This is a genomic window from Dactylosporangium sp. NPDC000521, from assembly GCF_042898305.1.
GTDB lineage: Bacteria > Actinomycetota > Actinomycetes > Mycobacteriales > Micromonosporaceae > Dactylosporangium.
The window spans coordinates 560658-616794 of sequence record NZ_JBIAYW010000004.1; the positions used below are offsets into that span (position 1 = coordinate 560658).

General features: G+C 71.6%; 53 protein-coding genes and 1 pseudogene (2 of these 54 only partly in view). 17 read left to right on the top strand and 37 right to left on the bottom strand.

Annotation, left to right across the window (positions count from 1 at the left end):
• The 8 genes from ACFY3L_RS16820 to ACFY3L_RS16855 form a co-directional block, all read right to left on the bottom strand.
• Positions 1-43: the 5' portion of an aspartate/glutamate racemase family protein gene (locus ACFY3L_RS16820; protein WP_389323921.1), read on the bottom strand. Its footprint begins 638 nt before the window's first position; the window shows 43 of its 681 coding nt (coding positions 1-43); it begins with the start codon at positions 41-43; its stop codon lies beyond the left edge, outside the window.
• Positions 43-1605, bottom strand: a complete 1563-nt coding sequence (locus tag ACFY3L_RS16825; RefSeq protein WP_389323924.1) for a class I adenylate-forming enzyme family protein — start codon at positions 1603-1605, stop codon at positions 43-45. The genes ACFY3L_RS16820 and ACFY3L_RS16825 overlap by 1 nt, the downstream gene beginning before the upstream one ends.
• A 67-nt stretch (positions 1606-1672) precedes the next feature.
• On the bottom strand, positions 1673-3079 hold the full coding sequence (locus ACFY3L_RS16830) for an amidohydrolase family protein (RefSeq protein WP_389323927.1): 1407 nt from the start codon (positions 3077-3079) through the stop codon (positions 1673-1675).
• A 102-nt stretch (positions 3080-3181) separates the two neighbouring features.
• Positions 3182-3553 carry a VOC family protein gene (locus ACFY3L_RS16835; RefSeq protein ID WP_389323930.1) on the bottom strand — a complete coding sequence of 124 codons (372 nt, stop codon included), beginning with the start codon at positions 3551-3553 and terminating at the stop codon, positions 3182-3184.
• A 37-nt stretch (positions 3554-3590) separates the two neighbouring features.
• Positions 3591-4499 carry an NAD(P)-dependent oxidoreductase gene (locus tag ACFY3L_RS16840; RefSeq protein WP_389323933.1) on the bottom strand — a complete coding sequence of 303 codons (909 nt, stop codon included), beginning with the start codon at positions 4497-4499 and terminating at the stop codon, positions 3591-3593.
• The gene (locus ACFY3L_RS16845) at positions 4499-5302 is read right to left on the bottom strand and encodes an alpha/beta fold hydrolase (protein ID WP_389323936.1); all 804 of its coding nucleotides are present in this window, start codon (positions 5300-5302) and stop codon (positions 4499-4501) included. The genes ACFY3L_RS16840 and ACFY3L_RS16845 overlap by 1 nt, the downstream gene beginning before the upstream one ends.
• Entirely contained in the window at positions 5299-5859 is a 561-nt protein-coding gene (locus tag ACFY3L_RS16850) for a carboxymuconolactone decarboxylase family protein (protein WP_389323939.1), read from the bottom strand. The genes ACFY3L_RS16845 and ACFY3L_RS16850 overlap by 4 nt, the downstream gene beginning before the upstream one ends.
• On the bottom strand, positions 5852-6952 hold the full coding sequence (locus tag ACFY3L_RS16855) for an LLM class flavin-dependent oxidoreductase (RefSeq protein ID WP_389323942.1): 1101 nt from the start codon (positions 6950-6952) through the stop codon (positions 5852-5854). The genes ACFY3L_RS16850 and ACFY3L_RS16855 overlap by 8 nt, the downstream gene beginning before the upstream one ends.
• A gap of 117 nt (positions 6953-7069) precedes the next feature.
• Between ACFY3L_RS16855 and ACFY3L_RS16860 the strand changes: the two genes are divergently transcribed.
• Positions 7070-8206 (top strand): flavin reductase, encoded by a 1137-nt coding sequence (locus tag ACFY3L_RS16860; RefSeq protein ID WP_389323945.1) that lies wholly within the window; start codon positions 7070-7072, stop codon positions 8204-8206.
• On the opposite strand, the gene ACFY3L_RS16865 is transcribed toward ACFY3L_RS16860, so the two are convergent.
• The 12 genes from ACFY3L_RS16865 to ACFY3L_RS16920 form a co-directional block, all read right to left on the bottom strand.
• Positions 8181-9452: a PucR family transcriptional regulator gene (locus ACFY3L_RS16865; protein ID WP_389323948.1), complete on the bottom strand. Its 1272-nt coding sequence runs from the start codon at positions 9450-9452 to the stop codon at positions 8181-8183. The genes ACFY3L_RS16860 and ACFY3L_RS16865 overlap by 26 nt on opposite strands.
• A complete protein-coding gene (locus tag ACFY3L_RS16870; RefSeq protein WP_389323951.1) occupies positions 9449-11200 on the bottom strand; it encodes a CocE/NonD family hydrolase in 1752 nt (583 codons plus the stop codon). The genes ACFY3L_RS16865 and ACFY3L_RS16870 overlap by 4 nt, the downstream gene beginning before the upstream one ends.
• Positions 11201-11213: 13 nt before the next feature.
• Complete coding sequence (locus ACFY3L_RS16875) at positions 11214-12581, bottom strand: Rid family hydrolase (protein WP_389323954.1); 1368 nt, start codon at positions 12579-12581, stop codon at positions 11214-11216.
• A 38-nt stretch (positions 12582-12619) separates the two neighbouring features.
• Complete coding sequence (locus ACFY3L_RS16880; RefSeq protein ID WP_389323957.1) at positions 12620-13408, bottom strand: SDR family NAD(P)-dependent oxidoreductase; 789 nt, start codon at positions 13406-13408, stop codon at positions 12620-12622.
• Between the two features lies 1 nt (position 13409).
• Positions 13410-13661 (bottom strand): hypothetical protein, encoded by a 252-nt coding sequence (locus tag ACFY3L_RS16885; protein ID WP_389323960.1) that lies wholly within the window; start codon positions 13659-13661, stop codon positions 13410-13412.
• A 105-nt stretch (positions 13662-13766) separates the two neighbouring features.
• Positions 13767-14831, bottom strand: a complete 1065-nt coding sequence (locus tag ACFY3L_RS16890; protein WP_389323962.1) for a class I SAM-dependent methyltransferase — start codon at positions 14829-14831, stop codon at positions 13767-13769.
• Positions 14832-15061: 230 nt separating this feature from the next.
• On the bottom strand, positions 15062-16420 hold the full coding sequence (locus ACFY3L_RS16895) for an FAD-binding protein (RefSeq protein ID WP_389323965.1): 1359 nt from the start codon (positions 16418-16420) through the stop codon (positions 15062-15064).
• Between the two features lie 65 nt (positions 16421-16485).
• Complete coding sequence (locus ACFY3L_RS16900) at positions 16486-17538, bottom strand: hypothetical protein (protein ID WP_389323967.1); 1053 nt, start codon at positions 17536-17538, stop codon at positions 16486-16488.
• 94 nt (positions 17539-17632) lie between these two features.
• Positions 17633-18520 (bottom strand): HpcH/HpaI aldolase/citrate lyase family protein, encoded by an 888-nt coding sequence (locus ACFY3L_RS16905; protein WP_389323970.1) that lies wholly within the window; start codon positions 18518-18520, stop codon positions 17633-17635.
• 74 nt (positions 18521-18594) lie between these two features.
• Positions 18595-20061, bottom strand: a complete 1467-nt coding sequence (locus ACFY3L_RS16910; protein WP_389323973.1) for a dihydroorotase family protein — start codon at positions 20059-20061, stop codon at positions 18595-18597.
• Positions 20058-21518 carry an MmgE/PrpD family protein gene (locus ACFY3L_RS16915; protein ID WP_389323976.1) on the bottom strand — a complete coding sequence of 487 codons (1461 nt, stop codon included), beginning with the start codon at positions 21516-21518 and terminating at the stop codon, positions 20058-20060. The genes ACFY3L_RS16910 and ACFY3L_RS16915 overlap by 4 nt, the downstream gene beginning before the upstream one ends.
• Positions 21511-22338: a cyclase family protein gene (locus tag ACFY3L_RS16920; protein ID WP_389323979.1), complete on the bottom strand. Its 828-nt coding sequence runs from the start codon at positions 22336-22338 to the stop codon at positions 21511-21513. Before ACFY3L_RS16920 ends, ACFY3L_RS16915 begins: the two co-directional genes overlap by 8 nt.
• 335 nt (positions 22339-22673) lie before the next feature.
• Here ACFY3L_RS16920 and ACFY3L_RS16925 point away from each other — a divergent pair, with 335 nt between their 5' ends.
• Complete coding sequence (locus ACFY3L_RS16925; RefSeq protein ID WP_389324585.1) at positions 22674-23867, top strand: CaiB/BaiF CoA transferase family protein; 1194 nt, start codon at positions 22674-22676, stop codon at positions 23865-23867.
• Between the two features lie 624 nt (positions 23868-24491).
• Here the strand turns inward: ACFY3L_RS16925 and ACFY3L_RS16930 are convergent.
• Positions 24492-25919 (bottom strand): hypothetical protein, encoded by a 1428-nt coding sequence (locus ACFY3L_RS16930; protein ID WP_389323982.1) that lies wholly within the window; start codon positions 25917-25919, stop codon positions 24492-24494.
• A gap of 115 nt (positions 25920-26034) precedes the next feature.
• Here ACFY3L_RS16930 and ACFY3L_RS16935 point away from each other — a divergent pair, with 115 nt between their 5' ends.
• Positions 26035-26697 carry a response regulator transcription factor gene (locus tag ACFY3L_RS16935; protein ID WP_389323985.1) on the top strand — a complete coding sequence of 221 codons (663 nt, stop codon included), beginning with the start codon at positions 26035-26037 and terminating at the stop codon, positions 26695-26697.
• A complete protein-coding gene (locus tag ACFY3L_RS16940) occupies positions 26694-27767 on the top strand; it encodes a sensor histidine kinase (protein ID WP_389323988.1) in 1074 nt (357 codons plus the stop codon). Before ACFY3L_RS16935 ends, ACFY3L_RS16940 begins: the two co-directional genes overlap by 4 nt.
• A 602-nt stretch (positions 27768-28369) precedes the next feature.
• On the opposite strand, the gene ACFY3L_RS16945 is transcribed toward ACFY3L_RS16940, so the two are convergent.
• The 3 genes from ACFY3L_RS16945 to sigJ form a co-directional block, all read right to left on the bottom strand.
• The gene (locus tag ACFY3L_RS16945) at positions 28370-29740 is read right to left on the bottom strand and encodes a ricin-type beta-trefoil lectin domain protein (RefSeq protein ID WP_389323991.1); all 1371 of its coding nucleotides are present in this window, start codon (positions 29738-29740) and stop codon (positions 28370-28372) included.
• A gap of 351 nt (positions 29741-30091) precedes the next feature.
• On the bottom strand, positions 30092-32101 hold the full coding sequence (locus ACFY3L_RS16950) for a glycerophosphodiester phosphodiesterase family protein (protein WP_389323994.1): 2010 nt from the start codon (positions 32099-32101) through the stop codon (positions 30092-30094).
• A gap of 171 nt (positions 32102-32272) precedes the next feature.
• On the bottom strand, positions 32273-33136 hold the full coding sequence (gene sigJ / locus ACFY3L_RS16955; RefSeq protein ID WP_389323997.1) for an RNA polymerase sigma factor SigJ: 864 nt from the start codon (positions 33134-33136) through the stop codon (positions 32273-32275).
• Between the two features lie 128 nt (positions 33137-33264).
• Between sigJ and wrbA the strand changes: the two genes are divergently transcribed.
• Together wrbA and ACFY3L_RS16965 are read left to right on the top strand one after the other, a co-directional pair.
• Positions 33265-33891, top strand: a complete 627-nt coding sequence (wrbA, locus tag ACFY3L_RS16960) for an NAD(P)H:quinone oxidoreductase (RefSeq protein ID WP_389324000.1) — start codon at positions 33265-33267, stop codon at positions 33889-33891.
• A gap of 24 nt (positions 33892-33915) precedes the next feature.
• Complete coding sequence (locus ACFY3L_RS16965) at positions 33916-34380, top strand: DIP1984 family protein (protein ID WP_389324003.1); 465 nt, start codon at positions 33916-33918, stop codon at positions 34378-34380.
• A 501-nt stretch (positions 34381-34881) separates the two neighbouring features.
• Here the strand turns inward: ACFY3L_RS16965 and ACFY3L_RS16970 are convergent.
• Entirely contained in the window at positions 34882-35367 is a 486-nt protein-coding gene (locus ACFY3L_RS16970; protein WP_389324006.1) for a TIGR00725 family protein, read from the bottom strand.
• Between the two features lie 325 nt (positions 35368-35692).
• Here ACFY3L_RS16970 and ACFY3L_RS16975 point away from each other — a divergent pair, with 325 nt between their 5' ends.
• Together ACFY3L_RS16975 and ACFY3L_RS16980 are read left to right on the top strand one after the other, a co-directional pair.
• Positions 35693-36076 (top strand): RidA family protein, encoded by a 384-nt coding sequence (locus tag ACFY3L_RS16975; protein WP_389324009.1) that lies wholly within the window; start codon positions 35693-35695, stop codon positions 36074-36076.
• Positions 36077-36110: 34 nt separating this feature from the next.
• Entirely contained in the window at positions 36111-36449 is a 339-nt protein-coding gene (locus tag ACFY3L_RS16980) for a hypothetical protein (RefSeq protein WP_389324012.1), read from the top strand.
• Positions 36450-36465: 16 nt separating this feature from the next.
• Here the strand turns inward: ACFY3L_RS16980 and ACFY3L_RS16985 are convergent, their stop codons facing one another.
• Positions 36466-36813, bottom strand: a complete 348-nt coding sequence (locus tag ACFY3L_RS16985) for a hypothetical protein (RefSeq protein WP_389324015.1) — start codon at positions 36811-36813, stop codon at positions 36466-36468.
• An 18-nt stretch (positions 36814-36831) separates the two neighbouring features.
• Between ACFY3L_RS16985 and ACFY3L_RS16990 the strand changes: the two genes are divergently transcribed.
• Positions 36832-37452 carry a hypothetical protein gene (locus ACFY3L_RS16990; protein WP_389324018.1) on the top strand — a complete coding sequence of 207 codons (621 nt, stop codon included), beginning with the start codon at positions 36832-36834 and terminating at the stop codon, positions 37450-37452.
• A 9-nt stretch (positions 37453-37461) separates the two neighbouring features.
• Positions 37462-37932, top strand: a complete 471-nt coding sequence (locus ACFY3L_RS16995; RefSeq protein ID WP_389324588.1) for a hypothetical protein — start codon at positions 37462-37464, stop codon at positions 37930-37932.
• Between the two features lie 47 nt (positions 37933-37979).
• Here ACFY3L_RS16995 and ACFY3L_RS17000 read toward each other — a convergent pair whose 3' ends face one another.
• The 4 genes from ACFY3L_RS17000 to ACFY3L_RS17015 form a co-directional block, all read right to left on the bottom strand.
• On the bottom strand, positions 37980-38621 hold the full coding sequence (locus ACFY3L_RS17000; protein ID WP_389324021.1) for a hypothetical protein: 642 nt from the start codon (positions 38619-38621) through the stop codon (positions 37980-37982).
• Positions 38622-38670: 49 nt separating this feature from the next.
• Positions 38671-39483: an SDR family NAD(P)-dependent oxidoreductase gene (locus ACFY3L_RS17005; protein WP_389324024.1), complete on the bottom strand. Its 813-nt coding sequence runs from the start codon at positions 39481-39483 to the stop codon at positions 38671-38673.
• Positions 39480-40808, bottom strand: coding sequence for a flavin-containing monooxygenase (locus ACFY3L_RS17010; protein WP_389324027.1), 1329 nt, complete (start codon positions 40806-40808; stop codon positions 39480-39482). The genes ACFY3L_RS17005 and ACFY3L_RS17010 overlap by 4 nt, the downstream gene beginning before the upstream one ends.
• Positions 40809-41545: 737 nt before the next feature.
• Positions 41546-42169, bottom strand: coding sequence for a TetR/AcrR family transcriptional regulator (locus ACFY3L_RS17015; protein ID WP_389324030.1), 624 nt, complete (start codon positions 42167-42169; stop codon positions 41546-41548).
• A gap of 45 nt (positions 42170-42214) precedes the next feature.
• Between ACFY3L_RS17015 and ACFY3L_RS17020 the strand changes: the two genes are divergently transcribed.
• Positions 42215-43705, top strand: coding sequence for an MFS transporter (locus tag ACFY3L_RS17020; protein WP_389324033.1), 1491 nt, complete (start codon positions 42215-42217; stop codon positions 43703-43705).
• A gap of 97 nt (positions 43706-43802) precedes the next feature.
• Positions 43803-44612: a polysaccharide deacetylase family protein gene (locus ACFY3L_RS17025; protein WP_389324036.1), complete on the top strand. Its 810-nt coding sequence runs from the start codon at positions 43803-43805 to the stop codon at positions 44610-44612.
• Here the strand turns inward: ACFY3L_RS17025 and ACFY3L_RS17030 are convergent.
• Together ACFY3L_RS17030 and ACFY3L_RS17035 are read right to left on the bottom strand one after the other, a co-directional pair.
• Positions 44599-44802 (bottom strand): hypothetical protein, encoded by a 204-nt coding sequence (locus ACFY3L_RS17030; protein WP_389324599.1) that lies wholly within the window; start codon positions 44800-44802, stop codon positions 44599-44601. The two genes, ACFY3L_RS17025 and ACFY3L_RS17030, sit on opposite strands and share 14 nt — an antisense overlap.
• Before the next feature lie 58 nt (positions 44803-44860).
• Positions 44861-45157, bottom strand: a pseudogene (locus ACFY3L_RS17035) (AAA family ATPase); the annotation flags it as partial.
• 77 nt (positions 45158-45234) lie between these two features.
• Between ACFY3L_RS17035 and ACFY3L_RS17040 the strand changes: the two are divergent.
• Positions 45235-45798: a dihydrofolate reductase family protein gene (locus tag ACFY3L_RS17040; protein WP_389324039.1), complete on the top strand. Its 564-nt coding sequence runs from the start codon at positions 45235-45237 to the stop codon at positions 45796-45798.
• 425 nt (positions 45799-46223) lie between these two features.
• On the opposite strand, the gene ACFY3L_RS17045 is transcribed toward ACFY3L_RS17040, so the two are convergent.
• Complete coding sequence (locus ACFY3L_RS17045) at positions 46224-46526, bottom strand: DUF1905 domain-containing protein (RefSeq protein ID WP_389324041.1); 303 nt, start codon at positions 46524-46526, stop codon at positions 46224-46226.
• Between the two features lie 154 nt (positions 46527-46680).
• Here ACFY3L_RS17045 and ACFY3L_RS17050 point away from each other — a divergent pair, with 154 nt between their 5' ends.
• Complete coding sequence (locus ACFY3L_RS17050) at positions 46681-47505, top strand: metalloregulator ArsR/SmtB family transcription factor (RefSeq protein WP_389324044.1); 825 nt, start codon at positions 46681-46683, stop codon at positions 47503-47505.
• Complete coding sequence (locus tag ACFY3L_RS17055) at positions 47502-48089, top strand: dihydrofolate reductase family protein (RefSeq protein WP_389324047.1); 588 nt, start codon at positions 47502-47504, stop codon at positions 48087-48089. Before ACFY3L_RS17050 ends, ACFY3L_RS17055 begins: the two co-directional genes overlap by 4 nt.
• 847 nt (positions 48090-48936) lie before the next feature.
• Here the strand turns inward: ACFY3L_RS17055 and ACFY3L_RS17060 are convergent.
• Positions 48937-49113 carry a hypothetical protein gene (locus tag ACFY3L_RS17060; protein ID WP_389324050.1) on the bottom strand — a complete coding sequence of 59 codons (177 nt, stop codon included), beginning with the start codon at positions 49111-49113 and terminating at the stop codon, positions 48937-48939.
• Between the two features lie 294 nt (positions 49114-49407).
• Positions 49408-51504: an MMPL family transporter gene (locus ACFY3L_RS17065; RefSeq protein WP_389324053.1), complete on the bottom strand. Its 2097-nt coding sequence runs from the start codon at positions 51502-51504 to the stop codon at positions 49408-49410.
• A 135-nt stretch (positions 51505-51639) separates the two neighbouring features.
• Between ACFY3L_RS17065 and ACFY3L_RS17070 the strand changes: the two genes are divergently transcribed.
• On the top strand, positions 51640-53898 hold the full coding sequence (locus tag ACFY3L_RS17070; RefSeq protein WP_389324056.1) for a glycoside hydrolase family 3 N-terminal domain-containing protein: 2259 nt from the start codon (positions 51640-51642) through the stop codon (positions 53896-53898).
• Positions 53899-53957: 59 nt separating this feature from the next.
• Here ACFY3L_RS17070 and ACFY3L_RS17075 read toward each other — a convergent pair whose 3' ends face one another.
• Both ACFY3L_RS17075 and ACFY3L_RS17080 read right to left on the bottom strand, forming a co-directional pair.
• Positions 53958-54617 (bottom strand): DUF6518 family protein, encoded by a 660-nt coding sequence (locus ACFY3L_RS17075; protein ID WP_389324059.1) that lies wholly within the window; start codon positions 54615-54617, stop codon positions 53958-53960.
• A 7-nt stretch (positions 54618-54624) separates the two neighbouring features.
• A complete protein-coding gene (locus ACFY3L_RS17080) occupies positions 54625-55245 on the bottom strand; it encodes a TetR/AcrR family transcriptional regulator (protein ID WP_389324062.1) in 621 nt (206 codons plus the stop codon).
• 50 nt (positions 55246-55295) lie between these two features.
• Here ACFY3L_RS17080 and ACFY3L_RS17085 point away from each other — a divergent pair, with 50 nt between their 5' ends.
• Positions 55296-56137, top strand: partial view of an NADP-dependent oxidoreductase gene (locus ACFY3L_RS17085; RefSeq protein ID WP_389324065.1) — the 5' portion only. Its footprint extends 106 nt past the window's final position; 842 of the gene's 948 nt are visible here — the first part of the coding sequence; the start codon lies at positions 55296-55298; the stop codon falls past the right edge of the window.

Below are 56137 nucleotides of genomic sequence, written 5' to 3' on the forward strand. Positions count from 1 at the left end.
AGATCATGCAGATGCGCAGCGGCGCCGCTTCGACCGCTTCCATCACCGCTCCAGGACCGACGGGACGCCCGCGGCGACGAGGGCGGCGACCTCGGACCGGTTGATCTTCGCGCTCGAGTTGCGGGGCATCTCGTCGATGAACAGCAGCCGCGTCAGCTCGGCCGGGAACCCGGCGACGGCGGCCTCGATGGCGGCCCGCTGCTCGGCGACATCGCCCTTGAAGTGGACGACGACGGCCATGTGATCCGCGGGAGCGTCGCCGCCGGCGGGCTGACCGTCCGTACGCAGGCCGATCACGACAGAGTCGAGCACCCCCGGGATCTCACCGAGGATCCCCTCGACCTCATACGGGTAGACGTATGCGCCGTTGAGTACGAAGGCGTCCTTCCAGCGACCGAGGATCTGCAGGTTGCCCTGCTCGTCCCAGCGACCGACGTCACCGGTGTAGAACCACCCGTCGACCGCCGCGCCGACGTTGGACGTGGTCGTCGGATGGAGGTCGGACGGCAGGATGTAGCCGGGCGAGATGCCCGGGCCACTCGCCCGGACCTCCCCGGCGCCGCGCGTGTCACCGCGAGCGTCCTGCCAGGGCGCGATGTCGACGGTGCTCAGCGGTGCGGGACGCCCGACGGAGGACGAGGCACCGTACTCCGGCATCGACGACGTGAGGATGGCGAGTGTGCTCGTCTCGGTGAGGCCGTAGCTGTTGACGACCTCGCCCCGTCCCGCCGTGAGCTCGCCGAGGCGGCGCAGCGTCGCGCGCGGCGTCCGCTGCCCCGTCGCGACGCAGACCCGCAGGCCCTTGTCGAGCAGGCGCTGGGCCGTGCCGGAGTCGAGCATCGCGCGCCAGGCGGGCGCCTGCAGCGGCAGGACGGTGACGCCGTCCTCGCTGTTGCGCTCGATCGAGGCGATGGAGACGTCGTCGAGGGCGATCGTCGCGCCCCCCATGAGCGTCATGCACCGCAGTGCGCCGACGGAGACGTTGATGTTCGTCGGGCTCGCGGCGAGCCATCGCTCCGAGTGGCGCAGCCGCATGCACAGCGAGCGGTTGACGGCGTCCCAGAAGTCCGCGCCGACGGAGCGGACCATCCCCTTGGGCACGCCTGTCGTACCCGTCGAGTACTGGATCCCGGACACCGTGTCGGCCGCCCGGAGGCCGACCCACTCGGTGTCGCCGTCCGGCCGCGCGACATCGTCGTAGCTGTCGGTGCCGGGCTCGGTGTACCAGACAGGAGCCGTCCCCATCGCACGCCGAGCCGCCTCGACCAGCTCCGGGCCGGTGAACAGCTCCTTGAGGTCGAGAGCCCGCACGGCGGCGTCGAGGTGGTTGTTGAGCGTGATGCCGAGCAGCACCGGCTGCAGGCCCGCCGCCTGCGCGGCGAGATAGAGCTCGAGACCGAACGTGCCCTGGTAGTGGGCGATGCCGATGCGGTCGCCGGACCGCCGGCCCCGCTCCCGGAAGCCGCCGACGAGACCGTCGACGCGGGTCCCGAGTTCTCCCCACGTCAGGGTGCGGCGCGACACGGTCGTCACGTCGCCGATGATGGCTGGGCTGTCGGCCAGCAGTTTGATGTTCTGCCTGGCCTTGAGGAGCAGATCGGTCATGGATCGCCTCCTGGATGTCCTGGGTGTGATCAGAAGGCCCCGGGCGTCGGGTCCGGGGCCGACGGGGCTAGGCGAGCGCCTGCGTCCGGTTGATGCTCGGGAGGACCTCGGCGATGACCCCCGCGTCGATCGCCGACTCCCAGATCGACGTGAGTGCCGCTTCCGCGCGGGCGCGGACGCTGTTGAGGTCGACGCCGACGAAGCTGCCGTCCTCGATGAGGACCCGGCCGTCGACCATCTCGAACTGGACGTCGCGACCGTTGCCGTAGTAGACGAGCGCCTGGACGACATCGAGCGCCGGGGCGATCGACGGGTCGGTGACGGCGACGCCGATGAGGTCGGCTCGCGCGCCCTCCTTGATGACGCCGAGGTCGGGCCGGCGCAGGATCGAGGCGGCGCGGCTCGTCGCGAGGTCCAGGACCTCGGCGGCGGTCGGCCGGTGTGACTGGGCGACGCCGATCTTGCCGAGCATCGCGGCGAACTTCAGTTCCTCGACCATGTCGCAGTTGAAGCCATCGGTACCGAGCGCGATGGAGATGCCCGAGTCCAGGAAGGACACCGAAGGCGAGATGACAGCCTCTTTCGCCTTGCGAGAGGCGCAGTGGACGATGGTGATCCCGGTGTCGGCGGCGAGCCGGCGGTCCTCGTCCGGCAGGTACGTGCCGTGCGCGGCGATGAGCCGCTCGTTGGCCAGCTCGGCCCGCTGCAGGACCCGCAGCGGGGTCGTGCCGAACCGCTCCTGCGTCGCGGCGAGCTCGCTCGGTGCCTGACACAGGTGGGTCGTGACGAGGCAGTCGAGCCGCTTCGCCGCCACGCCGACCCCGGCCAGCACGCTGAACTCGTCGGTGTGCACCGCGGCCGGCCCGAGGACCATCGTGATCCGCCCGCCCGCGGCGCCGTCCCACTCCCCGAACATCCGCTCGAGCTCCTCGAGCTCGGCCAGTTGGGCCTCCTCCGAGGTGGTCTGCTTGCGGTCCTCCCGCCCGCCGGAGAGCTGGCCCAGGCGGGCGGTGACGTCGAGCGGGATCGTCGGGCCGGCGAAGGTCCGCACCCCGACGCGGTCGGCGATGTGCAGGTAGCCCTCGATGTCGGTCGACGCGTGGTTGAGGATCGTCGTCGTCCCGGTCCGCATCATGCCCAGGACGTCCCACTCGATGACCGCGCGGAACTGCTCCCGCAGCTCGTCACGGTAGGCGTGCCGCCACAGCCGCGACAGCGGCACGTAGAACGGCATGCCCGTCGGCAGCTCGTAGTCCTCCGATACGGCCCGGCCGACGGGGCCGGCACCCGCGTGGGTGTGCATGTTGACCAGCCCCGGCAGCAGGGCCTTGTCGGGCAGCTCGATCCGCCGGGCGTCGATGCCCTCGGCCTGCGCGGCCGGCAGGACCCCGGCGATCCGGTCGCCCTCGACGACCACCGCCGCGCCCGTGCGCACCTCACCGGCACCGAGGTACACCCAGCGAGGGAAAATCACCGAACGTTCCACCATCGTCAACCGCCTTCCGGCCCCGTCGTGTGTTTTCGTTGTTGCTGAAGCGCGCGCCCACCGGCGGCGGGCGCGCGACGCCGGCTCAGCTCAGCCCTTTTCCTGCCGCAGGACGAACACGTTGCCGTCGGGGTCCTTGAAGGTCGCCCACCAGCCGAAGTTGGCCAGGAACGGCTCGGAGACGAACTCGACACCCTTGGCCGTGAGCTCTTCGTAGGTCGTCTGGATGTCGTCGCACATGAAGGTGATGCCCGAGAAGAACTCCACCTCCTCGAAGACCGGCCAGTGCAGGACCATCACCGCGTTGCGCGACGCGGCGGCCGTCTCGAGCCAGCGACGCGGGGCGAAGTCGGGCATGACGACGTCGCTGACGACCTCCAGGCCGACCTGCTCGGTCCAGAAATTCGCCGACCGCTCCTGGTCACGGACCTTGATGTTCACACCGCGGATTCCGGTGATCATGCGGGTTCCCTTCTGTTGTCGACCGATTGGATGCCCGTCACCCGCTGGGCGCCGGGTCGCGTGGGCGAGGGTGCCCACGAAGCACTTCGAACACGACGGCCGTGTCGCTGGACACCAGGCCGTCCGACAGGCCGTCGCGGTAGACGGCGCGGGCGGCGTCGAACAGGGGCGTCACCGTGCCCGCCTCGGCCGCGGCCGCCCCGATGATCTCGAGGTCCTTGGCGAAGACGTCCATGCGGATGCTCGCCGGCTCGTAGCGCCCCTGCACCATGTCGGGGCCGCGGACGCCGAGCATCCGTGAGGCTCCCGCTCCGTCCCCGACGGCGGCGAGCACCTGCCACAGGTCGAGGCCGAGATCCTGGGCGAACCCGAGCGCCTCGGCCGCGGCGACGTTGTGCACCGCGACAAGATGGTTCGCCACCAGCTTCATCAGGGTGCCGTTGCCGACCTTGCCGAGCTCGAAGTGGGCGCGCGTGAACGCCTCGACGAGACTCCTGGCCCGTCCGATCGGCTCCGGCGCGCCGCTCACGTAGGCGATGAGGTCGCCGGTCCGGGCCTGGGCACCGGTTCCGCTCACCGGGCAGTCGAGCATCTCGACGCCCGCCCGGGCGAGGCGGGCCGCCCCGTCGAGCTTGGTGCGCAGATCCAGGGTGCTCGTCTCGACGACGACCGTCCCTGGGCGCGCGTCCTCGACGAGTCCACTGAGGACGGACTCGAAGGCCGCCGCGCTCGGCAGGGAGGTGAGCACGAGGTCGCTGGCGGCGACGAGCGAGGTGAGGTCGTCGTGCACCGCGCCCCCGGCGCCGGCGAACGCCCGGCGTCGGTCAGCGTCGATGTCGTAGCCGTGGACCTCGAAGGTCCCGCGGGCAAGGACGTGCCCCGCCATGGCCGAGCCCATGACCCCGAGCCCGACGAAGCCGACGAGTGGTCGACCGGTCGCGTTCATCACCGGCTCCCTTCGTCCGGGCCGGGTCGCACCCAGTTCCGGACGAGCCGCGCGAAGGGCTCGGCGAACTCGAGCGCGCTGGCGTGTCGCGCCCCGGCGATGACGGCGCGGCGGGCGCCGGGGATCGAACGGGCGAGGCGGGCGGCACCGTCGTGGAACAGCGGCGCGTCGAGCTCGCCGTCGACGAGCAGGGTCGGCGCCGTGATCGTGCCGAGCCGCGAGGTGACGTCGGCATCCGCGAGGGCCAGGCACGCGAGGGCGTAGCCGCGCGGGTCGGTGCCTGCGAGGGTGCGCTTCACGTAGGCGACCTCGGGCCCGTCGGCGGCGAGGGCCGCGGGGGTGAGCCAAAGCTGCAACGTGGGCTCGACGAACGGGGTCACGCCCAGGCGCCCGGCGTCGGCGGCCCGGGCCCGCCACTTCTCGCGCCAGTCCTCCGGGTAGGACGGGACGGTGGCCGCCACGACGAGGCTGGAGACGAGCCCGGGATCGTGCACCCCGAGCTCGATGGCGACGAGACCGCCGAGGGACAGCCCCACGACGTGCACAGCCTGGTGACCGAGACCGCGCAGGTGCTTCGCGAGCGCGGCCGCGACGTCCGCCGTGCCGTAGGGGTCGTCGGGGACGGGGCAGCCGCCGTGCCCGGGAAGGTCGACGGAGTACACGCCGAGGCCGTCGAGCGAGGCGGCGGCCCGCTCCCAGAAGTCGGCGCCCGCGCCGAGCGGGTGCAGCAGCACGACCGTCGGGCCCTGATGCTGGCTCTGGCCCTCCCGTAGGGCGCGCCCGCGGACGACCACCCCGCTCATGACGAACTCATCTCGACGGGCGGGCTGAGCGCGCCGGCGTCGGTCCGCGTCGCGTTCATCACCATGGCGAGGGTCGTGTAGTAGCCCGCACAGACGATGAGGTCGATGAGCCCCTCCTCGCCGAGCGTGTCGAGCGCCCGCTCGTAGAGCTCGTCGGGGATGTCGTTGTCGGCGAGGACGTCGGCGACGACCGCGTAGCCCGTTGCCAGCGGCTCCGCCAGCGAACCCGGCTCCCGGCCGGCCGCGATGTCCTCCACCGCCTCCCGGGGGACGCCCGCGTCAAGGGCGAGCTGGCAGTGGTAGCCCCACTCGAAGTCCTGGTTCCGGGCGCGGGCCACCTGGAGGATGGCCGTCTCGAGGACCGCCTTGGGCAGGGTGGACCCGAACCGGAGGTGGGCGCCGACCTCTTGCAGCCGGACCATGGCGCCGGGGCTGCGCAGGAGCGGGACGAAGGGACCGAAGAGATCACCCCGGGGGCCGGCGGTGATCGCCGCGACGGCCTCCTGTTGCGCCGGCGTCAGGGCCGCCGTCGGCAACTGCGGCATCCGGTCACGCACCGCTGCCGTACCTCTCGACCATGGGCATGACCTTGGTCGCCATGAGCTCCATCGACCGACGCGCGAGCCCTTCGTCGACCCAGTCGAGGCCGGCGTAGACGAGTTCCCCGAAGGGTCCGGTCTGCTGCTCGAAGGCAACGATCCGCTCGGCCACCTGCTCGGGGGTGCCGCAGATGACGAGGTCGTCAAGGACCCGGTCAAGGGTGATCGCCTCGTCCGGCTCGTTGCGGTCGCGCTTGAACAGACCCAGCCGCCCGAGCTTCGTCATCTTGCGCAGCATCTGCTCGTAGTAGAAGCGGTAGGGGCTGTTCTGGTCGTCGCGCCCGTAGGCGCGGGCCGCCTGCTCGGTGTCGGCGACGAAGACCGTCCGCGCGATCCGCCAGTCGGCCGTGTCCGCCTCGACCCCTGCCGCCTGCTTGCCCTCGACGTACTTGCCCCAATGCGTGGCCACCCACTGGGGTAGCAGGAAGTTGGCCGACAGGGGGTGGAAGTCTTTCCGGCCCATCTCCACGACGCCCTTGGAGAAGGGCGCGACGACGGTGCCGACGACCTCGGGGCGCGGGCTCTGCAGTGGCTTGGGCAGGACGCCCACACCGAGCGGAAGGTCCATCGACCGCCGCGTCGAGACGCTGTAGCGTCCGCTCGCGGACACGATGTCGTAGGGCGGCTCGCCCTCCCAGATCTTGAGGATGACCTCGATGGCGTCGGCGAACATCGCGCCCCGGTCCTCGTCGAGGATGCCGAGCACCTCGGCGTCCGACGGCAGCGCGCCGGGACTGATGCCGAAGATGAACCGGCCGCCGGTCAGGTGGTCGAACATCGCCCCGTTCGCCGCGACGAGCGCCGGGTGCTGGTGCGACAGGTTCGTCGTGCCGGTCGCGAGCTTGATCCGGGGAGCGTCGCTGACGAGCGTCGCGAGGAACAACATCGAGTTGGTGATGTTCTCGAGATTGTCCGTCAGGTGCTCACCGATGAAGGCGTCGTGGAATCCGAGCCGATCGGCGAGGATGACCGCCTCGCGGTCCTCGCGGAGCGTCTCCGCCCAAGGGCGTCCGGGGCGGTGCAGTGGCATCGCGAAGTATCCGAGTCTCACCGGCTCAGTCAATCCGCTGGTCAACCCCGGAACAATTACGGCTTCTCACAGCATGACCGGGGCAGACTGTGGGAACCCGTGATTGCCTCGCCTCCGGCGCCGGGGTTGACTCGGGACATGAACGCCGTTCGGACGCCAAACGTTGACCGCGAGCATTTCCGCAGCGTCGCCGGTCGCTTCGCCACCGGCGTCGCCGTCCTCACGTCACGAGGCGTCCAGGCCCGAGCCGGCATGACGGTGAGCGCGCTCACGTCCCTGTCGCTCGACCCGCCGATGGTGCTGGTCTGCGTCAACCGTTCGGTGCCGACCGAGCGGAGCGTCGCCGAGGCGGGCACCTTCTGCCTCAACATTCTCGGCGAGGGCCAGGAGCAGCTCGCGCTGCAGTTCGCCCGCCCGGGCGAGGACAAGTTCACCGGGGTGCGCGTCCACGAGGGAGTCCTCGGCAATCCCGTCCTCACCGACGCCCTGGCGTCGATCGAGTGTGAGGTGTCGGACACGGTGCAGGCGGGCAGCCACAGCATCTTCATCGGCCGGGCGCGGGATGCCCAGGCGCGTGAAGGCCTGCCCCTGACGTACTTCCGCGGTGGGTTCGGCGGGCTCACGCTCGACCGCTTCAACCAGGTGTACCAGCGACTGCGCGACATGATCCTCGCGCGGGAGATCGACGGGCACAATGACATCGACGTCCCGCAGCTCGCGCGACGCCTCGACGTCGAGCCGGCCGCCGTCCTCGCCGGGCTGTCGACGCTGCGCCGTGAAGGGCTCATCACGTCGACGCAGTACGGCCATCGGGTCGCTCCCTTCACGGCCGACGACGCCGCGGAGGCGTTCGAGGCGCGCGCGATCATCGAGAAGGGGGTCGCCGACCTGACCGTCGGCTCCGTGTCCGAGGACGACCTGGCCGTCCTCGACCAGCTGTGCAGCGACCTGTCGCGGTTCATCCTCAACGACGAGTTCACCGACTTCGAGGCCTACCTCGAGGCCAACGATCGGTTTCACCGCTTCCTCATCGGGCTCTCGGGCAACCGGCGCACCATCGTCCAGTACGAGGCGCTGGCCATACCGACGATCATGGCGCACAGCTTCGGGATGACCCGGAAGAGTTCCTCGCAGTTCGTCGACGTCCACCAGCGGATCGTCAGCGGCTACCGCCGGCGTGACCTGAGCGCGGTCAAGGCAGCGATCGTGCAGTACACCACGCTGGCGACCGAGCGGGCCCGTGAACTGCTCACATCACACGGCGGATCGGTGTAGCCGTCTCGTTCAGGCCGGCGAGCAGGTCGTGCAGCCGCAGCGCGAGCATGAGCTCGGCCTGGCGGGACTGCAGGTCGTGGCCGAGCAGCTCCTCGATGCGGTGGACGCGGTTGCGCACGGTGTTCTCGTGCAGGTGCAGGGCTCTCGCGGTCGCGGCGTAGTTGCGCTCGCGCAGCCAGACACACAGGGTCTCGCGCAGCACGTCGAGTCCGCTGCCGGTGCCGCTCAGGGTCGCAAGCTCCTCCTCGACGAGCTGGGCGGCGATGGGCAGGTCGTCGAGGAATATCGCCTCGAGGCGGACGTCGGCGTACTCGATGACTCCGTCACCGGCAAGCTGGTGGCGCCGATGCTGCCCGGCGAGCGCCCCTCGAATCCGACGCAGCCGCCCTGTCTGGCTGTAGGTGTGGCGCAATCCGTCGAGGCCACGCGCGGGCGCGCTCACCTCAGCGGCGACACCGTGCTCGGCGAGCAGCCGGCGCAGCCCGGCCCGCGCCTCGGCGGTCCACGCCCGCCGGGCGAGGAAGCGCACCTGGGTGCCGTCCGGCTCGGTGTGGGGCAGGACGTCCGTCACGGCACAGGTCGCCTGAGCACGTCGTACCCAGTCGGTACTGCCGGCATCGCCACGCGTCGCGACGGCGATGTGGTCGGCATCGATGTCATAGCCGAGTCCGAGCAGCTCGAACTTGTCGGGGACGTGGTCGCTGCTGAGCAGGTCCTTGACCAGGCGGAAGCGAAGGTGGTCCCGCGACCGCTGCAGGCTCTCCTCGGTGACCATGTGCTCGCGGGCCACCTGGGCGAGCGCCGCGTTCTGGTAGGCCATGACGAGTTCGGTGAGCAGGCGGGCCCCCTCGCACCGGCGGGCCGGGTCCGGCTCGACAGCGTCGAGGCGGCCCACCCAGTCCCGCCACATGGTGAGGAACCCGACGCGGTAGGACAGGTGGAGGGATGCCTGCACGACGCGCCGCCGGGCCTGGACGACGGCGAGGCGCCGGGGCTGCACGAGGTCGAGCTCGTCGAGCTCGACCTCGCCCATCGCGACCCGGTGCAGGGTACGCACGTTCTCCGTGACGCTTGCGGTCAGCTGGGCGACGAACTCCTCGTCGTCGCGCAGGTGATCGAACGCCGCGTCGAGGTCGACCGCCACGACCTTCGCGATGAGCTCGGCCGTGACGGCGGACCTGAGGGCTTCCCGCAGCCACGAGGGCAGCTTCGGGGGGCAAGCGGACTCCGGAGACACGGCGATCACCGCTCCTGGAAGGGCAGCAGGACGCTCGATCGGTGGTCACCGCCGCAATGGACACGAACCCGCGCGGCGTCCCGCCGCGCCGGACGGTCGACCGGGTCGTCGTGCAGGAACGGCCCGCAGCCCTTCATGGCGTTCTTGAAGTTGGACATCGTCACCGAGGCCTCGAGCTCGGGATTCTCGTAGTCCCGGCCGCCGATGGTCACCGCGAGCGTGTAGCCGGCGGGGACGACGATGCACGTCGGCCAGACCTCGACGTCGACCTCGTACACCTTGTCCACCTCGACGGGCAGGGCACGCGAGTGCGAGTGGATCGGCCGCCACGGGGTGGAGGCGGCCTCGTCGAGCTCGCGGTGGCTCAGGCGCTGCCACCCCATGCTGATCGGCGCGTTGGGGTCGACGGCACCGGCGAAGGTGACCTCCTTGCCGTCGGGGTCGAACAGCCGGACGGTGAGGAAGATGTCGGCGTCGTCCGAGTCGGTGGACACGAACAGCTTCGCCGAGACCGGACCGGTGACCTCACGAGCCGTGTCGGTCGCCGGCAGCCGGAAGGTGACCTCCTGGCCGCCGGAGAACTCGACGGATCCCGCTGCGGCGTCGCGCTGCTCGACGAAGTGGAGCAGGTCGGGGTCGAGTTCGAGACGCCGCCACGCCGTCTCGGGGAGCGGCCACGCGGACGCGGCCCGCTCCTCGTAGACCTCACCGGGTGAGCGGACGAGGAGGCTCACGGGCGGGCGCTGGTCCCAGCCGTTGTCGGCGCCCTTGAGGAAGTGGTCGAAGAACGCGAGCTGGATCTGCCGCCCGTAGTCCGTGTAGTAGGTCGTCCAGTGCTCCAGGCCATGCATCTCGAGCCACTTCTGCGCGCTGCCGGCACGCAGGAAGCCCTCGACGTTGCCGCGCAGGTGCAGCCCGGAGCCGCCCCAGTTGCCGGCGCTGAGCAGCGGCACCTCGATGTTCTCCAGCACGCCGGAGCGCTCGCGGTGCCAGTCGTCGAGCAGCGGGTGGGAGCGGATGACCGCGCCGAAGTCGCACCGGTTCGCGGCGAGCTCCTTCTCGCTGAGCGTCTCGTCGCCACAGACGTTGAGGCCGGTGATGGGGTTGACCGGGCCGCGGTCACCGAGACCGTACTGGACGACCTTGATCTGCTTGTCGTACCAGTGCTCCCAGAACGTCGACAGGATGCCGCCGTGGCGGGACGCGTCACGGTAGAAGTCGCTCGCGCCCTCCCAGACGCAGACCGCGGCGAGGCCGCGCGGCCGTTCCGCCGCGACCTGCCACTGGTTCATCCCGAAGTAGGACACGCCCGAGGTGCCGACCTTGCCGGTCGACCAGGGCTGGTCCGCCGCCCACTCGATGCACGCGACGTAGTCCTTCGTCTCGCGTGCGGAGAAGTGATCGATGTAGCCGGGCGAGCGGCCGCAGCCCCGGGAGTCGACCCGCACGATGGCGTAACCGTGCGGCACCCACTTCTCCGGATCGACGACCTCCCAGTTCTGGTACGCGCAGGAGCTGCCCGCGGCGACATCGGGGTGGTCGCCCGACAGCGCCTCCCACGCCGTGGGGTAGCCCACCTGGAAGGGCAGCCCCTTGGCGTAGGGACCGTAGCTGATGAGCACCGGGTAGCGTCCGGGCTCCTCCGGCAGGAACACGTCGGCGGCGAGCGGCAGGCCGTCGTCCATCGTGATGGTGACGTCCCACAAGATCCGCATGCCGTCGCGGACCTGCTGCATTCGGGCGGCGGTCTCGGTCACGAGCCTGCAGACCTCACTTCTCGGGAATGTGGACGATGAGGTCGACGCTGAGGGCGCAGCCCGGGACCTCCTGGAAGTCCCGCGGGACCTCGTAGAACCCGGCCGCGGGCAGCCCGTTCGTGAAGGGCTCGGGCCAGGCCTGGAAGACGGCGGACAGGTCGTCGAGGTCGGACAGGAACAGGTCGGCGCGGACCGCGTTCTCGATCGAGGTCCCGGCCGCCTCGCAGATCGCGGCCACGTCATCGTGGATGCGCCGCACCTGGTCGACGATGTGGCGGCGGGTGTGCGGCAGGCTGCGGGCAAAGGCGCTGTCGGGCGCACCGGAAGCGGTGCGGCCGAGCTGGGTGGACAGGAACAGGAAGGAATCGCTGCGGACGGCCTGGGCCTGGTGCCCGATCGGCGCGAGCGCGTTGTCCGTGCGGATGATGTGGCGGTCGCCGCCGTGCCCGGGACGCGCGACGATGACGTAGATCTCGACGTTGCCGCCCTTGACCCCGCCGATGCCGGAGACGGGGACGATGGTGCGCGCGGGCGGGTCGGTCGGCCAATGCCGGGCCCAGACCTCGTCGATGGCGGGCAGCTGCCGGACGCCCTCGGGCGTGAGGTAGATGACGACCTTGATGACGTCACGCCATTCCCCGCCGGCCGCCTCCATCGTGATGCGGATCTGACGCAGCGTCTCATCAGTCTCCGCGGCGACCTGGTTGCCGTACCAGATGTGCTGGGGCACCCGGGCGTTCGGGTGCAGGCCGGACTCGAAGTCGGTCGGGATGAAGCCCGCGCTGAACAGGTAGGGGCCGGACTCGACGCCGACCGAGTAGCCACCGAGTGGGCTGTGGACGTCGTGAGCGTAGGCGCGCTTCTCGATACCGGAGTCGTCGAGCAGCGAGATGAGCTGGATCTCGACGTGCGTGTCGGTGGCGACGAGGCGCTCGACGGGCAGCAGGCAGCTCGCCGGGCGGTCGGACAGAAGGAACTCGTCGCGGCCCTGGATGTACGAGTGCGCGACGAAGCGCCAGTCCTCCCAGTGGGTCTGGTAGCGCGGCGTCCACCCCGGCTCCAGGTGCCCGTCGGTGTGGAAGGTCGGTTGCCACTGGTTGATGCACACGCCCTGCTCGAGGCTCGACCCGGCAGCGGTGAGCGCGGAGTCGAGGCGGCGGTACACCTCGCGAACCTGCTTCTTCACCGGGTGGCCGCTGTGCAGCGGCAGGCCCGGTTCGACCTGTGCGGCCTCGGCGAGCCCACCGTTGTCGAAGTCGGTGGCGCTCATCGAGGCGGTGAACGCGAACGGGCCGGCGGTGACGACCGGGCTACTCGGGTACCAGTCAGGAAAAGACGCGTCGGGCACGTCGTGGACGACGCGAGGGCTGTTCTTCGTCATGGCGAGGCCTCCAGGGGTTGTGATGCTCGGAAGGCGTTTCAGAGGGTCTGGCCGCCGTCGACCATGAGGGTCTGGCCGAGGATCATCCCGTTGACGGGGCTGAGCAGGAACGCGGTGGGCAAGATGAGCTCGCGGGCATCGAGGATGCGGCCGGCCGGGATCCCCGCGACGACCGACGCGGTGAAGTCCGGGTCGGCGAAGAGGGCAGCGTTGACGGGCGTCAACGTCGCGGTCGGGCCGATCGCATTGACGCGGACGCCGCGCGGCGCCCACTCGACGGCGAGAGTTTCGGCGAGCATCGACACGGCGGCCTTGCTCGCGTTGTAGCTCGACCAGTCCGGGAAGCCGCGGCGGGCGAAGCTCGAGCTGGTCAGGACGATCGAGCCGCCGCCGGTCATCCTCTTGGCCCCGCTGCGGGCCGTGAGGAACACGCCGTTGAGGTTCGTGTCCACGACGGAGCGGAAGTCGTCGGCGCTGACCTCGAGCGCGGGCTGGACGACGGCGATACCGGCGTTCGCGACGACACCGTGCAGACCACCGAAGGTCTCGACGGCGCGGTCCATGGCCGCCTCGACGGAGGCCTCGTCGGTGACATCGGCGACGGCGTAGGCGAACGAGGTGCCGGCCTGCGCGGCCTGCTCCGCGACCGCGGCCAGTCCCTCCTCCCGCCTGGCGAGACCGAGGACGTTGACGCCGAGCTCGGCGAGGCCGAGGGCCACCGCCTGCCCGATGCCGGAGTTGGCGCCGGTGACGACGACGGTGCGCCCGGCGAGGCCGAGGGCCTGCCCGAGCGAGGAGCGCAGCGCGGGATCGATGAGCATGGCCATGTCAGTGGTCCATCTGGGGAGCGCCGAGGACCCGCTGGATGAGGCGCATCCGCTCACGCCGGAGCACGGCCTGCAGCCGCTCGGAGGGCAGGTGCTCGTCGACGGTCGACTCGGACAGCGGGCCCTTGCCCACGAGGACCTCCTCGAGGACGAGCAGCCGGTCCTTCGTCACCCACAACTCCTCGACGAGGCCCTCGATCATCCGGGCGAGATCGTCGATCGTCGCGTGCTCCAAGTACTTGGGAACTTCCATGGCTTCCTCTCAGGGGGTGGCGCGGTGCCGTACCGCCGCCTTCGCACGGGGCGGCAGCGGGCTTTGCGGCCCGTGCCGGCTTGTCGGGCTCGAAGGCGTGGTATCTCAGGCTGCGGGCTTGACGCCCTTGGTGATCCACGGGTAGTTGGCCGCGCCCACGCCGTACTCCTGGACGTCGACGAACCCGGCGGATTCGAGCAGAGCCTTGCGGTCGGTGAGGAGCGCACCGCGCCAGAACGGCTCGTTGCGGTTGTCCGTCTCCCAGTCGAGCACGACCGAGCGGAAAAGGCTCTCGTGCTCGCTGTACGGCGCGACGTCGGCGACCAGGAACTCCCCGCCCGGCTTGGTGACCCGGAATGCCTCCTTGACCACGGCCTTGGCCGCCGGGGCCGGGATCTCGTGGAAGAGGATGAACGCCGTGGTGAGGTCGAAGGTGTCCGCGTCATAGCCGGTGGCCTCGGCCTGGGCCTGGCGCAGATTCCACTCGAAGCCGTTGCGTGCGGCGACGAGCTTGGCGTGCAGCAGCTCGCTCGGGCCGAGGTCGACGCCGTGGATCTTCGCGTTCGGATAGGCGTGCTGCAGGGCGAGGGCGTAGCGGCCGGTCCCGATGCCGAGCTCGAGGATGTTGTCGTAGTGGTCGCGGTTGCCCTCGACGGCGGTGATGTAGCGCAGGTCGGAGAAGTGGCTGCCCGGCTTGATGGCGCCGATCCCGCCGGTCGCGAAGATCAGGTCGTAGACGTAGTCGTGGATGATGAAGCCCATGTGCTCGTGGCCGTCCCAGCCACCCGGCGTGAGGTGGAACTCCGTCGTCCAGTATTCGGGGATCTCGACGTCCGGGTTGAGCTCGAGCACGCCGCCCTTGCCGGCGTTCGCCTCGTACTCCGCCTGGATCTCCGCCGCCCCGTCCTCGTACGCCTCCAGACCCGCCACGAACTGGCGCTCGGCGATGAGTCGGGTGTAGAAGCGGTCCCAGGCGAAGGACTTGGAGCCGTTGAGCAGCTCGTAGCCGAGGCGCAGCCGCTCGCGGTCACCCTCGGGAAGGGTCTCGCTCTCGAGCCGCTTGTCCAGCGTCCGCTCGGCCGAGGCCTGCAGCTCCCGGCCGCTCCATGCGGCCAGATCCGCAAGCAGATTGAAGTTGGCCCGGCCGCGCTGCTTGAGACCTGTCTTCACGTTCATCCCTCCATGGGTGAGCCGGTGAACATTCCGCTATGCGTAACGCCGTTCCATTGAATTGCACCATAGCGATCTAGGTATCCGGTGAACAAGAGGCTCGCGCCAAACTCGTCCGACCACTTCGTCACGGTCACCGGCTCCTTGTTACGGCCACCGTCCTCTTTGTTTCGGTCAGCGGCTTTGTTCGGTCAGCGGCTTGTTCGGCCGCCGCCGTCCTCTTGTCTCGGTCAGCGGCCCGCCAGCCGGCGGCCCGCGTCCTCGGCTGCGATGAAGGACAGCCCGAGCGCCGCGAGCAGCCCGTTGCCGGCCAGGTAACCGTCCGCTCCCCGGCCACTCATGCCCACGGCGGCGCCACCCGCCGCATAGAGCCCCGCGATGGGCTCGCCGGCGGCGTTGAGGACGCGGGCCGAGCCGTCGACAGCAAGCCCTCCCTGGGTGTGGAAGAGCGCGGGACGCACCTCGACCCCGTAGAACGGCGCGGCAAGGTCCGTCTCGCCCCATCGGGAGCGCCCGTGCGGGTCGGTCGCGCCGCGGCGCCCGGCCGCGGCCTGCGCGAAGGAGACCTCGAGCCGGTCGGCGGGCAGGCTGAGCCGCTCGGCGAGCCCGGCCACCGAGTCGGCCTGACGCAGCACCCCGGACTCCTTCGTCTGGCGGAAGTCCTCGAAGGCGAGACACGCGTCGTGGATCCGCTGGTCGAAGATGATGAACGCGCGGTGGTCCGGCTGAGTGAGCTCGAGCGCGGCGAATTCGGAGTAGCCCTGGGTCTCGTCGGCGAAGCGGTCCCCGCTCGTGTTGACGATGAACCCGCCGTGCATCACCGTCGCCCAGCCGACGAGGATGCTGCTGAGCGAGAGCGCCCCATGGCCCTGGTACGCGTCGAGGCAGTCGACGGCCGCACCGAATGCCCGCCCGATGCTCAGCGCGTCGCCGCGCGAGGCCTCGCTGCCGTGGTAGACGGCGCCGGCGATCTCCGGGATGTGCTCCGCGACGAGCGCGGCGTCGGCTCCGAAGCCGTTCGTCGCGAGGACGAGGACATCACAGGAGATCTCCTCGGTCGTCCCGTCCGGCGCCTCGGTGACGGCGACGAGCGCATCGTCCTGGTGCCGGGCCGCGACAAGCCGCGCGGGAACGACGATGTCGATCCCCCGCTCCCGGGCGACCCGGTGGAGCATGCCGAGCAGGATCGTGCCGTGCCGTCCCGGCACGGTGTGGCAGCGGTGCCGGGTGTGCCCGGGGTACTCGAAATCCGTGACGAGCTCGAGTGGCAGCTTGAGCGAGCCGGCCAGCCACTCGACGAGCGGGGCCGAGATCCGGCTCAGCGCCTCGGTGACGACCGGGTTGGCGCGGCCCTTGGTCTTGTGCCGGACATCGTCGGCGAAGATCTCCGGCGAGTCCTCGACTCCCGCCTCCTGCTGGAACAGTGATCCGGCACCCGGAATCATGGCCGTCGACATCGCCGTGTTGTTCGCCCGCAGGAAGTGCTCGTTCGCGTCGATCACCGCGACCGAGAGGCCGAGCTCCTGGGCCCGCAGCGCCGCGACGATGCCGCCGCCCGCACCGGCCACGAGCAGGTTGACGTCCGCCATCTCAGTTCCTCCTTCGGGCGGCCCGCGGGGCCACCTCAGTGCTGCTCATCGGGCGCCGTGACGCGTCACCGCTCATCGGGCGCCGTGACGCGTCGGAACGGCGAGCCCGGTCGGCGGTTGGCGATCGCGAGGCCTATCCCTCGGGGGGAGTCGTCGTCGGCGAGCGAGCTGAAGCCGTAGTAGTACAGGTGCAGCCGGTCCTCGACAGGGACCAGCCGGGTCGCGGCCGCTCCCAGGCTGTCCCACGCGCCGGGTTCCCCGGCCGTCAGCACCGGGCCGTCGGACCGGTGGTGCCAGTGCCGGCCGTCGTCGGATTCGGCGGTCGCGACCGAGCGGCCATGGCGCTCGTCGAGCCCGGTGTAGAGCATGAGCCAGCGGCGGCCCTCGCCGAACGGGTTCTCGAGCACCTGCCGCGTCACGATGCCGTGCGAGTCCCAGGGACGCTCGCCGTCGGCCCAGACGAGCGGCCCCACGCCGGCGAAGGCGACCCCGCCGGCGGACACGAAGGTGTCCGTATGGAACATGCCGAGGTCGAGGGTCGGTGAGGTCGTCTGGAGAAAGATCGTCCCGTTGGGGTCACCGAAGGCGTTCGGCCACGCGCGGTACAGCCGGTCCGGGTCGTAGTCGAGAAGGGCACCGCCGGTGGCCGGGCCGGCAATGCGGGTCCAGGTCACCCCGTCGGGGCTCGTCGCATGCCCCGGGCGCATCCCGAGCCCCGTCACCGCCCCGAGCGGTGTCCGGCTCGCCCGTTCGGTCAGGTCGCCCCCGAAGTACCACAGGTGCCAGAGTCGCCCGTCGAAGGTGACGTCGGTGAGCCCGACGTGCGAGGCGTCGAATCCCGTCGGGTCACCGCTCGGGGCGAACACCGAGCCGAGCTCTTCGGGGCCGTCGAACCTCTCCCACCTGATGCCGTCGGGAGAGGTGGCCAACGCGATCCGCCCAGACCCCAGCGTTCCCGGTGCCGGGCGGTCATAGGCGCAGTCCCGGCAGTAGTACCACATGAGCCAACCGCCGTCGGTGCGGTGCACCACGGCGCCACCCACCCGGTAGTCGTCACAGCGACCTGCGGGGCCAGGCCCGAGGACGAACCCGTCCATACGCATCGTGCGGCCTCCCATCCGTATTACCGTGGTCCCCGGCCGCAGCCACCCCGTTCGGCGCGGCACCTTCAGCTACCTGTGCGTGTGCTCCGGCTCGCGCCGACGCCACCGCTCACATCTGCCGGAGCGCCTGAACTCGCTCGTGCACGGCGACGACGTGCTCGGCTGCCGCGGCCATGGCCGTGTCGACCATCTGCCCGTCGGGCAGGACGACGACACCCGCCGCGATCTGCTGGCCCCGGGCGAGCGCCGCGAGCAGGCTCCTGGCCTTGTCGACCTGCGCCGGCTCGGGCGCGAAGCCCTCCACGATCAGCGGCAGCTGCTTCGGGTGGACGGCGGTGCGCCCGAGGAACCCAGCGGCACGCCCGGCCGCGCAGGACCGGAGCAGGCCCTCGTCGTCGTTCAGCCGGGGGTGGACCGACATCATCGGCGGTGGCAGCCCAGCGGCGCGGGCGGCGACGACAAGTCGCGAGCGCACCCAGTCCAGCCCGCCATCCCCGGTCAGCCGCAGGTCCGAGCGCAGGTCGGCCTCCCCCAGGGCGACCGACGCCACGCCCTTCGCCGCGGCGATCTGCCCGAGCCGCTCGACGCCGAGGGCCGTCTCGACGAGGACCGACACCGGCACGTCCCGCTCGAAGCAGGCACGCGCCGATTCGACGTCCTGGGCCGTCTCGACCTTGGGCAGCCGGACCGAGTGCACGGTGACGACGGCGAGGACCTCCGCGAGCGCCTCGAGGTCTGCCTTCCCCCATGGACTGCCCACCGGGTTGACCCGGACGCAGAGGCGCGCGGCCTCGGACACCGACGCCCGGTGCCGCAGCAGGTCGACGATCTCGCGCCGCGCCGCGTCCTTCCGGCTGGGCGCGACGGCGTCCTCGAGGTCGACGATGACGACGTCGGCGATCGTCGCGAGGGCCTTGTCATGCCGGTCCGGGCGGTCCGCCGGCACGTACAGTGCGGTGAGCTCGGGTGCGGAACTCCGCGCCTTGAAGGGATCCACGCTGTCCTCCTCTCGCGTCGGGGCCGGTTGTCGCGGGCTGCCCGGGCCGCAGACCTCGGCCCGGGCACGCCGCATCACTCGGTGGTCAGCGGACGCCGCAGGTGCTCACCGCGGGGCTCACCCTGGATGGCCCCGTCGGCCAGGACGTGGTGGCCGCGCACGAACGTGTCGGTCACGGCGGCGGACAGCTCGAAGCCCTCGAACGGCGTGTACTCCTGCGTCGAGAACGAGTCCTCGGCGCGCACGACCCACGACCGCGAGTCGTCGACGAGGCAGAAGTCAGCGTCATATCCCACCTTGATGACGCCCTTGCGACCGGAGAGCCCGTAGCGCTGTGCCGGGTTCCACGCGGTGAGGGCGGCGATCCGGTCCAGGCCGAGCCCTCGCTTGCGGCCCTCGCTGATGAGCGCCGGCAGGAGGTACTCCGCTCCGCCGAAGCCGGACTTGGCCACGAAGACGTCACCGCGCTCGTGGCCGAACTTCATCTCGTCACGGCAGCAGGCGTGGTCGCTGACGACCCAGTCGATCTCGCCGGCGAGGACGTGCTCCCAGAGCCCTTCGACATCGTCACGCGAGCGGAGCGGGGGGTTGACCTTGCCACCGATCCCGGACGCGCTGTGGTAGTCCGCGACGAGGTGACCGATGGTGACCTCGCGGCGGAAGTTGATGTGCGGGAAGGTCTTCGCCATGAGCAGGGCCGCCTCGACAGCCTTGCGCCCGCTCAGGTGCAGCAGGTTGATGTTCGCCAGCTGCGTCTCGTGGGCGAGGTAGGCGGCGATGGAGATGGCCAGGCCCTCGGAGTGCGGAGGCCGGGAGGCGGAGTACGCCTCGAGCCCGGTGAGCCGCCCCTCCTGCTCGACCATCGCGGTGTAGGCCGACATGATCTCGGCGGTCTCGCAGTGCAGGCTGAGGGAGATGGAGTCCGCGATCTGCGGCTCGGCCTCCCGGGCCGCCTGGATGCCGCGCATGACGAACTCGAAGTGCGCGATGTCGTAGCGCTCACCCTCGGGCGTCATCAGGAACGAGCTCTGGTCTGACGACCGGCCGTGCAGGCCGTGGCCCCCGTAGAACATGAAGATCTTGAACGACGTGACACCGTGCTCCTTGATGAGCTCGGGAATCTCGCCGATGTGCTCCTTGGTGATCGGCGCGAGGTGGAAGGCGTAGTCGATGTACGCCCGGCCCTGGGTGCGCTCGAGCACCTCGGGGAACAAGTCACGGTACGCGCCGGTCTTGTTGAGGTAGTACTGCCCGGTGCGCATGTAGTTGAGGCCCGTCGTCACACCGCCCTGGGCCGCCGCCTTCGACTCGGTCTCCGTGTCGACCTCGAGCGGGTTGTAGATGCCCCAGTGCTGGTGGGCGTCGACGACGCCGGGCAGCGCGAGCTTGCCGCCACCGTCGACCGTCGCCGTCGCGCCGGCATCGCCGAGGTGGCCGATGGCGGCCACCCGCCCGTCCGTCACAGCGATGTCGGTGAGCACGGTCTGGGGCGACTCATGGGTGACGAGGCGAACGTTGCGGACGATGAGGTCGTAGTTCATAGGTCGCCTTCCTGCGCGGTAGTGGTGACGGAGTACTCGATGGCCGCCACGTCGTCGAGGGCAGAGAGGACGACACCGACGTTGTTCAACTCGTCGAAGGCCAGCACGCGCGCTGCGATCTGCGCCACCGCTGTCTCGGGAAGGTGTCGCCCCGCGTTGTCACGGAACTTGAGCTCGACCTCGTCATCGGAGAGCGGGTGCTGCGGACCTCCGCGGTTGACGAGGACCCGTTCGGTCACCGCCGAGCCGTCGACGAGTTCGGCGGTGAGGACCGCAGGGAACTGATCGGGGAAGATCCGGGTGCACTCGTCGTCGGCGACGACGCTGACCTTGTCCATGAGTTCCCGGCGCGTGGGGGCGACCGCGAGTTCGTCGGTGTAGTCGTCGAGGCCGACCCCGAGGCCGCCTCCTCCGCCGAGCAGGCCGACGGCGACGGCGTAAGGACCCGAGAACTGGGCCTGATAGCCCGTGGCCGGTCGGCGCTTGCCGTCGATCGGCTCGCCGATCGTCCTGATGACCGGCGCCGGGACGCCGAGGGTGAGGCTGCGCACCTCACGGTGGTCCACGCCCCTGCGCCGCAGCGCGGTGGCGGCGTCGATGGCGGCGTGGGTGAAGTGGTTGGCGGGGTACGGCTTGAAGAAGATCCTGGGCACCTCCCACTCGGTGCCCAGGCCCTCGAGAATGGCCGCAGGGTCGAACTCGCCGCGCAGGAACGCCTCGAAGAACCCGAAACGCCCTTCGAGCACGGTCGGCGGACCCGTGATGCCCCGGCTGACAAGGTCCGCCGCCGTCACCGCGGAGTGCGCGGCCCAGCCGCAGTGCAGTCGCTTGACGTTGCCACCGGTCCGGTTGGCCTCGATGATGCCGGCGGCCATGGACGCCGCGACGCCGAGGGAACTCGTGAGCTGTGCCTCGTCCTGGCCGAGAACGACCCCCACGGCCACCGCGCCACCGAGGGCGCCGCAGATCGAGGTCGCGTGCTGCCCGTGCTCGAAGAACACCGAGTTGCCGGCCTGCCGGTCGTAGCCGGCCATGCCGATGCGGACGCAGACCTCGAGGCCCACGGCGATCGCCGTGACCGCCGTGCGCCCATCGGTGCCCGCGCGCTCGGCGGCGGCGAGCACGCTGGGCACGATGCTCGCGCTCGGATGGAGCACCGAAGGCAGATGCGTGTCGTCGTAATCGAGGGAGTGGGCGAGCACCCCGTTGCCGAAGGCGGCGAGCGCAGCGGGGACCCGGTGCGGCACACCGATCGCGCGCGCTTGCGGGGCACCGCCCTGCTCGGCGACGTAGCCGATGACTGCCTGGCTACTGTCGAGTTCCTGCGCCGCGATGCAGATGCCGAGCGTGTCCAGAACGCGCTGCCGCACACTGGCCGTGACCGCTGCGGGCAGGTTCTCGTAGCGGGCTCCGGCAGCGAATCGCGCGATCGCCTGGGCAAGGGTCGCCTCATCCACCGCTCGTCACCGCCAGCGGACGAATGGGCGATCCGGTCGCGCCGTAGAACTTGAGCGGCGAGGCGACGAAGACGAACTCGTGCACGCGCTGGGCGGCGAGCTCCTCGAGGTCGAGGGTTTCCATGATGTAGATGCCGGCGCTGACGAGCAGGACACGGTGGGCAGGCAGCACACTGTGCCCCGCGCCCGGGGGAAGGCACTCGAAGGCGATGGTGTCAGCGCCTGCGGCAAGGACGTCCCGCTCCGCGAGCCAGCGTGCGCCGGCCTCGCCGACACCGGGGACGCCGGATTCGCCGCCGATGAACACCGAGCGGTCGGGGTTGTCGAAGTGCCTGCCCCAGCCACTCCGGATCAGCACCACGTCGCCGGCTTCGACGGACCCGCCCTGATGTTCGAGGGTGGCCTCGAGGTCATCGGGCGTGATCTCGTACCCGGGAGGGCACCCTTCGGGGGTGCCGAGAGCTGCCGGCACGTCGAGGAGGACGCCACGGCGCACCACGGCAGGGATGGTGTGCGCCCCGAGCTCGGTGAAGCGACCACCTGAGGAAGCCGCGTAGGCGTCCGAGCCATCGAAGAGGCGGCCGTCCTGCGACACGTGGGCGAGGGCGTCGATGTGCGTGCCGACGTGGGTGCCCATGGTGATGATGTCGTTCGAGGCCGAGCCGCCGTCCGCCCGCACCATGTCGCCGTGCCGGCGCGGCAGCGCGTGCCAGTAGTGAGGGTGGTTGGGAGACTGAGGCATCCCCACGAAAAGGACCCGCCCCAGGTCGAAGACGCGCACTCCCTGTGCCACGGCTTCAATCAACACATCATCCGGCACGTGAACCCTGTCCTCCGTATCGGTTGGGCACTGAAGGCGCCCTTCACCCCCGGTCCCGGTGGTGGTAGTCACGGAGACTAGCCGAGAAAGCCGCACAGCGGAACATGGTTACGCCTTGTGGAAAGTGTCTCTTTCACGGCGCCGCCCCCAGCACCACCGTCGCCTTCTCGGCGGCCATCGTGACCGGCCCCGCAAGCCGAGAAGGCCAGGGTCAGCCGACCGGGCCGACCGGACTGACAGCCCAGGCCGCGGAGTTCGGGCGATTGACTCCGGGCAACATCGAACCTAGCTTTGTGTTCGGAACGATGTTCCGCAGTAGGGAATCAGGGAGGGACATGTCTCAGGATTCGTTGCGTGGCGTCAGGGTCATCGACGCGTCCACGATCCTGGCAGGCCCGCTGTGCTGCCAGATCCTCGGCGACTACGGAGCCGAGGTCATCAAGTTGGAGCATCCGGCCAAGGGCGACGCGCTGCGAGGTCACGGACCGTCCAAGGACGGGGTGCCACTGTGGTGGAAGGAAGTGTCCCGCAACAAGCGGGCCATCACCTTGAACCTCAAGGTTCCCGCCGGGGCTGAAGTGCTCAAACGACTCGTTCGCGAGTCGGACGTGCTCGTCGAGAACTTCCGTCCGGGGACACTTGAGCGCTGGGGGCTGTCGCCCGAGGAGCTGCACGCCATCAATCCAGGACTCATCATCGTGCGGATCACCGGCTTCGGCCAGACCGGTCCCTACGCATCACGTCCCGGGTTCGGGACGCTGGCCGAGGCGATGAGCGGCTTCGCCCACCTCACCGGTGAGGCCGACGGCCCACCGATGCTGCCCGCGTTCGGTCTGGCCGACAGCATCGCGGGCATCGCCGCCTCTTCCGCGACCGTCATGGCCCTCTACCATCGGGACGCCCGCAACGGGGCCGGCCAGGTCATCGATCTCAGCCTCATCGAGCCGATGCTCACCGCGGTCGGCCCCGGCGTCACCGTCTACGACCAGCTCGGCGTCGTCGGACATCGGCACGGCAACCGCTCGACGAACAACGCCCCCCGCAACACGTACCTCACGAAGGACGGTCACTGGGTGGCCGTCTCAACGTCCGCGCAGGCGATCGCCGAGCGTGTCATGCACCTCGTCGGGCACCCGGAGGTGGTCGACGAGCCGTGGTTCGCAGCTGGACACACACGCGTCGAACACGCCGACGAGCTGGACGAATACGTGGGCACCTGGGTGCGCAAGTACAACCGCGACGAGGTCATCGCGGCCTTCGAGCAGGCCGGTGCCGCGCTCGCCTCGGTCTACTCCGCCGCCGACATCGCCCACGACCCCCACATGCGCGAGACCGAGATGATCACGCAGGTCGACGACCCCGACCTCGGGCCGATGCTCATGCACAACGTCATGTGGCGGATGTCGCGCACCCCCGGACGAATCCGATTCACCGGCCGGAGCAAGGGCGTCGACACGGAAGAGGTACTTACCGGGCTCGGCTACACACAGGAGGAGATCGCCGAGCTCAACGCGGCCGGAGCCGTCTGACACGAAGGCTACCGGGCCAAGTCCGCGCGAGCGTTGGTGTCCAGCACGGCGTCGCGACAGCGACCAATGCACCGGCAATCAGGGCGACGGCAACGGCGATCACGGCGACGGCGACGGCGACGGCGACGGCGACGGCGACGGCGACGGCGACGGCCGAGTCGACCTGGCTTCCGGTGCATCGGCGTGGTCCGGTACTCGCCTGATCGAGCGCAGCGTGCGGAGCCGGCCGCGCCGCCGAGGCCGCGACACTGCGGCGTGGCGGCCCGCAATGAGGTCACGGTGCCGTTGGACGACCGTGTCGCACCGGACCGACAGCCGCAGGCGCCGTAGTGTCAGCCTCGGTTGCGGGTGCCACACCCGCACCACCAGAAATTGATCAGGACCGGACATGGCCACCGTGGAGGCACTCCGCGGCCACCAGTCGCGACATCACCATGGTCGTCGACACCTACGGCCGCGATTCAGACATCCAGCGCGCCGCGGCTCCTCACGCAGCGGCGTGCTGAGCCGCCCTCCACCGTGCCCTTCCCGTCGCGGCAGCGCTCCACACGTCCCTCCTGTCGCAACCCTTCCGCGGCGGTGCTTGCGCATCCTTCGCGCCCGCGACGCTCCTGCGGTGACGCCTCATGCGTCTCTCCTGCGCAGGAGGACGGCGGCTAAGACGAAGGTCAGCGTCGTATACGTGCACAGGACGGCGAGGCCGGCCCACGGGGGTAGCGGGTAGTAGCCGGTGGCGGGGGTGTACACGCTGTCGACCTGGGGGTAGCGGGTCAGGGTCTGCTGGACGGCCAGGGATGCCGCCGGGGTGAACGTCGCCAGCCACTCGGCCATCGGCGGCGGCAGGAACGGGGTCCGCGCCAGCAGGTGGGGCAGCACGATGGCGACCACGACGGCAGTCACCGCGGTGGCGCTGCGCCGCAGGACCGTGCCGACTGCGAGCGCGAAGACGGCGGTGATGGCGAGCAGCGCGGCGGTGCCGGCCTCGGCCCGCAGCAGGGTGCCGTCCGTGGCCGGGAACACGGTGATGCCGAGGCCGCGGACCACCCGCAGCCACAGTGGCACCGCGATGACCGTCGCGGCCAGGCAGAGGGTGAACGTGACACCGGCGAGCACCACTGCCTTGGCCGCCAGCAGGCGCACCCGGTGAGGACCGGCGCTGAAGGTGGTGCGGATCAGCCTGGTCCGGAACTCGGTCGTGATCATCTGGGTGGCCACGACGACGATGACGACCAGCGCCGGGAACGTGCCGAAGAGCAGGTCGGCCGCGGTGGCACCGACGGGCACCTCGTTTCGGGGGGCCGGGCCCAGGTCGCCGGCGCCGGTCACGGTGAACCCGTCGCCGGACGTGGTGAACCCGCCGGACGTGCCGGACGGATAGCCGGCGAACGTGGCGGTGCCCGCTCCTCGCTGATCCCCGGTCCAGTCGACGGCGGGCCAGGCACCCGCCAGCCGGGGGTCGCTGAACGTGGCGGTGGCCGTGTTGCCGGCGGTGCCGATGCCGTCGACCAGTGGCGGGCAGGCCACGAACAGGCCCACCTGCACGGTGCTGGGCAGCCCTGCCAGCCGCACCGAGTCGACCTTGCTCCAGCTCGAGCCGTCGACGGAGACCTCACCGGTGACCGTGTCGCCGGATCGGGTCAGGCGCAGCCAGCTGCCCGCCGTCGCGGCTCGGTCGTGCAGGTAGTCGTGCTGCATTCGTACACCATGGGCAGCCGTCATCATGATGGCCGCATAGCGGGCGCCCGGCTCGCCTCCTGCGCTGACGATCAGTCCTGCCTTCGCCCATGGGCTGGTGGAGGACGGTGCGGTGACCGCGGCGGTGATGCTGCCGTCGCCGGACAGGGGGCGGTGCACGAAGAAGAACGCGTCGCTGACGGGTGCGCCGTCGGGTCCGATGGGCACCTGCGACCGCTGCTCGGGTGCACCGCCGCCCAGCCCGGTGAGCGGGAACAGCACGATCATCAGTGCGGCGGCCACGACGGCGCGCACCCAGCCGGGCACCGTGCGGAACTTGGTCCATTCCGACCGCAGCAGCCTGGCGACTTGTGTCATGGCTTCGTTTGTACGCCGGCGATGGTGACAGGACGGTGTCGATCGCTGTCACCGGGCTGTCACCTCCCGCGTGACATCGTGGTCGACGTCGCTCTCGCTGCATGGAGGTGTGGTCATGCGAGTGCTGGTGGTTGAGGATCATCGGACGCTGAACGCGTTGATCGCGGCAGGTCTGCGCCGCGAGGCGATGGCCGTCGACACCGTCCTCGACGGTCACGCCGCGATGGAGCAGCTGGCCGTCACCCGCTATGACGTCATGGTCCTTGACCGCGACCTGCCTGGCCTGCACGGCGACGAGGTGTGCCGGCGCACGGTGGCCGGCGGGGCGGGCACCCGCGTGCTCATGCTCACCGCGGCCGGCACCGTCCGTGACCGGGTCGAAGGGCTCGGCCTGGGCGCCGACGACTATCTGCCCAAGCCGTTCGACTTCGCCGAGCTGGTCGCGCGCGTCCGGGCGCTGGCCCGCCGCACCACACCGGCGCTGCCTCCGGTGCTGGACAACGGTGACCTGACGGTCGACCCCAACAGGAGGGTCGCGTCGCGGGCGGGCCGGCGGCTGGATCTCAGTCCGAAGGAGTTCGCGGTGCTGTCGCATCTGCTGGCCGCCGGCGGCCGTGTCGTGTCCACCGAGGAGCTTCTCGAGCGGGTCTGGGACGACGCGGCCGACCCGTTCACCACCACCGTGAAGACGACGATCGCCCGGCTGCGCGGCAAGCTCGGCCAGCCACCCGCCATCCACACCGTCCGTGAGGGCGGCTACCGGATCGGCGAGCGATGAACGGCCCAGCGCCGCGCCGCCGGTTGCGCACCCGGCTCGCGCTGCTGCATGCGGTGCTCGCGTTCGGCTGCGGCGTGCTGCTGCTGGCGTTCGTCAACGTGCCGCTGATCAGCACCGGCCACACCGACCCCGTCGACGGGCCGGGCGGTGTCCAGGCCACCAGCAACCTCGGTGAGCTGCTGCGCTACTCCGCCGTCGCGCTGGTGTTCATCGCCGCGCTGTCCGTCGCGCTGGGCTGGCTGATCGCCGGGCGGGCGCTGCGCCCCCTCCAGGTGATCACTTCCTCGGCCCGCGCGATGTCCGCGGACACCCTTGCCGCACGGCTGAGCGTGCCGGCCGCGTACCAGGAGTTCGCGGAGCTTGCCGACACGCTCGACGATCTGCTGCGACGGCTGCACGCTTCGTTCACGGCACAGCGGCAGTTCATCGCCAACGCATCCCACGAGCTGCGCACGCCGCTCACCGTCCAGCGGACCATGCTTCAGCTGACGCTCACCGACCCGCACGCCACCAACGAGTCGCTTCGATCGGCCTGTCACGAGCTGCTGGAGCTCGGCGAGCAGCAGGAGCGCCTGATCGACGCGCTGCTCACGCTGGCGACCGGCTATCAGCCGATCGACCGCTGGGAGCGGTTCGACCTCGCCGAGCTCACGCGGACCGTCGTCCTCGACCACCGGGCGGAGGCCGAGCGGCGAGGCGTGCGAGTCCGCACCACGCTCACCGCCGCACCGGTGCTCGGCGACCCGCGCCTGGCCGCGAGCCTTGTGACGAACCTGGTCGGCAACGCGCTGCGGCACAACGTCCCGGCCGGGGCCGTCGAGATCACCACGGCGCCCACGGGACGACTCACCGTCGGCAACACCGGACCGCCGATCCCCGCTGCGGAGATCAGGCGACTGTTCCAGCCGTTTCAGCGCCACGGCACCGACCGCACCGAACACACGGATGGCCACGGGCTCGGGCTGGCCATCGTCGCCGCCATCGCAGACGCGCATCACGCTCCGCTCGCCGCGTGCCCCGGGCCGGAAGGAGGTCTCCACGTCACCGTCGATTTCCCATCCGCGCCCTGACGACCGTGGGCATCGGGGCCAGGCAATCGCGGCGACCTCGCGTGTCGGTGTCGGCGCCAACCGGGCTCGCTGTCAGGAGGGGGCGGCCGGGCGGGGACTGCCGTGGCCGGAGGGTCCGGCTCGTGGCACCGAGGCTGCTACTGCGGGGCACGCTTGGCGCGGGATCGCCCTAGCTGAGGCGGCGCGGCACCGAGGGCAGTGCGGTGGGCAGGCCACCGTCGGGTGATGCCGGAAGGTTCGGGATGGGCTCGCGGTGATGCCTGCGGAGGGGGCGCAGCGTCGAGGAGGGCTCGCGGTGATGGAGCTGGCCGCGGTGGCTCAAGTTTGCGCGAGGTCGTCGTGATGCTGGTGACGAATGGTCCGGGGTCCGGGAACAGCTGCATGGTGGTGGCTGGTGCGCTGGTTGGGACTCTGGCGACCTGATCGGTTGCAGGAGAGCGCGGGTTCGGACGGTCGGAGTGGTGCGGCATGCCGCCTCAGGGGGCTGTGATGAGTCAACGTGAGGCGGGTCGGAGGTGAGGCGTCGTCGTGGGGTGTTTGAAGACGGGCCTTGGGCCGGCGCCTGTCACAGGGCCGGCCCAAGGGGTGTCGCTGTACGAGTGTTACTGCGGCAGGCTGAACTTCTGGGCGCCGCTACCGTTGCAGTCCCAGATCTGCATCTGGATGCCCTGGGTCGTCGAGCCGTTCGGGTCGTCGAGGCACTTGTTGGACTGCGGGTTGTAGTAGGTGTTGTCGGCGCGGTGGATGAAGACCTGGGCCGCGGTGCTGTTGCAGTCCCAGATCTGCAGCTTGGCACCGTTGGCGGTGGAGCCGCCCGGGATGTCGAGGCACTTGCCGAACGCGCGGAGGGTGCTGCCCGCCTCGACGTACGTCCACTGCTGCGCGCCGGTGCCGTTGCAGCCCCAGAGCTGGACGGGGGTGCCGTTGGCGCTGTTGGAGGAGCGGACGTCCAGGCAGAGGCCGCCGGGGCCCTTCACGGCCTTGCCGCCGGTCGGGGGCGGCGTGGTGCCGCCGCCACCGCCACCGGCCGTGTACGCGGCGACGTAGTCGACCATCATCGGCGCGCCGGACACGGTGGAGGCGTAGGGGCCGCCGCCGAACGCGGCCGGGAAGCCGCCGCCGATCGCCACGTTGAGGATGATGAAGAAGCCGTGGTGGGTCGCGTTGTTCCAGGTGGTCGCGTCGACCTGGTTGGCGTTGATGGTGAAGAAGTTGTTGCCGTCCAGGTACCAGCGGATCTGCTCCGGCGACGTGCTGCGGTCCTGCTCGATGGCGTACGTGTGGTAGCCGCCGTTGCAGCCGCCGCAGGGGCGCTCGCCGCTGCCGATGCCGGTGGTCTCGTTGCACGGGCCGCCGGGGTTGGTGCCGCAGTGCAGGGCACCGAAGACGGAGGGCCGGCCGTTGATGTTCTCCAGGATGTCGATCTCGCCGATGCCGGGCCAGCCGGTCGCGCCGGTGCCGCGCGCCGCCGCGCCCAGCATCCAGAACGCGGGCCAGTAGCCGGCGCCGTTGGCGGTGTTGACGTTGGGCTGCGCGATGCGTGCCTCGACCCGCAGCTTGCCGCCTGCCGGTGCGGCGATGTTGGTGCGCTGCGTTTCGATGCGGCCGCTGGTCCAGTTGCCGGCCCCGTCGCGGAGCGGCCTGATGGCGAGGTTGCCGGCACCGTCGAGGTAGACGTTCTGGGTGCTGTTCGTCATGTTCTCGATCTCGCCGGTGCCCCAGTTGCCCGCGCCGCCGGGGTACCCGTGGCCGAGGTCGTAGAGCCAGTTGCCGGTGTTGACACCGGTGTTCGCGGCGCCGTTGAAGTCGTCGGCGAAGATCTGGGTCCAGCCGGACGGGGTGGGCGGCACCGACGCGCCGGCGTCGGGCAGCGCCGCGATCGATGCGGCGGCCACCACGACCGCGCCGGCGGCGGCGAGCAGCGCGGTGCGGCCGCGGAGCCTGCGGGGTGTGCGTTCTTGTTGGATCTCCACGGTGAGGGTTGCCCTTCTCGAGCAGGAGCGGAGATGGTGCGGTTGGCGGAACGCCCACGTTGGCGGACGTGAGAGCGCTCTCAGCATCCTGGGCTACTGAAAAGCTTGTTGTCAATAACCGCTGCTCCAGCAGCGCGATCGCGCACGACGCGACATGCGCCAGGCAACCGCGCCGGAACGGCGGCCGGCGCGGAAGAGCCGGCGCGGAAGAGCCGGCGCGGAAGAGCCGGCGCGGAAGAGCCGGCGCGGAAGAGCCGGCGCGGAAGAGCCGGCGCGGCGCGGATCGCCGGGAGGCCGAAAAGGTGCACCCGCCGCCGGTGGTACCGACGACGGGTGCGGCGACAGGAATCGTCAGCGCAGGCCGGCCCGGCGGGCCACGGTGATCAGCTTCTCGGGGTCGTCGGAGATGATCCCGTCGACGCCGAGGGCGATGGCGCGGTTCATCGTCTGCTCGTCGTCGATGGTGTACGGCACGACCTTCAGCCCGTCCCGGCGGTGCAGGACGTCGACGGCCGGGCCGTGGAAGTAGGCCGGGTTCTGCCGCAGGTACCAGTCGTCGGACACGACGGTGCCCTGGGCCGGGTCGTGGACCTGCCAGTTGGCGGAGACGGTCGACGCGCCGATCGCCTTCACCAGTTTGCCCAGGTCGCGGTACTTCCACCAGTCGAGCGTGCCGGTCCACGGGCTCTTCACCGACGGGTTGCCGTAGACGGCCTGCAGCGAGCACTCGTCGGCGAGGGTGGCGCACTCGGCGGGCCCGTACTGCCAGACCAGCGCGACGGTCTCGATCCTCGGGTTCAGCGCGCGCGACAGCTGGATGGTCCGCCAGTCGAAGGACTGGATGGTGACGCGGCGGTCCAGGCCGGCCTTCGAGATCGCGGTGACGAGGCGGATCGTGAAGATCCAGTACGGCTCGGTGTCGGCGACGGTCGGGCTGATCTTCGTCTCGATGTTGAGGCGGATGTCGGCACGGCCGCTGGACTTGACGACGGCGAAGAGCTCGTCGAGCGTCGGGATGCGCTCGCCGGGTGCCGAGGCGTTGCCGCAGTCGACCGTCTTCACCTGGGCAAGGGTGAGGTCGTGGATCGACTTGCCGATGTACGGGTACAGCGGGTCACCCGGACGGACCGGCGCGGTGTCGCGGCAGTGGGAGCCGTTCAAGGCGCGGTCGTGGCTGACGACGAGCACGCCGTCCTTCGTGACGCCGGTGTCGAGCTCCAGGGTGGAGATGTCGGGGTTGCCCAGCGAGTTGCGGAACCCGGCCAGGGTGTTCTCCGGCCGGGTCGCCTTGCCGCCGCGGTGCGCCTGGATGTCGAAGGGTGACTTGGTACCGCGCGGCAGCGTGAAGCCGCGCTGCGCGGCGACGGTCCGCAGGCGGTCCGGGTAGTCGGTGATGATGCCGTCGACGCCGTCGTCGATGAGCTTGTGCATCGTGGCCGGGTCGTCGACGGTCCACGGGATCACCTTGATGCCGTTGGCGTGCGCGTGGCGCACCATCGCCGCCGTGACGTACGGCTGGTAGCCGGGGTCGGTGACCTTGCCGTTCTGCGGGAAGCCGTGCACCGGCGAGAAACTCGTCACGCCGATGGATTTCACGGCCGCGATGGGGTCGCCGCCGAAGTCGTCGATGTCGAGGCCGCCCAGCCACGGCGAGGCGCCCGGCTGGCCGGTCTGCAGGAAGTCGCGGTTGGTCAGGGCGACGAGCGCGAGGCGCGGCTCGACCTCACGGAAGCGGCGCAGCGCGCCCCAGTCGAAGCTCTGGATCGTGACCCGGCTCAGCAGCCCGGCGGCGCGGATCTCGCGCGCGGCGACCTGGACGAACTGCTCGCGCGGCGCGGTCTCCTGCGGCGCGCCGGCCTCGACCTTCGTCTCGAGGTTGAACTTGACGTCGTCGTTGCCGTAGCGGGCGACGAGGTCGAACACCTCGTGCAGCAGCGGCATCCGCGAGCCTGGGGTGAGCAGCTGGCCCGGGTGCTCGGGAAGGCCCTTGCTACCGCAGTCGAGCGTGCGGACCTGCGCGAGGGTCAGGTCCTTGATGAATTTGCCGACGTACGGGAACGCGGGATCGCCCGCAGAGACGGGCGCGGTGTCGAGGCACTTGGCGCCGCTGACGCGACGGTCGTGGGTGACGACGGCCTGGCCGTCGGCGGTGATCTGGATGTCGAGTTCAAGGGTGGTGACGCCGAGCCGCAGCGCGTTGCCGAACGAGCTCAGCGTGCTCTCGCTGCGCAGGCCGAGCCCGCCGCGGTGGGCCTGGATGTCGAAGGACGCCTTGCGGTGCGCCGCCGCGGGCGTGGCCACCGCCAGTGGAAGGAGAAGGCCGGCAGCGATCGCGCCGGCCGACCATCGAGACATGGACATGACGGGCACGTTGCCAACGTCAGGCGGCGCGAGGCCGGGCGGAAGTTGGCGGGCCCGTGAACGCCCGGCGTACATGCTCCACGGAGCTCAGGTCGTCCACGGCAACCACCGGCGGGTGTCGCGCAGCGCCGGGTCCGGAGCACCCCGGAGGTCCTTGCGCGGCGTCGCCGGTCACGCCGTCCAGGGCCGGAGCTTGGCGGGGTTGAGCACCGCCCAGATGTGCCGGATCCGGTCCCCCGTCACGTCGAAGGCCAGCACCGACACGACCGCGCCGTCGACCTCGGCGACCAGGCCGGGCTGGCCGTTGACGGTCCGTTCGACGAGGCGAGCACCGGTGCGGGCGGCGAAGAACCGGGCCACCTCCGCCGCGCCGACGACGGGGTGCGGCGCGGCGTTGACGAGGCCGCCACCGTCGCCGGTCGCGGTGACCGCCGGGTCGAGCAGGCCGATGAGCGCGTCGACGTCCGCGGCCTCCCACGCCCGGCGGAACGCCCTCACCACGCCGGTGCGGTCGCCCGCCGGCGGTGCGGCCGCACGGTGCTCGCGGATGCGCCGGCGGGCGGACGACGCGAGCTGCCGGCACGCCGCCGGGCTGCGGCCGACGATCCCGGCGACCTCACCGAACGGGTACTGGAACACGTCGTGCAGCACGAACGCGACCCGCTCCGCGGGCGTCATCGCCTCCAGCACCACGAGGAACGCCATGCTGACCGACTCGTCGAGGGTGACCCGATCGGCCGGGTCGGGCGCGGCGCCGTCGGGCCGCCCGCCGATCCACTGTGGACGGCCGGGCAGCGGCTCGGGAATCCACTCCCCGACGTAGCGCTCGCGCCGCGCCCGCGCCGACCCGAGCAGGTCCAGGCAGATCCGTCCGGCGACGGTCGTGAGCCACGCCGCCGGGTTCTTGATGGCTTCCTGTTGGGGTTCGCTCAAGGTGTACCAGCGGGCGTAGGTCTCCTGGACGACGTCCTCGGCGTCCGCGAGTGATCCCAGCAGGCGGTACGCGAGGTCCGTCAGCCTGCGCCCCTCGGTCATGACCGGTTCCATGTGCTCCCCTCCCGTTCGCCTCCAGTGTCGACGAGACAGCGCCGCGGATTGTGAGGCTCACATGCCGGCCGCCGGCTTCGTCGTACATGAGCAGCCAACGACAAGGGAGCAACGACATGCAGCCTGTGAACGCCGCCGTCGTCTACTACAGCGCGACCGGCACCGTGCACGCCCTGGCGGCGGCCGTCGCGGAGGGAGCGGAGAAGGCCGGCGCAACCGTTCGGCTCCGAAAGGTCGCGGAGACCGTGCCGGAATCCATCATCGGAGGGAATCCGGCGTGGGCCGCGCACGTTTCGGCGAGTGCGGACGTGGCCGGGGCGACCCTGGACGACCTGGACTGGGCCGACGTGGTGCTCTTCGGCACGCCGACCCGCTTCGGCAACGTGTCGGCGCAGCTGAAGGCGTTCATCGACAGCACCGGGCCGCTGTGGTTCCGCGGCGGGCTCGCCGGGAAGGTGTACACGGCGTTCACCGCGTCGAACACCGCGCACGGCGGCCAGGAGTCGACCCTCCTCGCGCTCGCCAACGTGTTCTACCACTGGGGTGGCATCATCGTGCCGCCCGGCTACACGGATCCGATCCAGTTCACGGCGGGCAACCCGTACGGCACCTCGCACGTGACCGGCGACGGCCCGCCCGGTGACGTCGTCCTGCGGGCGGCCCGGCACCAGGCCCGCCGCGCCGTGGAGACCGCCGCCGCGCTCAAGTCGGGCCGGTCACCCGAAAACGGCGTGCGGGCGTGATCGCCGTGGCGGAGACTGGCGGGCGTGAAGCTTGCTGAAGCGCTTGCGCTGCGCGCCGACGCGGCGCGCCGGGTCGAACAGCTGCGCGCCCGCATCACGGGCAGCGCCCGGTTTCAGGAGGGCGAGACGCCCGCCGAGGACGCGGCCGCGCTGCTCGCCGAGGCGGGCGCCGTCCTCGACGAGCTCGAGTCGCTGATCCGCCGGATCAACCGCACCAACGCCGCCACGCCGCTCGGCGACGGCACGCTCACCGACGCCCTCGCCCGCCGGGACGTGCTGCGCCTGCGGCACAGCGTGGTGACGGCCGCCGCGAGCGCCGCCGCGGGTGAGGGGCAGCGTGGCTACCGGCAGCTGCGCTCGGAGCTGAAGATGCTGTCCGCGCTGCCCGTCGCCGAGCTGCGCGCCGAGGCCGACGACCTGGCGCGGCAGCTGCGCGAGGTCGACACCGCCGTGCAGCGCACGAACTGGGAGGCCGACCTCCTGGACTGACCGGATGGGACGCGAAGCAGGTAGCCGTCGTGGAGGCGTGCACAACCCGAGAGCCGACGGGCAATTCGGCTCCCTCTTCTGGCGCGCCGCGGGCAGGCGCGGGGGTTCGACTCCCCGGCAGACAACGCACGCCCAGCACAGCGCACAGGTGACGAGGCACGGCGCACGGCACACCACCGGGTGCAGATCCACGACGGCGAGGGCGGGCAAGGGGCACTTCGCGGCCATTCCGTCTCTGGGCGGCCGGTCTCCGGCAGCGACGATTCCGCCGCTGGGCGGCTGACCGCCCGCGCTGGTGGCCGGCGGATCTCGCGCGGCGGTCACTTCGCGCTGATTGGCGGCCGATCTCCCGCGGCGGCAGGTTCGCCGGTCGGCGGGCGATCTCCCGCGGCGGCAGGTTCGCCGGCGGGCGGGCGATCTCCCGCGGCGGCAGCTTCGCCGGCGGGCGGGCGATCTCCCGCGGCGGCAGCTTCGCCGGCAGGCGGCGAACTCGCGCGGCGTCTACTTCGCCGGCAGGCGGGCGATCTCGCGGAGCAGCCAGGCGACGGCGTCGTCGGGGCTGTCCATCACCGGGTACGTCGGGCCGCCGTCGGGAGCGGTGACCGCCCAGCTGCCGACGGCGACGAGCGGCCGCCCGAGGCGCATCGCGAAGCCGATCTCACTCAGCGTCCCCCATCCGCCGCCGACCGCGACCAGCCCGTCGGCGGTCCTCGCGACGAGCCCGTTGCGCAACTCCCCCATGCCGGTCGGCAGGGCGACGGTCAGGAACGGGTTGCCTTCCGCCCGCTCCGCGCCGGGGAGGAGGCCGACGGTGAGGCCGCCCCGCTCGTACGCGCCCCGGCACGACGCCCGCATGACCCCGCCCAGGCCGCCGGAGACGACGACCGCGCCCGCCTCGGCGAGCAGCGCACCGACCCGCTCGGCGGCGCGCTCCTGCTCCCCGGTCGCCCGCCCCGCCCCGATCACCGCCACATAGGGTCCCCGCACGTCGGCGACGCTACCCGCCTTTCGCCGGGTCCGGGTGGTGTACGCCGCTCACACCGATCGCACGAGCCCGGCGAGGCGGGCGATGTCCTGGTCGGCGTCGGTTGGAGGGTGCGCCCGACGGGTGCCGCTCGGCATGCCAGCGGCAGGCGCGGGCGGCCAGAGCCGGCAGGGACGGTGCCGTCGGGTGGGCCGTCGGGGGTGCACCGGATGGGCGTCGAGCACGAGACCTTCCCCGTCAACAGCACCCTCGACCAGCGGCGATCCCCCACCAGTCCGTCCAGGTCCTGCGCCTGCTCACCACGGTCCCGGCCTAGGATGGGGCGGCGTGGAACACTTCATCCGCCCGGACGGGCTGCCCCCGGTCAACGGTTACAGCCACGCGGTCCGCTTCTCCGGTGCCCTCGTCGCCGTCTCCGGCCAGGTGCCGATGGATTCCGCCGGCCATCTCGTCGGCGCCGGCGACCCGGAGGCCCAGATCCGCCAGGTGTTCACCAACCTCGCCGCGGCCCTGGCCGCCGCCGGCTCCGGCCTGGACCGGGTTGTCAAGCTGACCGTCTACCTCACCGACCTCGCCGACCTGCCGGCGTTCCGCACGGTCCGCGACGAGTTCCTCGACCCGGCCGCCCCGCCCGCGAGCTCGCTGGTCCAGGTGACCGCCCTGGTGCACCCCGAGTTCCGCGTGGAGATCGACGCCCTCGCGACCGCCTGACGCCCCACGATGTTCCCGCTGCTGCGGCCGTTCGATGCGACGACGGTGCCCGATCACCGCGTCGTTGCCCGAGGACGTCGCCGGCCCGAGCCTGGACGTCGTAGAGGACCCGGCCGAGTGGATGTCTCGTCGCATGGACCTCGGCAGCGGCCGCGGGGCGCTGGCGCCGATCCGGACGGCGCCGGCTCCGGTGGACCGGTCGACGCTCGTGGACAGGGCCGACGCCGGCGGCTGGGCCGTCGAGCTCCCGCGACCCGTCTTCATCCGCAAGGGCGAGCGGGTGTGGGTGGACGGCGACGCGGTCTGCGTCGGCCGGCCGGACGGGGACGTCATCCGGTACAAAGGCAGCGGTTGTTGGATTTGCCGGTTGTGACTTCCCCGCGCCGAGGTCAGTTGTAGAAGGTGCTGCTGCCGTAGTGCAGCGGGGTGCCGTCGAGGATGACGGGGTGGCCTGGCGGGAGCGGGGTGCCGTCGAGGGCGGGGATCGCGATTCCGGTGAGGTCCGGCGGGCAGAAGTCGTCCTCGTCGTCGGAGACCGTGGCGAGCAGGTCGATGCTGACGTCGGGCCGGCTGTCGCGGTACACCTGCAGCGTGCACGAATCGGTCCAGCTCGGGTTGACGTCGAGGGTGCCCAGGACGCGCAGCAGGTCGGCGTGGTCGCTGAGGACGAACCAGTCGGTGGCCGTGTCGTTGTTGTTCACCATCGAGGTGCGGCGGACGACGTACCAGCTGTACATGGCCAGTACGGTAGCGCCGTGGACCTCGACGGACTGCGGCAGGCGGCGGAGGCCGGTGATGCCGGGGCGATGCGGGAGCTCGGGCACCGGCTGTGCGTGCTGGAAGGGGCGTCGTCGCTCGAGACACCCGACGACGTGCCCGAGGCGGAGCGGTGGCTGCGGCGCGCGCTGGAGGCCGATCCCGCCGACCCGGTGACCGCGACGCTGCTCGGCGGGCTGTTGCTGCGGCAACACCGCACCGTGTTGGAATTTTCGCCACTGTACGACGGGGGCGACGCCCGACCGGCCTGGCTTCGCAGCCTGTGGGGGCGCAGGGCCGAGGCGTTCGAGCTGTTCGGCCGGGCGCTGGACGCCGACCCGGCGCACGCGGCCGCCGCGAACGGGATGGCGCTGCTGGTCCTGGACGGGTCCACGACCGACGACTTCGTCTGCTACACCGGCGAGGACATCGGAGACGACGAGGCGGAAGACCTCGACGCGCAGGACCCCGCATGGCGTGCGGAGGCCGAGCACCGGCTCAGGGCGCTGCTGGCGCTGCGGCCGCGGGACACGATGGCCGCGGCGAACCTGGCCGCGATCCTCGACGAGCCTTCACCCGGCCGGAAGGAGGCGCCGGCCGGAGCCGCCGAAGATCGTTAGGGCGTGCGGATGGCGCGGGCGGACGAGGAGAGCACTGCGGCCGGGATCTACGGCGTCATCGTCAGCGCCGCCGTGATGGCCGCGTCGCACGCCCACACCGCGGCCGCCACCGCCGTCGCGGTCGTCGTGACGCTGCTCGTGTACTGGAGCGCGGAGCGCTACGCGCGGCTGGTCGCCGAGCGGATCCACGAGGGGCACCGCCCGGCCTGGACGGCGGTCCGCCGGCAGCTGGCGAGCGGCTGGGAGATCGTGACCGCCTCGGTGCTGCCGGTGGCGGTGCTCGTCGCGGCCGACCTGGCGGGCCACTCGCAGCTGCGGTCCGTGGTCACCGCACTGGTCTGCTCCACGCTGCTGCTGTGCCTAGCGGGCTGGGAGGTCGGCCGGCACGGGCGCCTGAGCCGGGGCGAGCGGGTGGTGTCTGCGGCCGTCGCCGGCAGCTTCGGCGTCGTGCTGATCGTCCTGAAGACGTCCCTGCACTGACGCCGCGGTGCGCCGGTCCGGCGCTCGAGGCGGCCGGACCAGCGGTGTCAGCGTGAGCAGCCGTCCTCGAGGGTCTGTGCGGGCTCCAGGTCGTCGGGGTCGAACTGGGTCCGCCAGGTCTTCTTGTCCTGGAGGGTGACCTCGACCTCGTGCTCGGCGACGAACCGGGCGGACTCCACCCTGATGTTCGGGAAGTCGCCGAAGCCGGCCTCGATGCACACGACGGGGCGGGTGGACTCGCGGGTCAGGATGCCGTCTGGGCGGCTCACCACGAGCTTCCAGCGCGAGGTGAGACTGTCTTGCTTCAGGCTGACGACCTGGAACCTGCCGCTCGGCGAGACGGCGAGCACGGTGCGGTCCCACTCCGGGTCGGTCAACAGGGCGAGAAAGGAGCTGCCGACCGCGACGATCAGGGTCAGCACGGCGCTGACAACCCCGATCGTGATCGCGGCGGCCTTGTTGCGGATGAGCAGCACGGCGACGACCCCGCCGGCGAGCGGCGTCAGCGTGACGGCAGCGGCGAACCAGTACCCTCCGAAGCCGAGCCGCACGAAATTCCACGGGTTCCAGGCGGCCACGGCGGAGCCGACGATGAGGACGGCGGACACGGCGATGACCGCGAGGGCCGCGCGGACACGGATACGGCTGAGCGGGGCTATAGGTGCGCGAGGCGTTGTGAACGAGCTCATGCGCGCGATCGTCGTCAGCGCAGTCCGGGCGCGCCGCTCTCAGTCGTGATCATGACAGAAAGCGGCGGACCATACCGGCGGCGAGGGGAGCGTCGGCGAAGGCGCCCGCGGCGAGTCTGGCGGCGACGGTACGACGGACCATGGCGTCCGCCACGGACGGGAAGTGGCGGGCGACGGCCATCTCGAGGCGGCCGCGGCGGGTGGTGGCGACCGCGCGGGGCGCCTTGCGGGCGGTGGCGGCGCGCACGATCGCGGTCACGACGCCGTCGGCCGGCTCCAGCCTGGACACGCCCTGCAGGGACAGGCCGGCGGCGACGGTCGTGTCGTGGATCGGGGAGGCGACCATGCTCGGGTAGACGACGCTGACCCCGACATGGGTGCCGACCTCGAGGCGCAGCGCGTCGGCGTACGCGACGAGGGCCCGTTTGCTGACGCCGTACGCGGCCGCGAGCGGCAACGGCAGCACGGCCATCCTGCTGGCGACGAACACCACCCTGCCGCGGGCCGCTTCGAGGGCCGGCATGGCGGCGGCGGTGGTGCGCCACGCGGCGAGGAGGTTGACGTCCAGCTGCCGTGCGACGACCTCGTCCGGCGGCAGCTCGGCGGGTGCGGGACCGCCGACGCCGGCGTTGTTGACGAGCAGGTCGAGGCCGCCGAGCCGGTCGACGGCCGCGGCGACGGCGGCGGGGACCGCGGTGGCGGAGGTCAGGTCGCAGGCGATGACGGGCACCGGCCCGTCGACGGCGACGAGGTCGATGCCGACGACGGACGCGCCCGCCTCGGTGAACCGTTCGCCGAGCAGCTTTCCGAACGTGCCGCTGGCGCCCGTGACGACGACCCGCCGCCCGCGCAGCGCGCTCACGCGCCGGCTCCATTGCCGCCAGCCACTGCGCGTTTGCGGCCGGCGGTCAGTTCGCGGGCGGCGAGGTCGAGGTAGGCGTCGAAGTCGATCCGCATCGCCGGGCGGCGCTCGCCCCACCTGTCCCGCGCCGCGCGCAGCTCGGCGGCGCAGTCCTGGCGCTGCGCGGCGAGCGGTGGCAGGGCGTAGGTGCCCGCGAGGTGCCCCGCGACCAGCCTGGCCTGGGCCTCCACGACCGGCAGCGCGGCGCCCGTCGACTGCATCAGCCCGACGAACATGAGACCCGGCGCGTCGAGGTGGAACACGTGCCGATAGAGCGGCAGCCGGTCCGCGCCCTCGCCGAGCAGCCCCGCATCGAGGAACGGCACGTCGGCGCGGTACCCGGTACACCAGACGACGACATCGACGGAATCCCTGCAGTCGTTGGAAAAAATCACGTCGTCGCCGTCGAAGCGGGCGATCGCCGGGCGCACCTCGATCTCGCCGTGGGTGATGCGCGGCAGGAGGGCGTCGGACAGCGTGGGATGGTCCTGCAGGAAGCCGTGGGTGGGGGCGGGCAGGCCGTACCGCTGCGGCGGCCCGACGGCGAGTCGCAGCATCGCCTGGCTGATGCGCTGCCGCGCCCGCCACGGGAGCCGCTTGGCGAGCGCGCCGTTGAGCGTGTCGGACGGGCGGCCGAACAGGTACTTCGGCACGATCCAGACGCCGCGGCGCACCGACAGCAGCGTGCGCGCGGCGACGTGCGACGCGTCGACGGCGATGTCCATCGCGGAGTTGCCGCCGCCGACGACGAGGACCCGGCGGCCCTGCAGCTGCTCGGGGCCGCGGTAGTCGTGGCTGTGCAGCTGGGTGGCGGTGAGTTCGCCCGGGTGCGGCGGGTCGGGCAGCCGGGGCACCGTGTTGTGCCCGCTGGCGACGACGACCGCCCCGGCCGTCACCTCGACCGTCCCTTGTGGACCTTCCGCCGTGACTTCCCAGGTTCCGTGCGGTGTCCGGTGTACGCGGGTCACGACGTGCCGGTGGCGGATCCGTTCGCCGAGACTGAACGTGCGGGTGTAGTCGGCGAGGTACTCCGCGACGCTTGCGTGCCCGGGGTAGTCGGGCCAGCCGGCCGGCATCGGGAAGTCGGCGAACTCGGTGCGGGTGCGGCTGGTGTTGAGGTGCAGCGTCCGGTACGCCGACGAGTGCGGGCCGCCGAGCACCCACAGCCCACCGGGCCGGTCACCGGCGTCGAAGCAGATCGCCGGCACGCGCGCGTCGCCGAGGGCCTTGAGCGTGGCGAGCCCGGCCGGCCCGCCACCGATGACCACCACCCGGTATTCCAACACGCGTTGGATTCTGCGCGCCCGCTGGCGGGGTCGTCAAGGCCGCCTGCCCATGCTGGCGAGGGCGTGAGGTCGGAAGCGTCAAGGCCACCCATGCACGTCGGCGGCGACACCAGGACCGCCCGACCAGGCCGGCGAAGGCGCCAAGCGGGAACGCCAAGGCCGCCCGGCCATGTTGGCGAGGGCGTCACGGCGGGACGTCACGGCCACCCATGCACGTCGGCAGCAACGCCAGCACCGCCCCAACCAGATCGGCCGCGGCGCCAAAGCGGGGACGTCAAGGCCGCCCATGCATGTCGGCGGGTAACATGTCGGCGAGGGCGTCACGGCGGGACGTCACGGCCACCCATGCACGTCGGCAGCAACGCCAGCGCCGCCCCAACCAGATCGGCGGAGGCGCCAAGGCAGGAGCGTCAAGGCCGCCCATGCATGTCGGCGGGTAACACCAGCACCGCCCGACCAGGTCGGCGAAGGCGCCAAGCGGAAACGCCAAGGCGGCCCGGCCATGCTGGCGAGGGCGTCACGGCGGGACGTCACGGCCACCCATGCACGTCGGCAGCGACACCAGCACCGCCCAGCCAGGTCGGCGGAGGCGCCAGGAGCGCCCGCACATGCTGACGAGGGCACCGAGGCCACCCGACCAGGTTGGCGGTGCACCATAACCGTCCGCGCATGCCGGCGAGGGCGTCAACGCCGGAAGCGGGAGGCGCCAAGACCGCCCGGCCAAGTTGGCGAGGGCGTCAAGGCCGCCCGTACATGCGGTCCAGCCAGCGGTGCACGAACGCCCGCAGCGCGAACCGGGAGTCCTCGGTCACCTCGCCGTGCAGCGCCGTGACCGTGTGGGCGTGCACGGCCCAGATGAGGCTGCGCACCGCGAGGTGCGGCTGCGGCTCGTACAGCACCCCGGCGCGATGCGCGGCGGCCAGGACCGCCTGCACCTGCTCGTACAGTGGCGTCGAGTACCGCTCGTCCACGCCCGCGTGCCGGTCGGGGTCCAGCCACCGGCGCAGCCACAGGCCGGTGGTCTCGGGCCGTTCCTGGAGGAAGTCGACGAACGCGTCGAGGACGCGGTGCAGCCCCTCCATGTCGTAGGCCGCCTTGATGACCGGCTCCAGGGCGCTCCGCTCGGCCTCGAAGACCGCCGCGAAGCACGCCTGGTAGAGCGCGGCCTTGCTGCCGGCGTGGTGGTGGACCGTGGCGACGTCGACGCCCGCCGCCTCCGCCACGGCCCGGACGCTCACCGCGTCGAACCCGTGGCGCGCGAACAGCCCGGTCGCTGCCCGCAGGATCACCTCACGGGTGTCTGCACTGTCCGTCGCGCGGGGCCGCCCGGGGCGCCGGCGCGTGCTGTTCAGATCGTCCATCGTCGCCTATTATCCATCGCACGTTGGATTACGGGAGCGTGGTTCATGTCGAACGTCCGACTGCCGCTACGCGGTCTCATCACGTTCGCGACCGGCTCCGTCGGCATGGGCGTGTGGGTCACCGTGCCCGGCCTGCTCCTGCTGTACTTCCTCACCGACATCCTCGCCGTCGCGCCGCTGCTCGCGGGGTTCGTCCTGCTCGCACCCAAGATCCTCGACGTCCTCCTGCACCCGTGGGTCGGCCGGCTCTCCGACGCCGACCTGGCCCGCCGCGGCCACCGGCGCCGGCTCATGCTGGCCGGCACGGCGCTCGCCGTCGCGTTCGCCGCGCTGTTCGCGGTCCCCGGCCTGCGCGGCGCTCCGGCGGGGCTGTGGGTCGCGGTCGCGTTCATCGCCGGCAACCTCCTCTTCGCCGCGTACCAGGTCCCCTACCTTGCCACTCCCGCGGATCTGAGCATCGGCTACCACGAGCGCACCCGCCTGATGGGCTTCCGCATGGTGGTCCTCACCGTCGGCATCCTGCTCAGCGGCGTGGCCGCGCCACTGCTCGCCGACCTGCTCGGGTACGCCTGGATGGGCCTGCTGCTGGGCATCGCCATGCTCGCCGCGATGCTGGTCGGCATCCTCGGCGTCCGGCGCCTGACGGTCGCCGCTCCCGGTGCGCAGCGCGGTCCGTCAGCGGTCGCCGATCCCGTACAGGTTGCCGCTCCTGAAGCGCAGCACGGACCGTCGGCGGTTGCCGCTGCCGTACAGACCGCCGCTCCTGAAGCGCAGCACGGACCGTCGACCATCGCCGCTCCCGTACAAGCCGCCGCTCCTGAAGCGCAGCACGGACCGTCGGCGGTTGCCGCTCCTGTACGGGCTGCCGCGGGCGCGCGGCACGGGCTGCTCGCCTCGCTGCGGGACCGGCAGTTCCGCACCCTGGTCGCGTCATATCTGGCGATGTCGACCACGACGCACCTGGTCCTCGCCGCCGTGCCCTACTTCGCGGAGTACGAGCTGGGCCGCCCCAAGCTCACCACCGTCCTGGTCGCCGCGTTCGTCGCCCCGGCGATCCTCGCCACGCCCGTCTGGGTGGCCGTGGCCCGCCGGATCGGCAAGCAGCGTGGCCTGCTCGTCGCCCAGGTGGCGTTCGTCGCCGGCTCCCTCGTGCTCGCCCTCGGCGCCGCCGGCGGCCTGCCCCTGATCGTCGCGGCGGTCGCGGTCCTGGGCGTCGCGTTCGCCGCCATGCAGCTGCTGCCCTTCTCGATGCTGCCCGACGTCATCGCCGCCTCCGGGCCCGACGGCACCATCCGTGCGGGCGGCTACACCGGCGTCTGGACCGCGGCGGAGGCGACCGGCGGCGCGCTGGGGCCCTACGTGTACGCGGCCTGCCTCGCCCTCGGCGGCTTCGCGGCCAGCGCCGCCGGCGAGCACGTCACCCAGACGCCGGCGGCCCTCACCGCGGTCCGCTACGGATTCGCCCTCGTCCCGGCCGCCCTCATGACCGTGGCCGTGCTGCTCCAGCGCCGCTACACCCTCGACACCGGCCACTGACACCTCTCGCCCTCCGGAGTGTGCAACCCTGTGCGGGCCGATCGCGTCAAGAACAGTGCGTCGGAGCGACGTGATCATGCACGCGGAGGTGACTGCTGTGACCGGACTGTCCCGCAGACGCCTGCTCGGCGCCGGGCTCGCCGCGACCGGCACGGCCCTCGTCGCGGGCGGCTCGGCGGGTCCGCCGCTCCCTCCGGCTCCGCACCGCGGTCCCTTGCCCGTCCCGCAGGCGGCCGCGCCCACATCGCCCCCGGCACCGTCGCCTTCGCTGCCGCCCATGCCGCCACTCGACCGGCCGGTGTTCACGCTGGAGGAGTACCGCAAGCTGGTGCCCGGCCCGCCCTTCCCGGCGAACGCGGTGGCCCTGACCATCGACGACGGCCCGCACCCCAGGTGGACGCCGAAGGTGCTCCGCCTGCTGGACCGCTACCACGTGCCGGCCCTCTTCTGCCTCATCGGCAACCAGGTCCTCGGTCACGAGACGGTCGCCAAGGACCTCGTCGCCGCCGGCCACCACGTCGCCAACCACACGTGGAGCCACCCGGCGAAGCTCGCCCAGTTCGACCCGGGCCGCGTACAGCAGGAGATCGACCGCGCGCAGGACAAGATCTACTCGACCACCGGCAAGCTGCCGACCATCTTCCGCGCCCCCGGCGGTGCCGTCTCCCCCACCGTCCTCGCCGCCGCGGCGCAGGCTCGGATGCTGCCCATCAACTGGACCAACGACCCGCGCGACTGGACCCAGCCCGGCACCCGTTCCATCACCGACCACCTCCTCGCCGCCCGCCCCGGCCAGATCCTGCTCTGCCACGACGGCGGCGGCGACCGCGCCCAGACCTGCGCCGCCTTGGAGACCGTCATCCCCGCCCTGCAGGCCCGCGGCTACCAGTTCGTCATCCTCGACTGAAGCCCAGCACCGCCTCGACCACCGTGTCCAACGGCGCGACGGTGTCGACCACGAGGTGCGGATCCGTCCACGGCGCGTACGCGATGGCCTCGACGTGTGCCCATGTCGGCTCCGGCAGGTGCCGCAGTCCCCGCCGCCGGCCCTCCAGACGGCGGCGGTGCTCCTGCCGGTCCGAGCACGTGAGCACCACGAACCGCAGCCCCGCACCGGCCCGCGCCGCCGCGCCACGTCTGCCGGGCGGGCTCGCTGTCGTTGACGGCGTCGACCACGACGGTCCGGCCCAGCGCCAGGTTCTGCTCGGCGAACGCCCTGGTCACCTCGTACGCCGCGACGCCCGTCTCCCACCCCGCGGCCAGCCCGGCGCCGAGCATCGCGTCCTCGGCCGCGTCGATGGACAGCTGCATCGCACCCAACCCGGCGGCAACCCCCGCGGCCACGGCACTCTTCCCCGTCCCCGGCAACCCGGACACAACGATCAGCACCCCGGCATCGTCGCAGCACGACGCCGCGCGGGCTCGCCCGTTGCTCCCTGTGTCGGGCGTCACATCGCGGTAATGTCGAGCGCGGACGCCGCGACTCGACCCCCCGGTGACAGCGTCAGCAGCACGAATTGGAGCCGGACATGCGGAAGATCATCTACTGGGTGCACACGTCGGTCGACGGGTTCATCGACGGCCCGAACGGTGAGTTCGACTGGCCGACCATGGGCCCGGAGCTGTCGGCGTACTCCGAAGTCCTCGACCAGCGGGTCGACACGCTGCTGTTCGGACGCCCCGTGTGGGAGATGATGGTCGGGTTCTGGCCGACCGCGGAGTCGATGTCGGACGACCCGCACGTCACCGCCTTCGCCCCGTTCTGGCGCGCGACACCGAAGGTCGTCTTCTCCCGGACCTTCGAGGGCGACGCGTGGACCAGCCGCGTCATCGCCGGCAACCTGCGCGACGAGGTGCTCGCGCTCAAGGCGGAGCCCGGCGCCGACCTCCTGCTCACCGGCGGCGCGTCGCTCGCCGCCGCCCTGACGGACCACGGCCTCATCGACGAGTACCACGTCGCGGTGCACCCGGTCGTCCTCGGCGGCGGCCGCCGCCTGTTCGCCGAGCCGAAGCAGCGCCTCAACCTGCGCACCGTCACCTCCACTCTCCTGGACGGCGCCGTCACCGTGACGCATTACCAGCCGTCCGCCTGAACCTGTAGCCGATGCCGGGTCCGGCAGAGCTGGTCCTTGCTGAGCGCTGATTCGGTTTCGAATCCACCGCTCCGTCCGTGAGTCCTCGGTGAACGGTCCCGATTTGATGGTGCTGGCCGGTGGGTCAGAGAGAGACTGCGCAGTATCGACTGCTGCCGCGCTCCGCACGCCCGCTGGCGAGCCGACCGATCGCCAGCGGGTCGACCGGCCGCCAGGGGACCGACCGGTCGTTGGCGGGGCCGACCGGTCGTTGGCGGGGGCCGACCGGCCGTAGGCAGACCGACCGGCCGTAGGCGGGCCGCTCGTCGCCACAGCCACGGAACGAAGGCTGTGGCGACGACCGGAGCACAAGGCCACTCGCATCGCCCGCACGAGGACAACGGCACGTCGCCCACAGAGGAACAACGGCGGCCAGACGTCGGGTGTCAGACGTCAAGCAGCTCCACGGTCACTGCAGTGGTGTCGCCGACGGCTAACGACTCGGCCTTGCGAACCGGGCCCTTGACCGGCAGGACGTAAGGCCCGCCGCCGCTGCCCGGGAAGATCGACGTCTTCCAGGTCGTGCCGCCGATGCTCACCCGCACCCGCAGCGACCCGAAGCCGCGCTTCACCGAGCCGGTCAGGTCACGGATGTCCTCCGACTCGTCGGCCGGCAGCGTCACGAACACCCAGGTGTCCATGCGCCTGGCGTCCCATGCCCACAACTGCGCCTCGAACTCCACCATCACCCCCATACCCTCGCACAGGGGTACGACAGAAAATCCTGCCCGCGCCTTCGCCGGAGACGGTCGCCGGGCATCCGCTCGCCCAATGCCGCCGCCCATCTGGAGTCGCCGAGTTATTCCTTGACAGGAATATTCTCCATGGAGCATACTTTGCTGCATGGAAGCACTCCTCGCCGCGCTCGCGGACCCGGCGCGCTGGCGGCTGATCAGCCTGCTGGCCGAGCGCCCCCGGTCCGTCGGGGTCCTCGCCCAGCTCACCGGGGCGCGGCAACCACAGACCACCAAGCACCTGCAGACGCTCGAGCGCGCGGGCGTCGTGACCTCGCTGCGGTCCGGGCAGCGCCGCATGTACGCGTTGCTGAGCACCCCCCTCCGCGACCTGGCGGTCACGCTGGGCAGCCTCGCCGACGCCGCGGATCTCGTCAGCGGCACCGACTCGCTGTTCGAGCGTCACGTGCGCAGCGTGCTCGCCGAGCGGTCCGCCGCCGGCGCGACCGGGTGGGCGGACGGGCGAGTGTTCCGGTTCACCCGGGCGCTGCGCGGCGGCCCCGACCTCGTCTGGAGCCACCTGACCGACCCGGCGCTGCTCAGCGACTGGTGGGCGCCCGAAGGCCTGCGGGTCTCCGGCCTCGTCATCGAGGCGCGGCCGGGCGGGCGGCTCGTCCTGGAATACCGCGACGCCGAGGACACCGACGGCACCGACGCGGTCGTGGGCCGCGCCGAGGGTGTCGTGGAGGACGTGCGCCCCGGCGAGCGCCTCTCTTACCGGCTGTCCCCGTTACTGCCCGGCGGCGAGGTCGCGTTCACCTCGCACGTCGACATGGACCTGCGGCCGTCCGCGACCGGCACCGACCTCGACGTGCACTACCGGATCACCGGCAGCACCGTCGACTCCGCCGACTTCATCGCCGGCATCGAGCTCGGCTATGGCCAGAGCCTCGACAAGCTCACCACCACCATCGACGCAAGGAGCACCGCATGACCCGCCGGATCGTCACCAATATGAGCCTGTCCCTCGACGGCCGCTACGCCGCGCCGGAGAACCCCGTCGACATGCGCTGGGTGATGCCGTATGCGATCACCGACGTCGCCCGTGACCACCTGACGAAGCTGTGGGAGCCGGCGACGACGGCCCTGCTCGGCCGGGTCAACGCGGAGGGCTTCCTCGGCTTCTGGCCCACGGTCATCGGCATGGAGGGCGCCGACCCGCGCGACGAGGGCTTCGCGAAGTGGCTCGTCGACGCCGACAAGGTCGTGCTGTCCTCGACGCTGCGCGAGGCGCCGTGGGAGCGCACCACGGTCGTCGACAAGCCCACCGCCGAGGTCGCCGCGGAGCTGAAGGCCACCGACGGCGGCGACATCCTCGTGCTGTCCAGCGCCAGCGTCATCAAGGCCCTCCTCGCCGCCGACCTGGTCGACCGTCTGGCGCTCACCGTCTTCCCGGTCTTCCTCGGCGGAGGGCCGCGCCTCTTCGACGACGGACTCCCGTCCGCCCAGTGGTCACTGACCAGCCAGACGGCGGGCGAGCACGGCACCCTCGCGCTCGTCTACGACCGCGCCCGCTGACCAGCGCCCGGCCCCACCAAGAGTCACCACCCGCCAACCGAACGGCACCTCGAGCGACCCGAGCGGAGGCAGGTCAGCACAGCGCCCATGCGGACTCACGCTCAACCCACCTCGGCAGCGGGCTGCACGCGGGCACACCCGGGCGCGGCGCGAGATTCACCGCACCACAAACCGGGCGGCGCGCCGAACGACCCCGGCGGGGACAGAGCACCACCGGGGCTCGTTCCCGGTCAGCTCGGCCGCTCAGACCCTGATCACCTTCTCGGACGCGGCGGGCGTCACGTGGACGTGACCGCTGAAGGGCCAGCCGTGCGGACGTGGCCGCTGAAGGGCCGGTCGTCAGGCCCATGACCGGCACACTGATCCAGACCGGCACGCCCGGGCACGGCACGCCCGGGCACGGCACGCCCGGGCACGGCACGCCCGGGCACGGCACGACGCAGCCGAGTGGCTTCCGAATGGAATTCCGAGTGGCTTCAGCGGGCCGAGGCCGGCGAGCATCGTCCGGAGGCACGGCACGGCACGGCACGGGACAGCGCCCGCATTGGCCGGCGACATGGGGCTGAGCAACTCCACGGATTGGCGCGGCGAACACGCGAACCGGAGGGCGCACCAGGTCCGCGGCCGACACGCGAACGGGGGGCGCACCGGGTCTCCGGCCGGCACCCGAACGGGGGCGCATCGAGTCTCCGGCCGGCACGCGAACAGGGGCGCACCAGGGCCGCGGCGGACCTGGTGCGCCCCGCAGCATGGCGCGGAGCTGCCCACGGCTTGCCTGGCGGACACGGAGCTCGGCGCGCCGGGGCGGTGCCCGGGATCAGCAGGCAGCCCGGCGACGTCAAGCGTGTCATCCGGCAGTGTCGAGGTAGGCGGTCATCGCGGCGATGTGGATGTCCCAGCCGCGGCCCGCGGTGTGCTGGACGAGCCTGCCGGTGGCCCGGGGCGCGGGCCATGAAGGCGTCACGGTCCCGCCGAAGTGTGCGACCGGATCGGCCAACAGCACCGGGAAGATGACGCTACGCAATTGCGTCCTGAGTCAACTTCTGGATCGCCGGCTGCAGCCGGGTCGCGTTGGCGTCAGCGGCGCTGACGGGACGGGCGTGAATGGGTCGCGGTGGGAAGACGGTCGTGGTGTACCTCACGGCATGGTCGGGCCCCTGACGGGTTTGGCGCTCACCCGTCAGGGGTAGATCGATTCGTGCAACATGAAGGAGGAAGCACGGATGCTGTCGCACGATGAACGCGATTACGACGACGACCTCTGGATGACCGAGGAAGAGCCCATCAGCGGTCCGTACCGGGACGGGCGTCCCATCCTCTAGACGGCCACTCGCTCCTTCTCGAGTGAGGGTCTGGTGGTCCGGCCGAGGGCGCTGGGCCACCACATGCGTTCGCCGACGTCGAGGTTCAGCGCGGTGACCAGCACGGATCGCACGACGATCGTGTCGAGCAGCACACCGAACGCCACCGCGAAGCCGATCTCGGCGAAGGCGGTCAGCGGCAGCGTGGCCAGGACCGCGAAGGTGCCGGCGAGGACCAGGCCGGCCGAGGTGATGACGCCCCCGGTGGCCGAGAGCCCGATCAGCGCAGCGCGGCGGGTGCCGTGCTTGACGGCCTCCTCGCGGACGCGGGTCATCAGGAAGATGTTGTAGTCGATCCCGAGCGCGACCAGGAACACGAAGACGAACAGCGGGAGCGACGAGTCCGCGCCGCCGTAGCCGAAGACGTGCCTGAAGACCAGCGCGCTGACGCCGAGTGCGGCGCCGAACGACAGCACGACGGTCGCCATGAGGATGACCGGTGCGAGCACCGACCGCAGCAGCAGGATCAGGATCAGCAGCACCACCGCGAGCACGATCGGGATGATCAGGTTGCGGTCGTGCTTGGCGGCGCGCTGCACGTCGAGGTTGACGGCGGTGGTGCCGCCGACCTTCGCGCCGGCGCCGGGCACGGCGTGCACGGCGGCACGGACGCGGTCCACGGTGTCGTACGCCGCCTGGCTGTCGGCCTGGTCGACGAGGTTACCCGTCACGTACGCGTAGGAGCCGGCTGTCAAGGGCTCACTGACCGAGGCCGGGTCGATGCCGGGCACACCCAGGAACGCCGCCCGGGTCGCGGCGGCGCCGGCCGCGGTGCTGATGACGATCACGGGGCTGCCCGCGGCGCCCGCGCTGTGCCGGGCCAGGACCTCCTCGCCGACGATCGAGTCCTGCGTGCCGCGGAACGACTCCTTGTTGGTGAGCCCGGTGGCGTCCAGCTGCGCGACGCCGATCGTGGCCACGGCCAGTACCAGCGCGGTCACGATCCAGACGCTCCGGGGGCGTGTGGCGATGCGGTCGCCGACCCGGGCCCACAGGCCGGTCGCGGTCGGTTCGGCGGAGCCGGTCTGCGGGCGCAGCGGCCAGAAGATCCACCGGCCGCAGATCGTGAGCAGCACGGGCAGCAGGGTCAGCATGACGGCGAGGCCGACCGCGATGCCGATGGCGGCGACCGGGCCGAGGCCCTTCGTCGAGTTGGTCTCGGCGAAGAACAGGCACAGCATGCCGAGCACGACCGTGGCGGCGCTGGCGATGATCGCGGGCCCGGAGCGGTGCAGCGCCTCCGCCATCGCCTCGTGGCGGTCCTCGTGGCGGCGCAGCTCCTCGCGGTACCGCGCGATCAGCAGCAACGCGTAGTCGGTGCCGGCGCCGAAGACGAGGACGGTGAGGATGCCGGCACTCTGCGCGTTCACGACCAGGTCGGCGTGCTTGGCGAGCAGGTAGATGACGGCCTGCGCGACGATGAGCGCCACGCCCGAGGAGATGACCGGAAGGAGCCACAGCAGCGGGCTGCGGTACGTGACGAGCAGGATCACCACCACGACGGCGATCGTGCCGAACAGCAGGCTGCCGTCGATGCCCTCGAACGCGGCGCTGGAGTCGGCGGCGGTGCCGGCGGGGCCGGTGACGTGCACGGTCAGCCCATCGCTACCCCGCGTAGCGACCTCGCGCAGATGGTCGACCAGATCCCCGGCTTTCGACCAACCGTCGGCGCCGAGGTTGAGGGGGACAATGGTCTGCGCCGCCTGCCCGTCCTTGGTCGGGATCGGTCCGGTGACGGTGCCGTCGAGCGAAGGGATGCCGCCGAACGCCGCCGCATCGGCAGCCAGCTTGGCCCGGTCGCCGTCGGTGAGACCAGAGACACGCTCGTACACCACGATCGCCGGAATCGTGTCGGGCGAGGCGAAGCTCGACTGCACGTCGATGACCTGCACGGACTCGGCGCCACCGGGCAGCCAGGACTTGGCGTCGTTGCGCTCGACGTCGGTCAGCTTGCCGGCCAGCGGGCCGGCGAAGGCCGCGACGGCCAGCCAGAAAATCACGAAGACGTACTTGATCCGGCGGCCCGCGACGGCCCCGGCGACAGACTTCCCCATGCATCGATGCTTGCATAGGTAGTCTAGCTACGCATTGTGACCCAGGACACGCTCCGTAATGCCCCGAGGCGAGGGGTTCTCCAGAGAGCGCTCTCCCGCGTACAGTTCTGGACGGACCAGCGTGAAAGGAACTCCGTGCCAGCCCCTCTTCCCTACCTCGACCCTTCCCTCGCCGTCGCCGAGCGCGTCGCCGACCTGCTCGCCCGCATGACGCTGCCCGAGAAGGTAGGGCAGATGCTGCAGCTCAACGCGCGTGACGGCGTCCGCCACCTCGTCGAGGACATGCACGCAGGCTCGATCCTGCACGCCTCACCGGAGCGGGTCCTGGAGGCCACGGCGCTCGTGGAGAAGACCCGCCTGCGCATCCCGCTGCTGGTCGCCGAGGACTGCATCCACGGCCACTCGTTCTGGATCGGCGCCACGATCTTCCCGACCCAGCTCGGCATGGCCGCGTCCTGGGACCCGGAGCTCGTGGAGCGGGTCGCCCGCGTGACCGCCGTGGAGGTCGCCGCCACCGGCATCCACTGGACCTTCTCCCCCGTGCTGTGCATCGCCCGCGACCTGCGGTGGGGCCGGGTCAGCGAGACGTTCGGCGAGGACCCGTTCCTCATCGGCGAGTTCGCCTCCGCGATGGTCCGCGGCTACCAGGGCGACGGCCTGGCCGACCCGACCGCGATCCTGGCCACCGCGAAGCACTTCGCCGGCTACTCCGAGACGCAGGGCGGCCGCGACGCCAGCGAGGCCGACCTGTCGCCGCGCAAGCTGCGCTCGTGGTTCCTGCCGCCGTTCGAGCGGGTCGCCCGGGAGGGCTGCCGCACGTTCATGCTCGGCTACCAGTCGATGGACGGCGTGCCGATCACCGTCAACAGCTGGCTGCTCGACGACGTCCTGCGCGGCGAGTGGGGCTACACCGGCACCCTCGTCACCGACTGGGACAACGTCGGCCGGATGGTGTGGGAGCAGCGGGTCCACGTCGACTACGCCTCCGCGTCGGCCGCCGCCGTCAAGGCCGGCAACGACATGGTGATGACCACCCCGGGCTTCTTCGAGGGCGCCCAGGACGCGGTCGCCAAGGGCATGCTCGACGAGTCGGACATCGACCAGGCCGTACGGCGGATCCTGACGCTGAAGTTCGAGCTCGGCCTGTTCGAGCAGCCGCGCCACCCCGACCCGGAGCGGCAGGCGGCGGTGATCGGGTGCGGCCCGCACGCCGCGGTCAACCTGGAGATCGCCCGCCGCAGCCTGGTGCTGCTGCGCAACGACGGCACGCTGCCGATGTCCGGCTCGGGCAAGACCGTCGCCGTGATCGGGCCCAACGCCGACGACCAGCACGCGCAGCTCGGCGACTGGGCCGGCGCGTCGGGGCAGACCGAGTGGCTGCCGGACGGCCACCCGCGCGAGCTGACCCAGACCGTGCTGGACGGCGTGCGCGCCACCGTGCCCGACGGCTGGACCGTCACCACCGCGCGCGGCGCCGACATCCTCACCGTTGGCCCCGACCCGGAGGGCGAGTTCTTCCCCGACGGCCAGCCCCGCCCGCACGTCGTGCACCCCTGCGCCCCCGACCCGGCGATGATCGCCGAGGCGGTCGCGCTGGCGGAGCAGGCCGACTACGTGGTCGCGGTCGTCGGCGACCACATCGAGCTCGTCGGCGAGGGCAAGTCGACCGCCACCCTGGAGCTCATCGGCGGGCAGGTCGCGCTGCTCGACGCGCTCGCCGCCACTGGTACCCCACTGATCGTGGTCCTCATGAGCTCGAAGCCGCTCGTGCTGCCGCCGTCGGCGCTCAACGCGGCCGCGATCATCTTCGCGGCCAACCCGGGCATGCGCGGCGGCCAGGCGATCGCGGAGCTGCTGCTCGGCGTCATCGAGCCGTCCGGCCGCCTGCCGATCTCCTTCGCCCAGCACTCCGGCCAGCAGCCCACGTACTACAACCAGGTCCGCGGCCAGCACGGCAGCCGCTACGCCGACCTGACGCAGCGCCCGGCGTTCGCGTTCGGGCAGGGCCTGAGCTACACCACCGTCGAGTACACCGACCTGCGCATCGAGCAGACCGAGGTGACCGCCGCCGACACGCTGCGCGCCACCGTCACCCTCCACAACACCGGCACCCGCCCGGCGCTGGAGACCGTGCAGGTCTACGTCAGCGACACCGTCACGTCGGCGACCTGGGCCGACAAGGAGCTGAAGGCATACACCCAGGTGTCTCTGGCCCCCGGAGAGCGGCGTGGTGTGACCATCGACCTGCCGGTCGCCGCCTGCACGTTCGTCAACGCGGCAGGTGTACGAGTGGTCGAGCCGGGCGCCTTCGAGCTGCTGGTCGGCGCTTCCTCGCGGGACGAGGACCTGCTCCGCGCCGGCTTCAACGTCAGCGCCGGCACCCGGATCGGCTGAGCCCTGCGTCCGCCCGCCATGATCCGGAAGCGCGCCCAGGTCTTTCCGGATCATGGCGGTCAGAAGCCGGCGACCTGAACCGACTCGACCGCGTCCCAGGCGAGCGCGGCGGCGGCGCACGCGACGCAGGCGACGGCCGCGAACCGCGGCCACGACCGGGGGCCGCGGCCGCGGCCGAACATCCACACCGTGACCGCCACGCCGGCGAAGGCCTGCGCGAAGCCTTCGGCCAGGGCCATGCCGCCGAAGTCGCCGGTGACGAAATGATCGGCGACGATCTGGATGCCGGCGCCCGCGAGAAGGCCGCAGGCCAGCCCGGCGGCGGTCGCGGCAACCGGCGGCCGGTCCGACCGCACCAGATGGGCGAGCACGCCGAGGACGGCCCCGCCCACGACCGACAGGAGCAGCCAGTACGCCATCGCCGTCAGCACCGGCAGGAGGCCCTGCGCGCGCCAGCGGTCCGAGGCGAGGTTCAGGGCGTAGTAGCAGACCGTCGCCGTGGCCAGGACGACGACCGCCGCGGCGACGGCCGTGCGCCTCGACCGGGCCGGGAAGGCCGCGACGAACGCGGCATACCCCCACGCGAACCCGGTGCTGGCCGCCAGTTGCAGCACCGTCCGCAGGTCGCCGTCGAGCAGGTCCGCGGCGAACGAGGCGAACCCGAGCACACCACCCACCGCCGGCGACCATCCGATCGCCGCGCCCCACCGCTCCCCCATGGAGCCATTATCGGGACAGCGGCAACCTGACGGGTGGCGGCAGCGGCGCCGCGACCGGGTCCGCCTGGAACGACTGGAGCATCAGCGCCGCGAACCGGCGCGACGTCGCGACCCGCAGCTCGGGCGTGGCGGCCCGGATGCCCTCGTTCGCCATCAGGGCGAGGCTGACGTCCTCGAGCACGAAGTCCCGGCGCAGCCGGCCCGCCGCCTTCGCCCGCGCGACGAGGTCCAGCAGCAGCCGCAGGGTGCGGTCGCGATCGGCGGCGAGGCCGGCCGACGAGGGCAGCGCCGACGTGAACGCCCGGGCGAAGCCGCGGTCGAGCGCGTGCAGCTCCATGAGCTTCTCGACCACGTGACAGAAGCCGCGCCACGGGTCGGCCGCCGCCAGCCCTTCCGCCACGACCGCGGAGCACGTCGTCATCTGCTCCGCGAACGCCTCGGCCAGCAGCGCCTCCTTGGTCTGGAAGTGCCGGTAGACCGTGGCGGGCCCGACCTCCGCGCGCCTGGCGATCTCGCGGATCGGCACGTCGAGCCCGTCGGCGGCGAACGCGAGGCGGGCGACGGCGAGGATGCGCCCCCGGTTGTCGCGGGCGTCCGACCGCAACCGGGCTTTCACTTGTACCGTCACCGCTCTCACTTTAGCGAAACGGACGGGGTGTTCCGCTACGGTCGGGCGGCATGCGAGCAGTGCAGTTCACCCGGTACGGGCCGCCCCACGTCGTTCACGTCACCGAGGTCGAGGCGCCGCACGCCGGTCCGGGCGAGGTCCGGATCGCCGTGCGGGCCTCCGGGGTCTCGCCCGGGGAGGTGACGATCCGCTCCGGACGATGGCGGGACGTGGTGCCGGCCGCGTTCCCGTTCCGGACCGGCTTCGACGCGGCCGGTGTCGTCGACGAGGTCGGGGCCGGCGTCACCGGCGTACGGCCCGGCGACGAAATCTTCGGCATGGTGAGCACGGCGACCCGCGGCGCCAACGCCGACCGTGCCGTGCTGACCGCCTGGGCGCCGAAGCCGGCCGCGTGGGGCTGGGAAGAGGCGGGCGGCGCGGCGGGCAGCGCCGAGACGGCGGTGCGGGTCCTGGACCGGCTTGCGGTCGGTGCCGGGCACACGGTCCTCGTGCAGGGCGCGGCGGGCGCGGTGGGCACCGTCGCCGTCCAGCTCGCCGCCGCCCGCGGCGCCACCGTCATCGGCACCGCGAGCGCCCACAACCACGACTTCCTGCGCACGCTCGGCGCCGAGCCGGTGACGTACGGCCCGGGCCTGCCCGACCGGGTCCGGACGCTGGCGCCCGGCGGTGTGGACGCGGTGTTCGACTGCGCGGGCGGGGCGCTGCCCGACCTCGTCGCCGTCGCCGGCGACCCTGCCCGCGTGGTCACGATCGCCGACTTCACCGCGGCGGCCCACGGCGTCCACCTGTCGCACGGCGCCCCGGCCGACGCCACCCGCGACACCGTCGGCGCCGCCGATCCCCTGGCCGTGCACGCGCTGCCGATCGCGGTCGCGCTCGCCGCCGAAGGCCG

Coding starts and splice junctions, on each gene's coding strand:
- ACFY3L_RS16825 (WP_389323924.1), bottom strand. CDS start 1,605: ATGACCGATCTGCTCCTCAAGGCCAGGCAGAACATCAAACTGCTGGCC.
- ACFY3L_RS16835 (WP_389323930.1), bottom strand. CDS start 3,553: ATGATCACCGGAATCCGCGGTGTGAACATCAAGGTCCGTGACCAGGAG.
- ACFY3L_RS16840 (WP_389323933.1), bottom strand. CDS start 4,499: ATGAACGCGACCGGTCGACCACTCGTCGGCTTCGTCGGGCTCGGGGTC.
- ACFY3L_RS16845 (WP_389323936.1), bottom strand. CDS start 5,302: ATGAGCGGGGTGGTCGTCCGCGGGCGCGCCCTACGGGAGGGCCAGAGC.
- ACFY3L_RS16860 (WP_389323945.1), top strand. CDS start 7,070: ATGAACGCCGTTCGGACGCCAAACGTTGACCGCGAGCATTTCCGCAGC.
- ACFY3L_RS16875 (WP_389323954.1), bottom strand. CDS start 12,581: ATGACGAAGAACAGCCCTCGCGTCGTCCACGACGTGCCCGACGCGTCT.
- ACFY3L_RS16880 (WP_389323957.1), bottom strand. CDS start 13,408: ATGGCCATGCTCATCGATCCCGCGCTGCGCTCCTCGCTCGGGCAGGCC.
- ACFY3L_RS16885 (WP_389323960.1), bottom strand. CDS start 13,661: ATGGAAGTTCCCAAGTACTTGGAGCACGCGACGATCGACGATCTCGCC.
- ACFY3L_RS16895 (WP_389323965.1), bottom strand. CDS start 16,420: ATGGCGGACGTCAACCTGCTCGTGGCCGGTGCGGGCGGCGGCATCGTC.
- ACFY3L_RS16900 (WP_389323967.1), bottom strand. CDS start 17,538: ATGGGAGGCCGCACGATGCGTATGGACGGGTTCGTCCTCGGGCCTGGC.
- ACFY3L_RS16910 (WP_389323973.1), bottom strand. CDS start 20,061: ATGAACTACGACCTCATCGTCCGCAACGTTCGCCTCGTCACCCATGAG.
- ACFY3L_RS16925 (WP_389324585.1), top strand. CDS start 22,674: ATGTCTCAGGATTCGTTGCGTGGCGTCAGGGTCATCGACGCGTCCACG.
- ACFY3L_RS16930 (WP_389323982.1), bottom strand. CDS start 25,919: ATGACACAAGTCGCCAGGCTGCTGCGGTCGGAATGGACCAAGTTCCGC.
- ACFY3L_RS16935 (WP_389323985.1), top strand. CDS start 26,035: ATGCGAGTGCTGGTGGTTGAGGATCATCGGACGCTGAACGCGTTGATC.
- ACFY3L_RS16940 (WP_389323988.1), top strand. CDS start 26,694: ATGAACGGCCCAGCGCCGCGCCGCCGGTTGCGCACCCGGCTCGCGCTG.
- ACFY3L_RS16950 (WP_389323994.1), bottom strand. CDS start 32,101: ATGTCCATGTCTCGATGGTCGGCCGGCGCGATCGCTGCCGGCCTTCTC.
- sigJ (WP_389323997.1), bottom strand. CDS start 33,136: ATGACCGAGGGGCGCAGGCTGACGGACCTCGCGTACCGCCTGCTGGGA.
- wrbA (WP_389324000.1), top strand. CDS start 33,265: ATGCAGCCTGTGAACGCCGCCGTCGTCTACTACAGCGCGACCGGCACC.
- ACFY3L_RS16980 (WP_389324012.1), top strand. CDS start 36,111: ATGCGACGACGGTGCCCGATCACCGCGTCGTTGCCCGAGGACGTCGCC.
- ACFY3L_RS16985 (WP_389324015.1), bottom strand. CDS start 36,813: ATGTACAGCTGGTACGTCGTCCGCCGCACCTCGATGGTGAACAACAAC.
- ACFY3L_RS16995 (WP_389324588.1), top strand. CDS start 37,462: ATGGCGCGGGCGGACGAGGAGAGCACTGCGGCCGGGATCTACGGCGTC.
- ACFY3L_RS17000 (WP_389324021.1), bottom strand. CDS start 38,621: ATGAGCTCGTTCACAACGCCTCGCGCACCTATAGCCCCGCTCAGCCGT.
- ACFY3L_RS17015 (WP_389324030.1), bottom strand. CDS start 42,169: ATGGACGATCTGAACAGCACGCGCCGGCGCCCCGGGCGGCCCCGCGCG.
- ACFY3L_RS17020 (WP_389324033.1), top strand. CDS start 42,215: ATGTCGAACGTCCGACTGCCGCTACGCGGTCTCATCACGTTCGCGACC.
- ACFY3L_RS17040 (WP_389324039.1), top strand. CDS start 45,235: ATGCGGAAGATCATCTACTGGGTGCACACGTCGGTCGACGGGTTCATC.
- ACFY3L_RS17050 (WP_389324044.1), top strand. CDS start 46,681: ATGGAAGCACTCCTCGCCGCGCTCGCGGACCCGGCGCGCTGGCGGCTG.
- ACFY3L_RS17055 (WP_389324047.1), top strand. CDS start 47,502: ATGACCCGCCGGATCGTCACCAATATGAGCCTGTCCCTCGACGGCCGC.
- ACFY3L_RS17065 (WP_389324053.1), bottom strand. CDS start 51,504: ATGGGGAAGTCTGTCGCCGGGGCCGTCGCGGGCCGCCGGATCAAGTAC.
- ACFY3L_RS17075 (WP_389324059.1), bottom strand. CDS start 54,617: ATGGGGGAGCGGTGGGGCGCGGCGATCGGATGGTCGCCGGCGGTGGGT.